Raw genomic sequence first — 57,671 nt, forward strand, 5'->3', positions numbered from 1 at the left:
AATCCAACCTGTTCCCCCTACTTTAGAAACAAGTAATGCATTAGATTTCAATGTTGAATTGGTGATGTTAGGCAATGATTCTTCGATTTTTCCCAAATCATTTTTTTCTAAAAAGAATTTTCTCTTCATGACTTTAAAGGTTTAAGTTTGACAATGGAGCCATAGTTAAGGATCAGCTCTTTCTCTTCTCGCCTGACTGCTTGCAAGCTTATTTAAAAAATCATTCCTCTTCACATTGGCCTTCTGAGTAGAGTACCTGACTAATAAATACTAATTAATTCTCTGTTTTTCTTCACTATTTGCTTCAATTTTTTTGTTTGATTTAAAAATTTTCCCAAAAGTATAAGACAAGGAAACTCTTACTCTTCTTACATCAGAGTAATCAAAATTATGTTGTTCTATTCCATTTACAGTTTGAGAAAATGTTCTCTTATTACCTTTGAATACATCTACTCCATTAACAGATAACTGCATTTTTTTATTCAAAAAGGACATTTTAACCCCTACGTCTAATTGATGATATCCTGATACCTCATAACTTCCCATTACAGAAGGAAAATTGTACCTATAAATAAGCTCTAGCCTAAACTTTTTTTCTTTATCTAAGTCTATTACATTCGTAGTATTTAGACTAGCAGACCAAGCTTCAACGTTCTTTACTTGAGGAATATTTGATTTAGTTTCTTTATAAAATAGACTTACATTACTACGATTATCCCAAACTTCTTTTAAGCGAAATCCATATCCTTGATATATACCTAAACTAGTTTGATTATAAAAATTTACAGGAGTCACTCTCTGAATATAAGACTCCGGATCTACTAAAACAACTTGATCAAACCCATTCTTTATAAAACTAGCATAAAGCATTGTATAAGAGCTTTTATACATATAAGACAATTCCATATTATTTGTATAATAAGGCTGAAGAAAAGGATTCCCCTCTGCATAATTAAATGATGTGCTATAGAATCTAAATGGATTTAACAAACTATAAGAAGGGCGATTAATCCTTTTATTATAACTTAATGATAGAGATTTATATGACTCTATTGAATAGTTTAAATGAAATGTCGGGAAAAGTTTGAAATAATTATTATTATTAATTTGATTTAATGTTGTTGAATTACCTTCTGTTTGTGTATTTTCTCCTCTTAAACCAATTTTTACTGTTAATTCTTTTGTTAATTGCTTTGTTCCCGAAATATATAATGCTTGAGTATTTTCTCTATAAAGAAATTCATTACTTTTTAAAGGATCATAAATGGAATTTCCTGTAGATGTATCAAAAAAAGAAACATCACTATTATTGTCAATAAATGTAAGTTTAGTTCCAAAATTTAAATCCATCCATTGAATAGGATATTCAACATCTACTCTAGATGTTATGATGTCTATATCTAAATCACCTTGATTGAATGCAGAAAAATAACTATCTGGTTTAGCCTCTCCTGTATTAAAAAAAGATTCGCTTTTAAAAGCATTTTCTGTTCCTGATTTAAACTTCAGATAATCTATATCCAAATTTATTTTTCTTCCTAAAGAATCTATATCAATTATAGCATAGGTATTAACTGCACTTGTAAATCTATCCATATTTATTCGGGAAAGATTAACTATTGTTGAATCTAAAACATTTTGGTTATTATATATTGATGATCTATTTTCTGTTTTTACTAATGGTAAATTATTTGATAATGAATATTCCCCTCCTATTTTAAGTTTATCATTTATTCTATATTGAAGTGTTGCTCTTCCTGATAAATTATTAAAATGGCTTCTTTTAAAATTTTCTTCACTCCAAAAATATTCCGGATAATTCAGTGTATATCTCTGATAAGGTTTGTAACTACCATTAGAATAATTAAGTCCTGATGTGATTGTAAGTCTATTCTTTTGATAATTGAGATTAATTCCTCCAGAACCTATTGATTCACTCGCTTGGGAAAGAGAAGAATTAACACTACCACTTAAACTATCATTTTTTACTGTTTTTGTTATAATATTTATCAAACCACTATTTCCTTGTGCATCATATTTTGACGGAGGATTAGTGATGACCTCTATATTTTTTATTGTTTCTGTTCTTAAATTTTTAAGATAATTGATCAAATCATCTCCTGTCAGGTTAATCATTCTTCCGTTAATCATTACCCCCATATTATTTCTTCCTATCATACTAATCTGTCCATTCTGGACAATAATTCCAGGAGTGACATTTAGAGCATCTAATACATCTCCGCCTTGAGCTATAGTTGAATTTTCAACATGAAAAATGAGTCTGTCTACTTTACGCTCAATTAACTTTTCTTTTTCAGTTACAACAACTTCTTTTAACCCTATAGCTTCTTCTATTTTTAATACTCCAAGATTTTGGTCTGAACTTATATCAATATCTTTTAGCAATACTTCTTTTCCAAACTCTTCTGAAATTAAATTGTATTTCCCTTTTGGTACTTTTAAAAGAAATATCCCTTTCTCATTTGTTAATCCAGATACTGTAAATACTAGATCCGAACTAATCAAAATTATAGATGTGAATTCTAAAGGTTTATCTTCATTTCCTAAAACCATACCTGAGATATTATATTCTTGAGCACTCATTACAGAGGTAATAGCAAATAACCCGTATATAAAAAATATTTTTTTATAAAAAACTGCCATGTAATAAACTTTAAAATATTGTTCAGAACATTTAATAATTATTTTAATTGTCTCCAATGTTCACCTTCCTTTACAGGGGGATCTGGTTCTATAACTGTATCTTTGTCCTTCAAATAATCTTTTGCCTGTATATTTTCTTCATTCAAAGAATCATTTTTAATTTTTTCTAACATAACATTATCTTCAAATGTTAGATCGTCTTCTTTCTGACACGAAATTAATAGCACTACTGAGAAAATAAATGGGATAAACTTTTTCATAATTCATTTTATTTTTGATGATTGTTAGTTTATCCCGGTACCGGGTTTACACTTAAGCTTAATCCGAAATTAGCCATTAAGGCCTGCTACTCCAAAAATAGTATGTTCCGATTTTTAAATTAAGACGTCTTAATTTACAAATCAAGACACATCTATATAACTGAAAAACAACAAAATAAATTCAAAATAATCGTTTTTTGAATTACAATATTTTATTTATAGTATTTTAGCTATTTTTGTATAAAAACCATATATTTCCTATGAGCATATTAAGTAAAAATATCCTTTTATTATTTTTATTACTATCAGGCTTTTTATTATATCCACAGAAAAGTTATAATGAATTAAGAAGCTTATATGACTCCTTAGAAGAAAATAATGAAAAAGCCTTACCTTTTGTGAACAGTTATTTGGAAAAAGCCAAAGAAGAAAAGAATTATACAAATATTGTACAAGGATATAAAGATGCAGTGTTTTATTCTAAAGATCCTGAAACTAAACTAAAGTATGCCGATAGTTGTATCAATTACTCTTTAAAGTCAAATAATCACGAATTAATAAGTCGTGCTTATCTAGGAAAAGGAATCATTTATTATTTTTTTTATAGAAAGTACCAACCTGCCTTGAACGAGTATTTAAAGGCTTATCAATTTTCTAAAGATATACATGATGAATATCTCAAATATAGAATCATTTACCATCTAGGTGTTGTAAAAAGTTATTTAGGATATTATAAGGATGCCATAGAATTATTTGACGATTGTATTCATTATTTTGAACCATTAACAAAAACTAATCATCATCCTAATATCATTTTTAACCATCAAAAAGGTTATTTTAATAGCATTCATCAAGAAATTATTTGCTATCGTAACTTAAAGAACTTTATAAAAAGTGACTCGTTAATCTCTGTAGGATTATCTAATGTCCCTAAATCTAAAGAATTTGCTCTTGAAAAAAGTTACTTCTTAGAATGTATGGCTATCTCACAATATAGAAAGGCTAATTATGAAGGTGCTATTGAAAATCTTTCAAAAGCATTACCTGAATTTCAAAAAATAGATGATTTTACTTGGGCATCTGCTACATATTTTTATTTAGGAAAATCTTATCAAAAATTAAAAAAAGAAGATATTGCAATCTCTTATTTTATTAAAGTAGATTCTGTTTTTCAAAAACAGAAATTCATACTTCCGGAACTCCGAGAAAATTACGAGATTCTCATCAATCATTATAATTTAGCACATAATCCTGAGTACGAATTATATTATACCAAACAATTGTTAATGGCTGACAGAATATTGGGACGTGATTTTCATTACCTATCTTCACGGATTCATAAGGAATATGACACAAAATCATTATTGGAAAAACAAAAACTTTTAGAAGGTAAAAATTCTATTAGTTTGATACTATTAAGTGTTGCTATTTTAATGATCGTATTTTTATTTTTAGTTATTCTTTACAGAAAAAAAAAGGAAAAAGAAATTCAAAAAAAGTATGAAGCTTTAGAAGTACGTATACTAGACCAAAAACAACTACCCCCTATTCCTTCTGTACATAAAGAAAATAAAACCGAGATACCATCTGCTGTAATTGAAAATATACTACAAAAACTGGAAAAATTTGAACAAAGAAAAGAATTCCGAAAAAAAGGACTTACTGCATCTGAACTTGCTCGGAAATTTGAAACTAATACAACTTATCTTTCTTATGTAATCAATGAGTATAAAAAAAAGAATTTTAACGGTTATTTAAATTTTCTTAGGATTAATTATATTACGCAACAATTATATCATAATAAAAAATATCTCGAATATACAGTAGAAGGCTTATCTGAAAACTGCGGGATTTCATCAAGGCAAAATTTTTCCGACCTTTTCTATGAAATTAATGGTATTCGTCCCGGAGATTTTATTAAAAAGAGACGTAAAGAGTTAAAAGAAAATATCGAAATAGATAATGTATAAATATTTATATATCGATGTATTAAAATCCGTAACTATTGAATTAAATCTTTAACCTATAGACTCTTAGCTTTTGGGGCAACTTTTTATGTTTAGAATGAATCAATAATACAATCGGAAATCCAGACTTTTACACAAGGCATATTTTTGTTGGTATAGTTCTTCTACCAAGTCTCTCACATCATCGTATTCCTGATACAAGGCAAAAAACAAATTATCCAGCACCGTACTCAACAAAGGAACGGCATTGCCATACCCGGAAATGGCTTTGGCTCCGGTTACATCTAAGAAATATTGGAAGGATTCTTCTTCCAGGTTCAATTGCATGGTGTTGGCAAAATGCACAATCTTTCCGGTGAGCTTTCCTTCGAAGAATTCGGCTATTTCTTCCAGTGTATAATAGTAATTGTCCAACGTAATTTGGTTGCCTCTTCCTTCAAATACTAAATACAAAATGGAATAATCTTTAAAATGACGATCTTCGTATAACAGGGTACTTAAACTTTCTTCTAATCCTTCTAAGCTATCACAGGTTTTATAAACATTGGTCACGCCGTAATGCGAAGCCAGGTTTTCTAACGATGGTAAAATTAAACTCTTACTAGGCGCCGAAATATCGGCAACGCCTTCTAAGCAGTAGAGGTAGTGGTTGTCGTTCATAAAAAACTTCTCAGGAAATTAATTGACTGTTCAAACATACATAAAAAGATTGGTTTTATATTGTTTATACTAACTGCTTAATAAATTTTCTTTTTATAGTTTAATCCACTTTACCTTTTTCAAATCCAAAACAATCTTTCAGCTCTTTCAAAAGATTTTCTTCTTTATTAAATTCTATCAATGTAACGAACTTTCGCTTAGTAAATTCGTCCATAATTGCTAAGGGAATTTCTATAGAATGAATAACTACCATACTAATCCTATCTTTATTTTGATTCTCATCAATACTCTTTAAATTACCTAATAAAAAACCATTCAAACGGGTAAAATGGTGAATTTGGTATAACCTGTCATTAAATTCAATCATTTTGAGGTTCATGATGGGGGGATTATCAATACTCGATTTTACTACAAATTTATTTTCTCGAATAAAATCATCCGTTACATCGATCTGTTTAATCATTTTCACTCCTAACCAAATATTGTCATAATGAAGTTTAATGATTTCTTTATAATACTGTAAAATCAATATTAATATTGCACCTAATATTATCAAAATAATTATAACTTTTGTTATGAGAATAGGTCTATTAATGTTAGTAAACATGAAATAGACAATAGCAAATAATAAGAAGGTTTTATATATTTCAGACAATAAAGAATGTTTTATGTTTTGTATTTCTGTCAGAAGGATTTCTTTATCATAACCCGAAAGAAAATTATAGAAATAATCAAAGTTTTTCCCAGGTAAAACTTTTTTTGACTCTTTATCAAATCTGACTACTGAAAAAAAACTAAGTATGTCAGGTATCTCTTTCTTATCTATTAAATTTACAGATTTTTTTTCTACACGCCAGATTATTATTGTATCCATACCTAATAATAAGGATTCCAGAAGAAAATCGCTCGCTTTTTTCACAAATACAAAAAGGAACAAAACAATTATAAATCTTCCTGTGATAAGAAATTGATAAACATCTTCCCAAAAAGTTGCACTTTGAAAAAGGATTAACTCATATTTTCCAAACCAGTTCTCATACAATTTTGATGTTATAATTATGGCTAAAAGAGAATTTACAAAAAACAAAAAATATCTTTTTGTCTTCTCTGGTTCGTTGATTAGTTCTTTTATAGTTTCTATCAAAATACTATTTTTTATATTTATATAATCTTAAGTCTTTCTTTTTTAAAAATTCTTTTTCCAACCCACAACCTCCAAACCTAACAAAATCCTACAAATCCTACAATACCTAATTTTAGGTATTTTTAATATGCTTTTTAGCAAAAATTAAAAAATATCGGTATCTTCTTTTACGTTTTTCCATAATTCTCAATAAAAAAGGCTGCCTTTCGGCAACCTTCCAATTCTTATAATGAAAAATTATCTTTCTTTTTCACAAAAAGCATTTTTAACCATTCGCATTACAACCAATCGATGAAAAGGTTGGATCACCTTCATATACCATCTTCCTTTTGCATTGTTAAAATGAACCAAAGTGGTGACTTTAATATTATACTTTTCGGTGTGATCGTTTGTTACAACAGCTCTGAAATTCAGATGCGAATCGTCGGCACCTAGTATAACTTCGTCTGCTGTAATGGAAAATATCTTAAAAAACTTGACATAACCTCCTACTTCAAATCGGGTATGATACCCTAAAGGCAATTTTGATTTCAAACCGATCAGTTGTACCAACTTTCCTCTGATCTTAAAAAGAGCTTCTACCCATCGGGAAGAAGAATTAAAAATGAGTTGAGTAATTTCTTCTATTGAATGAAAATGATTCGTGGTAGAAAAAGTATCATAAAAATCAATGGTTGCCAAAAGTTCCTGCATGACCGGCGTTGGTTTTACTTTTTCTTCTTTTACTTTTTTCATTGTTCTTTCTGGTTTTTAAGTAAAAAACGTAAATCTTTTAGTAAAAATAAAGGTATCAAATCTTTTAATTACTTTGCAGAAATAAATTCATACAGTTTTTACTTTTAACTCTTCCTTTATACTCTTCAGTAAAAACAAAAAGGCTTGACTTCTTACGGAAGCCAAACCCTTTTATACTAATGAAAATCAAAAATATTATAACGCTGCTTTCAATACTACAGCTAATGGCGTTGTTGGTCTGCCAATTAATTTTGACAATTCTTTGCTATCATCAAACAAATCTCCTTTTTCAGTGCCAACGTGTGTTCCGGCTAAGAATTGCGCCAAACCTTCCGGTAAGCCTACACTTACTAATACTTTAGCATATTCCTCAACCGGTAAATTTTGGTATTTTACTTCTTTTCCGGCTACTTCTGATAGTGTTTTAGCAAAATCAGCTAAAGTATAGGTTTCATCACCTGCTAATTCGTATGTTTTCCCTTCGTGACCTTCTGTAACCAAAACAGCTACATCAGCATCGGCAAAATCAGCTCTTGAAGCCGAAGAAATTTTTCCTTCACCTGCACTTCCATACAATGTTCCGTAAGCAACAACATCACTCAAACCACCTACATAGTTTTCAGTATACCAACCGTGACGCAAAATCACATAAGGCACTCCTGAAGCTACTAATAATTTTTCGGTTTCCAAATGTTCTCCCGCTAATACTAATGATGAAGTGTCGGTGTGTAATAAACTAGTATACGCTATTAATTGTACACCTGCTTTTTTAGCGGCTTCAATAACATTAGCATGTTGCTCTACTCTTTTTCCGATTTCACTTCCTGAGATCAATAATAATTTATCAATTCCTTTTAAAGATTCTGCTAAAGTCTCCGGCTGATTGTAGTCAAAAACTCTGGCTTCTACTCCTAGATCAGCAGCTTTTTTAGGATCTCTAACTAATGCCACGATAGTTGCACCTGTGTTTTTCTCTTTTAATTTTTGAACTACCAATTGTCCTAACTGACCTGTAGCTCCTGTGATTCCAATTGTCATAACTTATTTTTTAAAATGATTAATTGCTAACTAAAAGTTTTTTACTTACTTTTGGTAATCAAAGGTACTTATAAAAAACACCTCAAACAAGAAGTTACCTTAAAATCAAATACTTACCTAAAGGTTAGTAATGCTAATTTTCAAATAGTTATGGAAGAAAAAAATAAAAATAAATTTTCAAATGTAGAAGATTGTCCCATTCGAAACATCATTGATCGTATTGGTGACAAATGGTCGGTACTCGTTTTATTGGTTTTAGAAGAAGAAGGGACTTTGCGCTTTAACGAAATTCATAAAACCATAGCATCGATCTCTCAAAAGATGTTGGCAGTTACGTTGAAAACACTAGAAGCCGACGGTTTAGTCAAACGCACCGTTTATCCTCAAATTCCACCGAAAGTAGAATATGAACTTACTGAAAGAGGAAATTCATTGTTACCTCATTTGCACGGTTTAGTCACTTGGGCCAAAAGAAACATGGATGACATTCAAACTTCTCGCCGCGAATTTGTAGCTACAGCCTAAAAAATGTAACTTTTTAGTAATTTTTTCTACTCATTAGTACATCAAAAAACGAATTGTTATGCGCTATGTTGTTGCTTTTTTCTTTCCTTGGTTGAGTTTATTACTCCAAGGTAAAATTTTATCCGGAATTATTTGTTTGCTTTTACAAATCACAATTATCGGATGGATTCCCGCATTTATTTGGGCAGTTACTTCACTCAATAGAATGTATGCCGATAGAAGAACGAATAAAATTATTAAAGAAATGAAGTCGAAACACGTCTAATTGTATGGCGAGATATTCTGTTGTTATCCAACCCAGCGATTCGTGCACCGCACAAGTTCAGCAAATGAAAGAAGCATTAGCGGCTGAAATCGGTTGGTACAACAGTAAAAATTCATTGGCACACCTTACCGTAAATGAGTTTGAACAAGACGAAAAGGAACTCCATAAAATCAAACAAACGCTCACTGAAATTTCTCGGTTTTTAAAAACTGAAGTCGTCACTTTCGACCATTTTGATACATTTCCAAATGGCGCTTTCTTTTTGGCTCCCAATGAAATTTCAAAACACTACTTAAAAACCATTATGACTGCCATTCACCAAGAATTTCCATATCCTGTCAACATCAAAAGCAACGAACCTCATCTTTCCATTGGGCGACGAATTTCTCCGGAAAATATGATAAAAACGAAAGAATTATTCCAAGAACAATCTACTATCAGTTTCCTTTGTAACAAAATAGCGTTGCGTGTTTTTAATGAAGAACGTAAACAGTTTGATATTTTGAAAACCTTTCCTTTTTTGGACGAAAAAAAATCCCGATTGATTCAGGGCAGCTTATTTTAATCAGTGATTAAAAATATGTAGTTTTGCAACTTCTTAAACGAATTTAAAATGAGTACAACCCAACCCGAAATGGAATTTCAACCTAATAATACCAACTTGTTAACCCATATTAAAGCTTTTCGCGAAAACCAAAATCAAGACACTTTTATGGCGGTTTTGAACGAATTACAAGGAAATAATGCGTTTTTATTGATTCCGACTACCGAACCTATTGTTGGAAAAGACAGAAACGAAGAAGGTTGGTCTACTATCGAAAAGGGAACTCAAATGTCGTTTACTTCTGTTTTTGAAGTGGAAGGACAAAAAGTATTGGGTGCTTTTACTTCTCAGGAAAAGCTAATGCAATGGGCAAATGACACTAAGCCTTTCGCTTCCCTTCCTGCAAAAGATATATTGGAAATTGCCATGCAAAATAACATTGAACGCATCGTGATTGACAGCAATCAAGATACCATGTTTGTTTTAGGCAGAACTATCGCTAAATAAGTTATCCTTTTAGTAAATTAATGCTAACTGTTGCATAGTCGGCTTCCGGAAATTTTTTGAAATACAAAGAATCGGGTTGCAAACCGGCTTCGGCTGCAATTTTGTGTAAAACATCAATTTCAACAATAAATTGATCCGAGAAACCATGCGTAGCATCATACGCCGTTGCGGCTGTTTTTCCGCTGTTTTGTGCGGTTAATTGTGGTGCAACGGTATGCAATTCTATGATTAAAAGTCCGAACTTTTTCACATAAGGCGACCATTTTTTAAAGTGTTCAAACAGGTTTTCTTCCACTAAATTGTTGGAAATTCTTGCACCACGATGCGCAAAAGCTCCGGTTGAAGTAGAAACCCGACTTGGATTGCTGTTTTTCGGGTTTTCCCAAATGCGATTATGGTCTAAAAAAGTACGAACGTTCAGTAAATCGACTAAATCAATGGTGTAATTTTCTTTTAAATCTTTGGCTAACAAATCGGGTTGACCAATATCGCCCCAAACCACTTTTGCCCAAATATCAGCTTTAATTAAATTGGCGCGAGTTACTTTCAAAGCCGCCTGATTGTAATCGGCACCCACTAAAAACAACGGGTAATCGTCTAGCAGTTTGCCGCGTAAGGTTTGGCGTTCAATCACTTCAAAAATATGTTCTAAAAAGGCACCGTTTCCACATCCCATATCCAAAATACCTTTGGGCTGTTCTTGTATCGGTTTATTGAACAATTCAATAATAATATCATCAATTACTTTGAAATACGTAGAATGCGCTCCTCCACTACCCCAAACATTCATTTCTCTATTCACGTGCTTTTCTTCTTCATGAACCGCTATTTCCCGTAAAACCGATGCGTTGCCAAACAACATTTGATTCAGATTTTTAAACATAGGCAAATACGAAACCGTCACTCCGTAAGCAGTTGCTCTTTTGGCAAAAAACAAACCGGTTTCTGTAAATTGATAATTTCCGTTTTTTTGGGTAAACCAATCCAACGAAACAAAGAAATCCAATATCACTTTGAAGGCTTCCGGTTCTTTATGAAATTCCGCTGCACTAAAAGACGTTTCCATAAAATATTTGTGAAACATTCCCGTCATTCCTAAACTCACCGCAATGGGCGCCACCAAATAACCTTCTAAATGTTTGACAATTTGTTTTTGAATCTCCGTTTGCGCCAAAGCTTTCTTTTGATGATAATCGCCAAACAAATTTTGCAATCGGAATAAATGCTCACTGGTAATTTTCACCGAAGTAAAAAAATCGGTTTCTTCTAACATCTTAACCGTGTTTTTGTACCAATGAAAATGAGCAAACGCTTCTTTAGAATTGGCGTTCAAACGGATCGTAATCACTTCTTTTGCCGTATCTAAATGGTAATCCAAAAAACCTTGCGAAGCCAAAACCCGTAAAGCCACATTCAGATAACCTTCGTTAGTGTTGAACTTTTGGGTAAGTTCTTGTAAATCGACAGTAGTTTGATCGAGCAGTTCTTGTAAAACACCACTTTGCAATAAATAATACGCTGTTGGTGCTGTTACCAAACCATCTAAATGCAAAAAAATATGTTGGCGCAAGTCAGTTTTATGGACAATCATAGCGTGCTTTTTCTCAAAGTTAGTAATTTTTTTAATCCCTTTTCAGATTTTTTATCTAATAAAAAAGCTGCCTGTTTCCACAGGCAGCTTTTTGTATTATATTGTTCAAAAAATTACAAACTACTGCTGTTTAGTAACTGTAAATCTTCTGTATCTAATTGTAATTCGGGCGCATCAAACAACGTTTGTAGTTGATTTTGACTCGTTGCGCTAACAATAGGCGCGGTAATCGATGGTTGAGCCAATAGCCAAGCTAAAGCTACGGTTGCCGGTTGACTGCCGTGTTTCGCTGAAATGGCATCCAATGCACTTAAAACGGCTAAACCTTTGTCGTCCATATATTTTCGGACACCTTCGCCTCTGACACTTTTACTGAAATCGGTTTCTGTTCTGTATTTTCCGGTTAAGAATCCTGCAGCTAATGCCCAATACGGAAAAACACTCAAATTGAATTCTTTGACCAAAGGTTCGTATTCGGTTTCAAATTTTTGGCGTTCTACTAAATTATAATGCGGTTGTAAGGCTACGTATTTCGGGAAACCATTTTTTTCGGCTACGTCAAATGATTCGCGCAAACGTTCCAGGGAAACATTTGATGCTGCTATGTAACGAACTTTTCCGGCTTTTACAATCTCAGCATAAGCTTCCATCGTTTCTGCAACCGGCGTGGTATCGTCATCAAAATGCGTATAATACAAATCAATATGATCGGTTTGTAAACGCTGTAACGATTCGTCTACCGATTTTAAGATATGTTTTTTACTAATATCGAATCCGTGTTCTTTGGTTTGCGAACCTACTTTGGTTGCAATGACCATTTCATTTCGGTTTCCACGTTGTTTCATCCAATTTCCGATGATGGTTTCTGATTGCCCTCCTTTTCCGTTTACCCACCACGAATAGGTATCGGCAGTATCGATAAAATTGAAACCTTTGTTGTGAAAGGCATCTAAAATATCAAAAGATTGTTTTTCGTCGAGTGTCCAACCGAATACATTTCCACCGAAATTAATGGGTGCGATTGCTAAATCGGTATTTTTAATTATTACTTTTTTCATGTGATCTATAAAACTTTGATTATTTTATTTTTAAGGATTTTAAGCGTAGCGAATTAGTAATTACCGAAACGGAACTAAAACTCATGGCTACAGCGGCCAACATGGGCGACAATAAAATGCCGAATACCGGAAACAACACGCCCGCCGCTACCGGAACGCCTAATAAATTGTAGAAAAAGGCAAAAAACAGATTTTGTTTGATGTTTTTCATCACGGCATTACTCAATTGGTGTGCTTTTACAATATTTTTCAAATCCCCGTTAACCAAAGTCACATCTGCACTGTTGATAGCTACATCGGTTCCGGTTCCCATGGCAATCCCTATTTGGGCTTGTGCCAATGCCGGCGAATCGTTAATACCATCGCCTGCCATCGCTACAATTTTTCCTTCTTTTTGATAGTCTTGAATCACCTGAAGTTTATCTTGCGGTAAACATTCGGCTTTGTATTCGTCTAAACCTAATTCGTTAGCAACTGCTTTTGCCGTAATCGGATTGTCACCAGTTAGCATCACTACTTTTATGTTTTGGTTTTTGAAATACTGTAAGGCTTCTTTACTCGTTGATTTTATTGCATCGGCAATGACTACAAATCCCCATAGTGTTCCGGTAACAGCCAAAAAAGAAACTGTTTTACCTTGTGCTTGTTGTTCTTTTACTTTTTGCAAAACCTCATCGGTAACTGAAATTTTAAATTCTTGAAGCAAGCCTATATTTCCGATTAAAACTTCTTGATTATTCCAAATGGCTTTTACTCCTTTTCCGGTAACCGATTCAAATTGGTGTACCGAATCTAATGCTATATTTTTTTGTTTAGCGAAAGTTACTGTAGCATTCGCCAAAGGATGTTCGCTATTTTGGTTTACCGAAGCTAAGGCTTTTGTGAATTTCGTTTCATTAATTCCGTTTATCACTTCAATGCTTTCTACAGAAGGTTTTCCTTCCGTTAGTGTTCCTGTTTTGTCAACCAAAACCACATCAACTTTATGTAAAGTTTCTAAGGCTTCAGCATTTTTGATCAAAACTCCCAATTGGGCTCCTTTTCCAATTCCCACTACAACCGACATTGGCGTAGCCAAGCCTAAAGCACAAGGACAAGCGATAATTAACACTGCAATAGCATTTACAAAAGCATACACCATAGCCGGTTTTGGTCCTAAAATTGCCCAAACAATAAACGTAAGGATGGAAACGCCAACAATAATGGGCACGAAATATTTAGAAATAGTATCGGCTAATTTTTGAATAGGCGCTTTAGAACGCCCGGCTTGGTTGACCAATTCAATAATTTGGGACAACAACGTTTCCGAACCTACTTTTTCGGCTTTCATCAAAAACGATTGGTTGGTATTGAGTGTTCCCCCGATTAATTTGTCGCCTTCTTTTTTATCAACCGGTAAAGGTTCTCCGGAAATCATCGATTCGTCAATAGTCGCAGTGCCTTCGGTTAACATCCCATCCACCGGAATTTTTTCGCCCGGCTTAACTCTCAAGATATTTCCCACTACAATTTTATCGATAGCGACTCTTTTCTCTGTTCCGTTTTCCCAAAGCGTTGCTTCGGATGGTGCTAATTTCAACAATTCTTTTAAAGCCGTATGGGTTTGCGTATGCGCTCTGGCTTCTAACAATTGTCCGAGCAGAACTAAAGTCAGGATAACAGCCGTAGCTTCAAAATACAAATGTACACTGCCATCGTGTGCTTTTAATTCGTCCGGAAAAATGGTCGGAAAGAACAAACCGATGAGACTGAATACAAAGGCGGCTCCGGCCCCGATTCCTATTAAAGTGAACATATTCAAATTCCATGTGATAATGGATTTCCAAGCTCGGGTAAAGAACATCCAGCAAGTGTAAAACACAACGGGCAACGTAAGCAGAAATTGAACATAGTTCCAATACGTTACATCCATGATATCATACAACGGATTGTGCGGCAACATACCACTCATGGAAATAATAAAAATCGGAATGGTGAAACAGAGCGACAATATAAATTTACGCCTTAAGGAATTGTACACCGTATTCTCCTCTTCGTCTTTAGGCTGTTGTAACACTAAATCCATTCCACAAATGCTACAACTTCCCGGTTCGTCGGAAACAATCTCGGGATGCATCGGACAAGCATACAAAGCCTTCGGTTTAGCAGCAGGTTGTTCGACTAAATCCATTCCGCAAACCGGACAACTTCCGGGTTTGTCGTATACTTTATCGCCTTCGCAAAACATGGGACAATAATACACTCCGTTACCTTTTTCTTTGGGTTGTTGCGGTTGGTGGTGATGGTGTGGCATAGCATGCTCGTGGTATTCTGAAATGGAATAATGCAATCCGTCACGTAAAAAAGCGTCTTGTAATTGCTTAATCGTGACATGAGAGGACATTTCGATTTCAGTTTTACCCGTGGCAAGATCGATAGTGATATTTTGTATTTCCGGAAAAGACTGCAAGGTTTTTTCCACGCTTGCTTGACATCCTTTGCAGGACATTCCGGTAACTTGATATAAATGTTTCATGGTTAGCTTTTTAGAATTATCGTGTAATAACGAAATGATTTTGGGTTAAAAATCATTCTTCCAAAGTTACCAAAAATGAAACGGCCTGACAAAAAATTAGCGTTCTATTAAGATAAAAAAAAACGCTCCTTTATTTTTAAGAAGCGTTTTTTTATGCTTATATTTACACTAAAACTGCATTTAATTTTATTTCAAAACTAAAAGCTTTGCTTACCGGACAATTTTCTTTTGCTCCTTTTGCAATTCTTTGGAAATCTTCTTCTGTAATTCCGGGAACTTTTGCTTGTAATGTCAGTTCTGATAACGTAATTACTCCATTATCTATCGTTACTACAGATTGTGTTTCTAATGATTCTACTGTATAACCTGCTTCTGTTAAATCCAAATCCAATTTCATGGTAAAACAGCCAGCGTGTGCTGCTGCTAAAAGTTCTTCAGGGTTTGTTCCTACTCCATCTGCAAAGCGACTATTAAAAGAATACTGTGTCTTGTTTAGCGTTGTACTTTGTGTGGTTAAATGACCTGCTCCTGATTTGATGTCGCCGTTCCATACGGCAGTTGCTCTTCTTTTCATTTTTATTGGTTTTTAATTAATAAAGGTTTATTGTAAACATTGTAAATTCAGTTCTATAAGCAGTTTCAGTTCTTCTGGACTATTTGCTGTTTTTCTCGTTACATTAAGTCCACCCCAAAGATTTAACAGATGTAATCCTAATGTATTTAATGCTAAATCTGTTTTTAAGTTTCCTTTTTTCTGTTCTGCTTCAAGTGCTTTTATGAAAATATTCTTTAGAATTGTAAGTTGCTTTATGGCATATCTTTTCAACTCTTCATCTTCTATCTGAATTAATGCATTCACAAAAAAACAGCCATATTTACCTAAATTGGATTGTACATCTGCCATTTCATAAAAGAGGAATCGGATTTCTTGCATCGGAAATTCGGATTGCTCTATTTTATCTTTAAAGTATTTGATATGATAATCCATCACTCGATCTAAAGATTTAAGAAACAATTCTTGTTTTCCTCCTTTATAAGCCAAATAGAAACTTCCTTTTCCAATTCCCATTGCTTTTAGCAAATCGTCAGCAGAAGTATTCTCGTATCCTTTCTCCCAAAAAACCTCAACCGCTTTATCTAAAGCTTCTTCTTCATTATATATTTTAGGTCTTCCTGCCATAATTATGATGTTGATTTTCAATACAAATATATAAATTGTACTAATTGGTACAAAATTATTTTAAAAAAATATTCGAAAAAACATGATATGCTATTTTCGAATATTTGTTGAATGTATAGTTTTATTTAGTTTACTATTATTTTTGTAAGCACCTCTTTTTCATTATTTTGAACTTTTACAAAATACATTCCTTTAGGTAAATCTATATTTAAACGTATTTGTTGTTCCAATTTTTGTTCTAACACTTTTTGTCCGGTTAAAGAATAAATACTCACTACAGCATTATCATTTACTCCTGAAACTATTAAATAATCAGTTGCCGGATTAGGAAAAACTTTGATGCTTTCTGTGGCTACAAAACTTTCATTTGCTAAAGCATTATTCCAAACCTCACCATAATGTGAACCAAAAACATAATCAACCAAAGCAGGCATATCAATAAATGGATTACGATTCATTTGCCAATTATAAATCACATTGTTTTGATTCATTTCAAAATCATCTCTTGGATCTTGAGTATTCCAAGTCAATAAGGTTGCTAAATCCCCTATTTCTCCGGAAGGAGTAGATCCATCGTTTAAATATTCACTTGGATCCCCATTAACCACATTTAAGTAATTAAAACGAACTGCCATGTAGAACAAAGCTCTTGCCACATCGCCTCTCCATGAACCTTGTGTTCCCGTTGGTCCCGAATATACTGTACTCGTTGCAACATTCCCATAATTCTTATTGTTACGGGACGAATTTTCTTGTCCGTTTACAGCTCTAATATGGTGTGCATCAGAAACACCATCTGTAGTATTATCAGGCCCTGTAGTATTCCAAACATTTATTCCGTCGGCAGTGTCCTCTAATGCTACTTCAAAACCTCCTCTTGATTGACAAAAAATGTGTTCTCTATTCCATTTTCCTATGATACTACTTGTATTTTGCTGATCTAGTTTAGACATTCCATATTCTCTATAAATAGCCCAAATTTGATTGTTATTTTCCGGATTGCGATCGGCTTCTTTTAAAATATCCCAAATATCAGCGTAGCTTTGTAGGTGAACCACAGCAGGATCAGCAATAATATCTTGTATTGCTTGTTTTAATGCTGTTCCCGAAAGTCCGTTTAAAGAATCATAATATCCTGCAGGAATTTGCGGTGTACAAAGACCATCCGTAGGATTTAAAGGAGTTCCCCAAGGATCTGTCGTAAAATTAATGTCATAAACTCTAATAATAAAATTATCATTGTTTGCTAAATACCCTGATGGTAATGGTTGAAATTTGAATAAAGCTTCTTCATCTCCTTCATCAGAGCCGTCATCATATAATATAATAGTTGTAGAAGCTGTAGTTTGCCCTACAGGAATTGAAACTGTTAACGCTCCGGTAAAGTCATTTACAGAGAAATTCCCATTGCTCAATGTAAAATTCATAATCAAGGGTTCATTTTCTACTGATTGACTTGTAGTAAAAACAATGTCAAAGCTATCTCCTTCTGTATAAGAAGTTTGAGAAGTTGAAACTGTTATATAATTAAATACTATTCCACTTCCATCATTGTTCATTCCCGGAGTTGGTGTTGCCACTACATAACTCCCGTTCAAGAGTTGAATAGATTGAGAAGTAGCACTTCCATTCTGATTTTCATTTATGCAAACTGTTAAACCCCAGATTGACATTAAAGCAGTAGGCTGAGTGGCTGAACTATTAGAATAAGCTAACGCATTAACCAAATTTGTAGCAGTAGCTGTGGTTCCTGTTGGAAAATCAGTAGCGTCACCTAAATATAAAGCCACACCGTCAGGACCATTTTGAATCGTACTATTTGGAATTACAATTGCAGGAGACGGTGAAACAGCTGCATTCCCTATCAAAAAGTTTCCATTAGGATCTGTAACGTATCCATCCAAATCAATTGCATAATAACTTCCGATTCCGGCATAAGGACTTGATCCGGCATTAAAAAAGACCAAAACATATCCGTCTAAAGCGAAATTGGGAGTATCAGAGTGTAATTCGATAAATTCTAAAACGTCTGTACTTGGAGTGTCAGCATCCAATTCACTGATAACTACTTGCGAAAAAATAGCTGTACTGGATAACAAGGTTAATGTGTAAAGTAATCTTTTAATCATGTTTAATAAGGGTATATTAGTATCAAAGATACCTTTTTTCAAACGAACTTCTTTTTATAAAAAGTTAATTTTTAGATTTGAACAATTTTAAGGAAACATTAAGTGTCCTAAAAAAGTATTTCTGTAAGTTTAAACATTGCTTTACGCAACTTTTTATTATTATTGTATCTTATTATAAAGCCGACTGTGAAAAAGAAACTTTCATTATTATTCTTTCTTTGGTTCTTTTGGGGATTTACACAACATCAAATGAACATGGATGTTAAAATCAATACCGAAGAAAAGTTAGTATATATTCAACAAGAGATCATTTATTTTAATCAAGCGAATGACACTTTACATTCTATCATTCTAAACGATTGGAACAATGCTTTTTCTTCTAAGACTTCGGCTTTAGCTAAACGTTTTTCTGATGAATTTAATCGTAGCTTTCATTTGGCTCCTGATAGCGACCGCGGTTATACCGACATCAAAGCAATTGCTGATGAACGTTTTAACGAAGTGAAATGGATTCGCCCTGAAAAACATGTCGATATTGTTGAAATCCTACTTAATAAGCCTTTAGCTCCATTTGAAAAGCAAACTCTGAGACTAACGTACATTGTTAAAATCCCAAACGAACGTTTTACGCAATTTGGTTTTGATACTAACGGTAAAATGTATTTAAAGAACTGGTACTTGGCTCCTGCCCTTTTTATCAATAAAAAATTCATTGTAAATAGTAATGAGAATCTTGATGATATTTCGAACGCTATTGCTGATTATCAGATTCATTTAACGATTCCTAAAAACTATAAAATTGCTTCTGATTTAACTATTGATAATTCTAAGAATAATGTCGGGGAATATGTTCTTTCCGGAAAAAACTATCAAGATATAGCCTTATTAGTTTCTCCTAATCAACCTACAAATATTTATAAAAACGAAATTGTAGAAGTTGATTGCGGCATAGAGAATTCAAGATTAGACGACTACCAAAAAGCTATTGTGATCGATAAAATCACTCGATTTGTTGAAGAAAAGCTAGGGCATTCTGCTGTAGATAAAATTTTAGTTTCAAACGAAGATTACAAACGTCAGCCTTTTTATGGATTAAATCAGTTGCCTGCTTTTTTAAGCCCATATCCTGATGAATTGATGTTTGAATTGATGTTTTTGAAAACGTATTTAAACAATTACCTAAAAGCAAACATCAAATCCAATCCCCGAAAATACAACTGGATCTATGACGGAATTCAGATTTATACTATGATGGAATACATTGATACTTTTCATCCGGATATGAAAATGACGGGAAACTTATCTAAAATAAAGCTTTTAAAATCCTATAACTTCATCAATCTTCCTTTTAATGAGCAATACAATTATTTGTACATGTTAACCGCTCGTAAAAATTTAGATCAGCCTGTGGGTTCTTCCAAGGAAAAGCTTATTAAGTTTAACGAACAAATATCAAACAAATACCGTTCAGGACTTAATTTCAAATATTTAGACAGTTATCTGCAAAATGATGTCGTTTCTAATAGTATCCAAGAATTTCTGGATATCAATAAACAAACAGAAACTACGGCTTATGATTTTGAATACATTTTAAAGAAAAACAGCCCGAAAAATATCGATTGGTTTTTTGATACATTAGTGAATTCCAGAGATTTGATCGATTACACTTTCGGTTCGGTAAAAAAATCAAAAGAAAGAGATTCTATCAAAGTTACTATCAAAAACAGAACAAGAACCAATGTTCCGATTTCATTTTACGAATTAAAAAATGATACTGTTGTGTATCAAAAATGGTTTGAAAATATAAAAACCGATACAACTATTGTAATTCCCAATCACGATGCTGATAAACTGACATTAAATTACAATAACGAAATTCCGGAATACAATCTTCGTAACAACTGGAAATCAATGAAAGGATTCTTTTTCAATAATCGTCCTTTTAAATTTACCTTTTTCCGAGATTTAGAAGATCCCTATTACAATCAAATTTTATACGTTCCTGAATTTGAATACAATTTATATGACGGAATGGCCTTAGGATTAAATATCAGTAACAAATCCATTCTAAATAAGCCTTTTACATTTAGTGTTGCCCCTTTTTATTCTCCTAACACACAATCCGTTGTTGGTAAATTTTCAGCAGTTTATGACAATAACATTCGAGAAGAAGGTAAATTATACAAAGTCCGTTACCTTTTAAGAGGGAGCCAATTCCATTATGCGCCAAACGCTCGTTATACCAATTTTAGTCCGAGTGTTCAATTTTTTCTTCGAGATAAAAATTTCAGAACTAATAAAAATGAATACATTTTACTAAAACAACTTTACATCAATCGTGAAAGTTCACCGGTAATCACAGATATCAATACCGATAATTATAGTGTTTTTAATGCAAAATATGGGAATTATCAAGCAGAAGGTACTAAATTATACAGTTTAATGACCGATCTTCAAGTGGCCAATTCTTTCGGAAAGCTTTCAGCTGTTTTACATTATCGTAAACTTTTTGAAGACAATCGTCAAATTACATTACGCTTTTTTGCCGGAACATTTCTATACAGAAGTACAAAATCAGATTATTTCAGTTTTGGTTTAGACCGTCCAACAGATTATATGTTTGAAGAAAATTTATTAGGAAGAAGTGAAACTACAGGTTTGTATAGCCAACAATTTGTGTATGCTGAAGGAGGTTTTAAATCAATGTTTGAAACACGCTATGCCAACCAATGGATGGTAACAACTAACACTGCCTTTAACATTTGGAACTGGATTCAGGTGTATGGAGATGTAGGAGCTTTTAAAAACGAGTATCACCAACCCAAATTTGTCTACGATTCCGGAATTCACCTCAACATAGTTCCTGATTATTTCGAATTGTTTTTTCCGGTGTATTCTTCTAATGGATTTGAGTTGAATGACCCTAACTACAATCAAAAAATTCGTTTTGTGGTTACTTTAGCTCCTAAAACACTAATTTCATTATTTACCCGAAAATGGTTTTAATAGTTTAAGAGTTTTACAATTGCTATAAATTCAATAAAAAAACATTTTTCTTTATTTTTTTTATTCTTTTTTTAATCAAAAGCGGTTAAATTTATAAAATACAAAAAATCCCATACTTACCCTATTGCTTTTTACAGGCTATTTTTCTACATTTGTAACAATCCAATAGAACTTAAGTATGAACAAAGCAATCGAAAAAGAAGTCCTGTCGTTTGAAGATTTCAAACAAGAAGTAATTAACGATTATAAAATTGCTATTATTAGTAGAGAATGTAGCCTTTTAGGTCGAAGAGAAGTTCTTACCGGTAAAGCAAAATTCGGAATCTTTGGAGATGGTAAAGAAGTTCCTCAGCTAGCAATGGCTAAAGCTTTTAAAAATGGAGATTTCCGTTCGGGTTACTACCGCGATCAAACGTTTATGATGGCTTTGGGTTTACTAACCGTTCCCGAATTTTTCGCGGGATTGTATGGTCATACCGATATTAATTCAGAGCCTATGAGTGCCGGACGTCAAATGGGCGGACACTTCACAACTCACAGTTTAGACGAGAAAGGAAATTGGAAAAATTTAACTGCTCAAAAGAACTCAAGTGCTGATATTTCACCAACTGCGGGACAAATGCCTCGTTTGTTAGGATTGGCGCAAGCTTCAAAAATTTACCGAAACGTAAAAGGTTTGGAAAATCACACACAATTTTCAAATCAGGGAAATGAAGTTGCTTGGGGAACTATTGGAAATGCTTCAACTTCCGAAGGTTTATTCTTTGAAACCATTAATGCTGCCGGAGTTTTACAAGTTCCAATGATCATGAGTGTTTGGGATGATGGATACGGAATTTCAGTACCGGCTAAATACCAAACCACAAAAGAAAATATCTCTGAAATTTTAAAAGGTTTCCAAAGAGACGAAAATACTAACGGTTACGAAATATTCACTGTGAAAGGTTGGGACTACCCTAACCTAATTGAAGTCTATCAAAATGCCGGAGTTTTAGCCAGAACGGAACATGTTCCGGTTTTGGTTCACGTACAAGAATTAACACAGCCTCAAGGACACTCTACTTCTGGTAGTCACGAACGTTACAAAAGCAAAGAACGTTTAGAATGGGAAAGCGAATACGATTGTATTGTGCAAATGAGAAAGTGGATGATTGAAAACAACATCGCTACCGAAGAAGATATTGTTGCTATTGACGAAGCGGCTAAAAAAGAGGTTTTACAGGGTAAAAAAGAAGCTTGGAATAACTTCTTGAATCCAATTAAAGAAATCCAAAAGGATTTAATTGATCTTTTAAACACATTGGCTGAAAAAAGTGCTAACGGTGTTTTCCTTAAAAAGTTTGCAACTGATTTAGCTACTATAAAAGAACCCATTCATAAAGATATTATTACAACTGCTCGTAAAGCTTTACGATTTTTGGTTAACGAGGAAGGTCAATCTTCTTTAGCACAATGGATCAAAGACTTTATGGCAAAAATACAGCCTAAGTTTAGCTCTCATTTGTATTCTCAATCAGCTAATAGTGTTTTCAACATTCATTCGGTTGAACCAGCGTATGATGAAAATAGTGAAATGGTTGATGCCCGTTTAGTCATTCGAAACAATTTTGATGCTTTGTTTGCTAAATATCCTGATGTTTTGATTTTTGGTGAAGATTCCGGAAACATCGGTGATGTGAACCAAGGTTTAGAAGGAATGCAGGAGAAATACGGTGATTTACGTGTTTCAGATACCGGAATTCGCGAAGCTACCATCTTAGGTCAAGGAATTGGTATGGCTATGCGAGGCTTACGTCCTATTGCTGAAATTCAGTATTTGGACTACTTGTTATATGCTATTCAAATCATGAGTGATGATTTGGCCACTTTACAATATCGAACTCATGGTCGTCAAAAAGCACCACTGATTGTGAGAACTCGTGGTCATCGTTTAGAAGGAATTTGGCATGCCGGTTCACCTATGGGAATGATTATTAATGCCATTAGAGGAATACATGTTTTGGTGCCGAGAAATATGACTAAAGCAGCAGGATTCTACAATACACTATTAGCCAGTGACGAACCAGCATTAGTTGTAGAATGTTTAAATGGCTATCGTTTAAAAGAAAAATTACCGACTAATTTAGGCGAATTCAATACTCCTATTGGTGTTGTTGAAACCCTTAAAGAAGGTACCGATATTACTGTGGTTTCTTATGGTTCAACTTTACGAATCATTGAACAAGCGGCTAAAGAATTATTTGAAGTAGGAATTAATGTTGAAATCATAGATGTTCAATCGCTTTTACCATTTGATATCAATCATGATATTGTAAAAAGTGTAGCTAAAACAAATCGTTTGTTAGTAATTGACGAAGACGTACCAGGTGGTGCAAGTGCTTATATTTTACAACAAATTATTGAACAACAACACGCTTATCAATATTTAGACAGTGAGCCACAAACCTTGACTTCTAAAGAGCATCGCCCAGCTTATGGAACAGATGGTGATTATTTTTCTAAACCGAGTGTTGAAGACGTTTATGAAAAAATCTATAATATCATGAACGAAGTCAATCCTTCAAAGTATCCTAGTTTGTACTAAAGAATTGTAAATAAAATATTAAAGTTATCTTAAACCGTTCGTTTTATTTACACTCCACATATATTATTCGTAAATTTAGGTATTAAAAATTTTTAATACCTAAATTTATTATTATGAGTACCTTCCAAAATAAAACGGTAATAATTACTGGAGCAGCAATGGGTCTCGGACTAGCTACTGCCAAAAAATTAGCCAGTTTACAAGCCCATATTACTTTAGTAGATTACAATGAAAATGCTTTAAAAGAAGCAGAACAAGAAATTTTAAAAGATTATCCGCAAACCAAAATACTTTCCGTTATAGCTGATGTTTCCAATGAAGAACAAGTTAAAAATTATGTTCAAAAAACAATAGATACTTTTGGAAGAATTGATGGTTTTTACAATAACGCAGGAATTGAAGGAAGACAAGCTCCTTTAACGGAATATGATTTGGAAATTTTCCAAAAAGTAATTGACATCAACCTTCTTGGCGTTTATTACGGTATGCGTTATATCATTCCTATCATGCAAAAACAAAACTATGGTAGAATTGTTAATGTAGCCTCTGTTGGTGGAATTAGAGGTGTAATGAATCAAACGGCTTATGTAGCCACTAAACATGCTGTAGCCGGAATGACTAAAAATGCTGCATTAGAATATGGAAAATACAATATTATGACTAATGCCATTGCTCCCGGTGCTATTTTAACGCCAATGGTCGCCGAAGCATTCAAACAAGTTAACCCGGAAGATCCAAAAGCAGCAGAAACTGAATATGCTAAAGCAAATCCGACAAAACGTTTAGGCGATCCAAAAGATGTGGCTAATGTTGTGGCTTTCTTATTGAGTGAAGAGTGTGCTTATGTAAGCGGACAAATCATTGCTATTGATGGTGGAGAATCCAATGTTTATGGAAATGTATAATACTTAAATATCCTTTTTTAACCCTTTTTTAGATATATTTTTATTGGCTATCTGAAATCGGAACAACATACTTAAACTATTTTTATTCATTACTACAATGTAGTTTTCTATTACTCCGTTTGTTTCCTTTTTAGATAGCCTTTTTAATCTTTTTTACGCAAAACTCCAATTCTAGTCTTTCTGATTTGCCTTTCTGTTTTCGATTTCAATTTTTCATGATATAGAAAATATCCTGCAACAGCTCCAATTAGACTTCCTATTAAAATATCAAAAAAACGAGTGGTAATTAAATGATTGGGATCACTTAAAGCGTTCCCTCCAGCTTCCGCTAAAAACACGGTTAAAGGCGTAATAAAAATCACAGCTAATCCATAATGACGTACTACAAGCATTTCAATTATAAACTGTAAAATCATAATAGCAATACAAATTCCCAAAGCATTCAATTGGAACGAAACCAAAATCCAAGCTAGACCTAAGCCAATAAAAGTCCCTAGAATACGCTGAAAACTTCTACTCCAAACATGTTGCAGCGAAACCCCTTGTAAAACCGCTAAACAAGAAATTGGTAACCAATAAGGATTAGTTAGCGCTAATAGTTTACCAACTAATAAAGAGATTCCGACAAAAACACCTATGATTAAAGATTCAAATATGACAGCAGTACTGTTCTTTTTTAAAACAATCAATTCATTTTTAGCAAATTGACTATCGCTTTTAGTGATGTAAATACTGTAAAATAGCGCTAGTAAACAAGCTAGCATAGCTCCCATTCCTACTAAACCTACTTTTAGAGGAATCTCTTCAGGATGAAAAGGCATACAACTCGCAATAGAAGCGATCATAATAAAGAAAAAACTCCCCGGAGGTTTCATATCAAAATATCGGACAACCCAATGAACCCCGACCGAAAATAAGGCCAAAACTAAAGCCGAAATATAAGCGTTAAAACTAAATATAACTCCGATAGTAAAAGAAATCATAAATCCGAATGAACAACTCAATAATGTAATCATTCGTCGTGCTACAGAAGTGGTTGGTAAATACAAAATAACTAAACCTGCCATACACGACAACAAGCCATAGTCTAGTCTATCCGTAAAATAGCCTACCAGAAGCGGAAAACCTACACAAAGTGAAGCTAATACCGGAATATGCCATAAACGTTCTGTTTTTTTTAAGGTCAATAAACCTTTAGCTTCCGTTTTTATGATTTCTACGAAATTACTCATCCCTAAGCTATTTCCTTTAGCGCTTTAATTAAACTGTCAATCTCTTCTTGAGTATTTTCATGGCTTAAAGAAATACGTAAACTCGGTTTTTGTATATCTTCCGAACTTAAAATTTCGGCTAAAACATGAGACGGACGAACACTTCCGCTTTGACAAGCACTTCCACGAGAAACTGCAATTCCTCTCATATCTAAAGCAAATAAGATCATTGGCGTTTTATCTGTTGAAAAAGGCAGCATTACATTCACCAAGTTATAAAAGGTTTCGTTGCTAAAGCTTCCGTCAAATTGTTCGCCATTAAAAATCACTTTCGGAAAAGCTTCCAACAATTGTTCTCGCAAATAGTTTTTTAAATTTTGAATATGATTTCGTTCTTCTTCTAATTTTTGGTACGAAATTTCCAAAGCTTTAGCCATTCCAGCAATTTGATGTACTGCTTCTGTTCCGGCACGCCAACCTTTTTCTTGTTCGCCTCCAAAAAGCAGAGGTTGTAACACCTGGTTTTTCTTCACATATAAAAGACCCACACCTTTGGGTCCGTGAAATTTGTGTGCGCTAGCCGTTATAAAATCCACCGGAAGTTCTTCCACATTCAATTCTGTTTTTCCAATAGATTGTACCGTATCTGAATGAAATAAAGCATTGTAATTTTGGCACAAGGTTCCCACTTTCTCTAAATCGAGAATAGTTCCAATTTCATTGTTCACGTGCATCAAACTCACTAAGGCTTTTCCTTGAACTTCTTCTGCTAAAATATTCTCTAATTCTCGATAATTTACGGCTCCGTTTTCTTCTAAAGGAACATATTCGACTGAAATTCCATATTCATTTTGCAAAGCCAAAACGGTATGCAAAACCGCATGATGTTCAATTTTACTGGTAATAATTCGTTTTACACCAAAATCTTTTACTGCCGAGCGCAACACCCAATTATTCGATTCCGTTCCGCAAGAAGTAAATAAAATTTCACTGGACTTAGCACCAATTAAAGATGCTATGCTTTTTCTAGATGTTTCTAAAATGACTTTCGCACTACGACCAAAACTATGCGTAGAAGAAGGATTTCCAAATTCCTGAGCCATTACTTCTGTCATGTGAGTAATTACTTCCGGACGAATTCGAGTTGTAGAAGCATTGTCAAGATATACCTTTTGCATAGAAAATTATTTTTGGGCAAAGATACGAAACGCGTAAAACATGTTGGAAACATTGCATAAAAAAGCCACTTTGAAAACAAAATGGCTTTTTACTAGATGTATTATTTTTTAGTGACCTCCGCTCACTTTTTTATCGAAACTGATTCCTTGTTTTGTTAAAATATCTTTTACTCTATAAGCGTAGAATGCTAAATAAGCAAAACATACAATTCCAACGATATAACTGAAATGAGGAGATGTTAAATCAGCTACAAAACCTTGAATCCAACTTACGATTCCTCCCCCCATAATCATCATGATTAAAAAATTACTTCCTTGAGTCGTATGTTTTCCTAGTCCACTAATAGCTAATGTAAAGATACATGGCCATAACGTAGAACAGAACAAACCAACACTTGTAAACGCATAAACACTTACCATTCCACTAGTTGCCATCCCGATTGCTAAAGCTGCAATTCCTAAACCTGAAAAGATTAGCAACATCGTAGCCGGATTTCCTTTACTGGCAAAATCTGCAACGATCAATACTAAAATAACAGCTGCATATACATAAAATGGCTGTAAATCTTTCCCCGCCAAATAACTTGCCAATAAGAACACTCCAAAAGCAATATAAGGCATGATAAATTTCATTATTTTTTGTGCTCCTTCTGACAATCCTAAAGCTTCAACTGCACCCGTCCAACGACCAATCATTAAACTTGCCCAATATAAAGACACATAAGGTGCCACTTCACTAATTGACATTCCCAAACCAGCCTCTAAATAAGCCGGCATATTACTAGCCGTAGAAACCTCAACTCCTACATATACAAAGATGGCTAACATTCCCATTAACAATTGCGGATATTTTAAAGCTGATGAACGAACATCTTTTACCGTTGAAACTTCCTCTTCTTGCTCTTCAATTTTATTAGGTAAACTTGAAAATTTTAATAAAATAGCCACTAATGCAAAAGCCATACCTAAAATCAAATACGGAACCTTTACAGTAGCAATATCAATTACGTGATCTGCAGCCGGTTCTGCTCCAAAAATAGCAAAGGTTACGATTAACGGTCCGATTGTTGTTCCGAAGTTATTAATACCTCCTGCTAGAGTTAGTCGCTGAGAACCCGTAGCAATAGGCCCTAACACAATTGCCAAAGGATTGGCCACCGTTTGTTGCAAAGAAAACCCTAACCCTACAGTAAACAATCCTGACAACATTAAAGCGAATGAACCTGTATTGGCAGCCGGATAAAACAATAAAGTTCCCAAAGCGGAAATCAATAAGCCTAAAGATAAACTGTTTTTATATCCTAACTTTTGAACAACATCTACTTTAATCAATCTTGAAATCAGCATATAAAGTAAAGCACCCACGGTATAAGCAACATAAAAAGCAACTGATACCAATTGACTTTGCCCTTGTGTTAAATCAAATGCTTTTTTAAAAACGGGAATTAGAATATCATTACTGGCTGCAACGAATCCCCAGAAGAAAAATACCGAAACTAAAGGAATAAATTGAGCCCAATTAGTCTGTTTATTTGATGTACTCATATAGTATAAAACGTATTTATTGATTTGTTATTTATTTTATTTTTTGTAGTCCAAATAAAACGTTGCCAAAACAGGTAAATGATCGGACGGATATTTGAAGTGATAAAAATCGTTAATTGTATTGAATTTTCGAACGTAAATTGAAGTTTTTTTATCAAAGAAAATGTAATCTATCTGTTTATCAGGTTCTTTAGAAAACTCAAAGGCATTCCAAGTATGAGTAGAATTTCCATACGGTTTTGTTTTTGAAGCCGAACTTGCCTCTTTTAAACTTTCTTTCAATATCATAATGACCTTATCATCAGGTTCGGCATTAAAATCGCCAGTCAAGATAAACGGAATATCTTTTTGGGCTTTTAAATCTTTTGCAAGGTCAACTAACATCTTAGCCGATTCTTCACGCGCTTTCATGCCCATGTGATCCAAATGTGTGTTGGCAATCCAAAATTTCTGTTTGCTCTTTTTATCCTGAAATAATCCGTAGGTTACAATTCGATGACAAGCAGCATCCCAACCTTTAGACATTTCGTTTGGGGTTTCAGACAACCAAAACGTTTTGTATTCTAAAACTTTAAACTTTTCGGCATTATAAAAAATACAGGAATACTCCGCGTGAATTCCTTCTTCTCTTGGTAAACCAATAAATTGGTATTGCGGAAGATTTTCTAATAAATAATCTAATTGTACTTTCTGAACTTCCTGCATTCCTAAGAAATCAGGTTCATAATAGCCAATTAATTCCGCTACTTTTTCTTTGCGAATATCCCAATTGTTCTCACCGTCATTAGCCGAAGCCAAACGCACGTTATAACTCATTACGTTCAAATCGTTTTGAGCCAAAACCATAGTGGAGATCCAAAAAAATATAAAAACAATCTTTTTCATTAGTCTACTTTTATAACCGGAGTTCTTTCGCTAATTCCGTTGGCATTAAACGCTTCAATTTGAAAATAATAGGTATCGGTTCTGTCCATTCCTGTAAAGAAATAATCATTTTTACCATACACCATGATACTTCCGTATAATTTATCAGGCGATTTTCCGAAATAAATCACATAACCGTCTGCCAAATTGTTTTGTTTCCAACGAATCCAAGAACTTCTTCTTTCGCCAAATTTAGCTTTCTCTGCGCGTAAAACCATGAAATTTTCCACTTTTTCCGGAGCATTTCCATTTCCTTTCCCAAAAACACGGAAACCGCTCAACGCAAATTTTCCGGTTGGCATTTTTAGGTTTTCCAATTTTAAATAACGCGCTTTCATTGGCTTTGCTAACTCAATATAATCATGCGGAACATCGGTTTTGTTTTTGCTTTTATCTACAGCCAATTCCCATTTTTTACCATCATTGGATGCCCAAATTTTGTACTGATGAAACACACCTTGACTTTTTCCTAAGAATTCCACATCTTGATCGGCATAATTAATTTGGATTGCATTAACCGTAGAAACTTCACCTAAATCGGTTTGAAACCACTCCCCTTTTTCACCTGTTTTGGCACTCCAATACGTTCTCATATCTTCATCAACCACATAATTAGGCGAATATCCTCCTAAAGTTGAAGACACTTGAACGGGTTTGTTGTAGTTTAATAACATCCATCCGGCAAATAATCCTTTGGTAAAATCTTTTCCTTTCGCATATTCCGGAATAAAAGTTGGATAATCGCCATAAGCCGTATTGCAATACATCACATCATCTTGATCGAAACCGGCCGGCCAAATACCAACTCTTCTTTCAAAATTGTTTTTTTGCCCCAAAATGATAGTGGAAACATGCCACCAATTCCCAAAATTATCTTGATACGTTGCACCATGACCCGCACCACGAGCAAAACCTCCGGGTTTATACGACAACGGATTGTGTTGTTGGTAGGCAAAACCTTCTAACGGATTTGAACTCACGTAAACACCATCCGCATAACCACTGAATTCTGTTGCGGGAGCTGCATATTGCAAGTAATATTTGTTCTTGTATTTGGTTACCCAAGCGCCTTCCATAAAAGGCTGTAAAAACGTATTATCGTTGTATTCGCCAAAACGTTCCCAACCATGATCTTCGGGCTTTAAAGTCAACATCGGTTTTACAAAACCATCTGATTGTAATGTTTTGGTGTTTAATTCGGTTCCCATTAACGGAAATTCGTTACTTGAACCCCAATATAAATACAATTTATCTTTTTCTTCGTCGTATAAAAATCCGGGATCCCACGCTCCTACTTTCAACGTATCGACAGCTATCTGCCAATCGTCTTTTGTTGGATTTGTACTTTTCCAAATCGGGAAATCTTTTTCATGTGTAGAACCATAAACATACATCGTATCTTTCATAGTAAAAATTCCCGGCGCATTTAAATCGTGCGTGTATTTGTCGTCTAAAAGAAACTTTCGGTACACAAATTTCCAATGTAACATGTCTTCACTCCACCAATATCCTTCTTGATTGGTTGAAAACAAAAAGTATTTATTTTGAAAATTCACAATCACAGGATCGGCAGTGGCACGATGTTTTCCCTGTGCTGAAAAACTCTTAAATGGTGTATATCCGTAATCTACATTTATTGGATTACAAAACGTTTTTTGTTGGGCTATACCTAGAAAAACAAAATGCAACGCTAGAATTAAAACAATTCTTTTCATCTGATGCGATTTTAAAAAAATACCCTTTAGCATTACTACCAAAGGGCATTTTGATTTAAACTAAAACAATTATTTCACTAACTCAAAATTTAATTTCATTTGGGTATCCGAATTGGTTCCTACAAAGACTTCAAATTCTCCTGCTTCTGCTACAAAATCTAAATTAGAATTGTAGAATTTTAAATCTTCCTCAGTAATTTCAAAAGTGATGGTTTTTGTTTCACCTTTCTTAATAGCTACTTTTTGGAAACCTTTCAATTCTTTAACAGGTCTTGTAACTGAACCTACTAAATCTCTGATGTACAATTGCACTACTTCTTTACCATCGTAATTTCCTGTATTTTTTACCTCAACAGAAACGGTAATTTTTCCACCTTTTGATAACGTATTTGACGATAGTTTAAAGTTAGAATAATCGAAAGAAGTATAACTTAAACCATATCCGAATGGGAATAATGGTGTATTTGGCACATCTAAATAATTAGAACGGAATTTCTCGAATTCACCTTTTTGTGTTTTTTCTAAACTTAAAGGTCTACCTGTATTTTTATGATTGTAGAAGATTGGCACTTGTCCAACATTTCTAGGGAATGTCATTGATAATTTTCCTGAAGGATTTACCGCTCCGTATAAAACATCAGTAATGGCAGAACCTGCTTCAGTTCCCGGAAACCAAACATCTAAAATAGCATCTGCTAATTCGTTTTCTTCTGTAATGGCTAAAGGACGACCATTGAATAAAACCAAAACAATCGGCTTGTTCGCTTTTTTCAATTCTTTCAATACATCTTTTTGTGCTTGCGGAATTTGAAGATTGGTTCTACTACTTGATTCTCCACTTAATTCAGCTCCTTCACCAATTGCAAATACAATAACATCTGATTTTTTAGCTGCTTCTAAAGCTTCAGCCCAAAGTACTTCTTTTGCTCTGCTATCACTTGGTAATGGTTTTCCGAAGAAACCTGCTTTTTCAACAAATGCCGGATCATAATCTAAATTACACCCCATTGCATAATTAACATTAGCTTTGCCTAATTTAGCTTCTAAAGCCGTTCTTAAAGTAATTGGTGTATCAAAATTTGTCGCTACACTCCAAGTTCCCGGCATGTGCTTTTTTGCAATTGCTAAAGGACCAACTAAAGCCACTTTTTGATTGGCTTGCAATGGTAAAACCGAATTAGAATTTTTCAATAATACGAAAGATTCTGCCGCAATATTTTGAGCAATTTGACGATTTTCTTTTGTAAAAATTTCTGTTTTAGCACGTTTAACATCGCAATATTTATATGGATCGTGGAAAAGACCCAAATCGTATTTTGCTTCTAAAATACGTCTTACCGCAGCATCCAACTGAGTCATTGGTACTTTACCTTCTTCAACAGATTTTTTAAGTGTCGTTAAGAAACCTTCGCCTACCATATCCATATCGATTCCGGCATTCATTGCCAAAGCAGAAACCGCTTGTAAATCACCCATTCCGTGAGCAATCATTTCATTGATTCCTGTATAATCAGTCACCACAAAACCGTTGAATTTCCATTGGTTACGCAATACATCAGTCATTAACCATTTGTTTCCTGTAGCAGGAATACCGTCAATTTCATTGAAAGAAGCCATCACCGAACCAACTCCGGCATCAACAGCCGCTTTATAAGGCGGAAAATATTCGTTATACATACGAATGTGACTCATATCAACCGTATTATAATCTCTACCGGCTTCTGGCGCACCATATAAAGCAAAGTGTTTTACACAAGCCATAATGGTATTGTTATCCATTAAACTATTACCTTGGTAACCGTGAACCATAGCTTTAGAAATTTGACTTCCTAAATAAGCATCTTCACCTGATCCCTCTGATGATCTCCCCCAACGAGGATCGCGAGAAATATCAACCATTGGAGAAAACGTCCAGTTAATCCCATCAGCACTTGCTTCTTTGGCTGCAATTTGAGCCGATGTTTTAATATTATTCATATCCCAACTACATGATAATCCTAAAGGGATTGGGAACGTAGTTTCGTAACCGTGAATCACATCCATTCCGAAAATCAACGGGATTTTTAAACGACTTTTTTCAACAGCAACTTTTTGTACATCTCTGATACGAGCAACCGATTTGATATTGAATAAACCTCCAACTAACCCTTTTTCGATTTTTCCTCCGATATCAGAATTGGTTGCTTGACCCGTAGTAAATTCGCCGGCACTTGGTAAATTTAACTGACCTATTTTTTCCTCAATAGTCATTTTAGCCAATAATTCACTAACTAAAACGTCTTTCGAAGGAATTGTTTTTTGTTTATTTTTCTTTTGAGCAAGAGCCGAGCTGGAAATTGCTACAGCCGCAAGCATCATACTTATGGTCTTTAACTTCATTTGGTTTGTTTTTGTTTATTGTAGGTTAATTCTTTTTTTGGGATAACATCCAGTTATAAATTTCCGGATTATCATACACTCTTGACCAACTGTCATGATTAGCATCATCAAAAATGGTTAGCTCAATATCTTTGGCACAATTTTTCAATTTTTTATAAATATCAATTGAATAACGTACGTCGACTACATCATCAACTAATCCGTGGAAAATACGGGTCGGGATTTCACCAATTTTACAGTTTTCAATCATTGGTACACGATCTACAAAACCTGCAATTGGCACCAAGGCAGCAAACCTATCGGGATGAGCAAAAGCTAAATTCCAAGCTCCCCAAGCTCCCATACTTAAACCAGTTAGGTAAATTCTCGATTCGTCTATATTTTTGTTTTCTTTGATTACTTTTTGAATCAATTGGTACAAAGATTCTGATTCCCAATAGACTTCTTTTGGACATTGAGGCGCCAAAACATAAGCATCCAATTCATGTGTTTTTAAATACTTAAAAGGGCCGTGAACTTTTACCAATTCAATATCATCTCCTTTTTCACCGGAACCGTGCAGAAAAATGATCAATGGTTTTTTATCTTTTCCTTTGGGTTTATGCAAAGCATATTGATACGAATAATTCGTCGTAATAGCAGTTTCAAATTTAGCTGTTACATCCTGAGCTAAAATAGTATTTAACCAAAATAAAGCGATAAAGGCAATAATTCTTTTCATTAAAATCCGTGTTGAGTTGATGTAAATCCTAAGTTTTGTAAACCTGCTTGTACTTCCGGTGCTTGCATGAATAAATTCCACAATAATCCGGTTCTATGGTTTTCAATCATTGGAGCAATTGTACCTTGGTCAATGGCTAAATATCTTTGGGTTACCCAACTGTACTTAGGTGAAAAAGCATCGTAAGGTCCGGCAACGCCAACATATTGATCTTTCTTTTCTTCGTATAAATATCTCAGAAAACGCATAGATTCTGTTGGTGTGTATGGAAAAGAAGACAAAGCGGCTGTTGGCGAAATTACACCTGTATCATTATTAGGCTGATGTGCTGTATATCCGGTTGTTCCATCAGAATTACGAGTGTAACTAGCGGTTAGCCCCCAACATTTATTGCTGTAACCTGTATAATTATTTGGATTCGTAACACAATGTTGATAGATAATTTCCGTATGATTTTTATTTAAATCCCAATAATTAGCATACTGATCTGAAAGTCCTCTTGGGTCCAATCCTAAATACGAATAATGTGCCCAAAACATTGGTCCTACAGTTCCGGTAGCTCCGTTGTGATTAAAAATAAGCGGAATTCCAAATTTAGAACCAGAAGTTACGATTGCACCATTTCTAGCCCAAGCTTGATGATAGGCTTCATTTGGAATACTATGTGTTGGCGAAGCTGCTCCCATAATATAAGCCGCTAAACACTCATTATATCCTTCTAATTTAAAGTTCATTTGCCATTCATAATTGGGCGACCAATGCCAGTATAATGCATTTTCCCCTTTGGTATACCAATCCCATTCTACACCTTTCCATAAATCATCTGCCTTTTGGGCTAAAGCTTGTTCTTCTGAGGTTCCGTTTTTAAAATATTCACGAATACAAATAAAACTTTCGCATAAAAAAGCCGTTTCGACTAAATCGCCACCATTATCCATAGTACCAAAAGGAATTACACCTCCGGTATTTCCATCCATCCAATGTGGCCAAGCCCCATGAAAACGGTCAGCATTTTCTAAGAAATTTAATGCTGTAGTTAATCTTGTAACAGCTTCTGTTCTTTGAACAAAACCTCTTTCAATACCAACTAAAATTGTCATAAGACCAAAACCTGAACCACCAGTTGTTACTATATTTTGATCAAAAGAAGGATTATCAACGATATAACGTTCTCTAGCTAACTTACAATTAGGATGGGCATAATCCCAGAAATATTTAAAAGATTCACGTTGTACTTGGGTCATTAACGCATCATCAGATATGGGAGTTGGTTCTGTAATTGCTCCTTCCTCATTATTCCCGTTATTGTCAGAACAACTTACAGAAGAAAAAAGTAAAAAAATAAAGATGTAGTTTAAAATTCTCATTTTGAAATTTGAAATTTTAGCCTGCCAATGATGACAGGCTAAAAAATTATAAATTAGTTATTATTGATATATAAATCTTGTACTTGACTTGGAGTTAAAGCAACAGCGTATAATCTAAATTGATCTAAGCCTCCTGACCATGATTTCATCCAGCCTTCTGAAGGATTTCCTGAACCTCCTATTCTAAAGCCATCTATTTTAGTTACATTAAATGTTACTGGTCCATGATTATCCCATGTTTTTGTTGATTTCGCATCTCCATCAACATACAATGTCATTCCTGAAGTACTTCCATCATAAACAAAAGCCATGTGATGCCATTCATTGTCGTAAATCATATTTAAACTAGAATCAGTAACCCATTCAAACCATTTATCTCCAGGTTGTTCATCTACAAAAAATTTAATTGTAGGAGCTGCCGCTGTCCCTTCAAACAAAGCAAACATACTAGCTTTAGCCCAGTTATCACTTGTCATACTGAATGTAAATTCTGTTACATCAGAATCATCATTCTTAGCCCAATATGCTACTGTAAAACTTCCTGCTCTTGAGGCAAAATCATTTGCATTTAAATATCTTAGAAAGACTTCAGCTCCGCCACTTTGGTATCCATACCCATTTATACCTTCTCCTTGAGATATGGAATTATCAGGTGTAAAACAAGGATAACCTGATAGTTCTTCAGCAAATTGATATCTTATTAGGTCTTCTTCTTTATCAAAAGGAACAAAAAAACGTAAATCTCCTTCCGGAATATTAGCTTCATCAAGCGGGTAATCTCCTAAAGCTGGTTCATCCATATTCTGACATCCAACTAACAAAAAAGCTGACACAAAAAAGATGCTGGCTTTTGATATAAAAATTGAATTTATTTTCATAATGAATATTTTTAAGTTGGAACAATCCTTATTATGATTATGCGGATTGTTCCAAGACAATTATTAATAATTAGGGTTTTGAATTAAAACTCCACCAGACTGATCGATAGCTGATTGCGGAATTGGGTAATATTGATGTTTCATTTGATAACCTAATGGTCCTAAAACAGTTATTGCATCTCCCCAACGAACTAAATCGTAAAATCTCTCGCCTTCCATGGCAAACTCCACTCTTCTTTCATGCTTAATAGCGTCTCTAACAACAACCTGATCTGTTGATGTTATATCTGGAAGGACTGTTGTACTTCCTCCTCTAGCTCTTAATCTTACTTGATTAATATATTCAATTGCTGAAGAAGATTGTCCTAATTCATTTAATGCTTCAGCATACATTAACAATACATCAGCATAACGCATAATTTTAATATTAGCCCAATGATTTTTATTTTCAGAATAATCAGTTCTTTCATCCGGATCTGTATAGGCTTTTTTATTCCAATATGGTTGTGCTAAAGGAGGAAAACCCGGTAAAATTAAACCGTAGCCATCGGTTTGACCTGAATAAAGAATCGTGGCATCTTTTCTAGGATCATCTACTTCAAAAGCATCTACTAAATTTTGTGTCGGTACATTAAAGCCCCAACCTAAATCCCAAGATCCTGTTCCACGAACGCCTTGAACTTCCCAATAATTGTTTGAATAGTTCACTCCTGCTAAACGTAAAAATTGAATTTCAAAAATTGACTCTGAAGAGTTATTACCATCTTGCAAAAACAATTCTACAAAATCATCATGTAACGCATATCCATAAGTCATTACATCATTTAATTGATCAATACAATTTTGCCATTCTTGTCTATATAAATATAATTTTGCTAATAATGTTTGTGCAAATCCTTTTGTTGCTCTACCAGGATAACTTGGCCAAGCCGTTGGTAAATGTTCTTTGGCAAATTCTAAATCACTAATAATTTGCGCATCAACCTCAGCGACTGTTGATTTTGGAGCTATACCATCAGAAGGAACTTCTACTTTATTTAAAATAATTGGAACTTCTCCAAAATCCCTTCTTAGGTCAAAGTAGCAAAATGCTCTTAGAGCCATTGCTTCCGCTTTAAAAGTAACCATTACATCGTCCGGTTCTTCTATTGCTTCAATATCATTAATAACATCATTACATTCGAAAATAACATTATAATGTCCTTTCCAGTTCGCTAACGTAATCCATGTTTCTGTTGCATTATACTGAAAAGCATCAAAAATATTACCTTGTAACGATGCGTCACCAGAAGTACTTCCTTTCATAGCATCATCAGAACGAATACTTTGAAAAAAGAGTCTTGGTATATTTGTTACCCCATCTGAGGTTCTCATTAATCCATACAAACCAAAAGTTCTCGCTTCAAATCCACCTCCTTCTAAATCGCCTTCAGCTGCATTTCCTAAAGGTTTTCTATCTAAAAATTCGTCATCACAAGAAACTATACCTAATCCTAATGTGAATAAGGTTGCTATTGTCAAAATTTTTATCTTATTAATATTTTTCATAATCATTTTTTTAAAAAGTAACATTTAAACCTAAAGTAGTGATAACAGGTATAGGATAAGATCCATTGTCTACACCGAACTGAGTTGGACTTCCACCAAATTCAGGAGTAAACCCTGAATTATTTCTCCAAGTAACCACATTTTGCGCGTTTAAGAATAATTTTAAACTTTTGATTTTCATTCTATTTAAAAAATCATTATCAAAATTGTACGCCAATTGAACATTTCTCAATCTTAAATAACTACCATCCTCAATCATATAGGTAGATGGCAAAGAATTATAACCTGAAGCATCATTTACTTGAGGTTCCCAATTTGAAGTTCCTGGTCCGTTCCAAGCTCCTAAACGATCAGTTCTATAATTGAATTGAGCATAAGTTGAACCATTACCCCAGTTTCTGTATACTTCATTTCCATACACTCCTTGAAAATCTAAACCTAAACTCCAATGGTCATAGTTTACATTAGCAGAAAAACCATAAGTAAAATCAGGAGTTGGATTCCCTATATATGTTCTATCATCAGGCGTAATTACTCCATCTCCATTAACATCTTTAAATTTTAAATCTCCCACTCCATAGGTTCCCACATTACTTGTAGGGGATAACAAAACATCTGCTTCAGTTTGATAAACACCTTCAACTACATAACCATAAAAAGAACTAATAGGTTGTCCTGCAATCGTTCTTGTTGGGCTAGTAAAATAATCAAATCCTTCATCGTATAAACTTATCACTTTATTATTCATAGTTGTTAAATTCCCTGATATTGAATAATTAAGTTTATCATTTATTTCATCTTTCCATGAAGCGACAAATTCAAAGCCATTATTGTTCACTTCTCCCACATTTCCATAAAACTCATCTGTAGATGTAGTAATATAAGCTAATAGACCTTTAGTAGTCTTGTCATAATAATTAACTTCTAAAGATAATTTATTGTTAAATGCTGCCACTTCTAAACCAATTTCTTTAGACAAAACTGTTTCCCATTTCAAATCTGGATTAATTCTATAGGCAAGAACATTCGCAGGAAATAAAGTTTCACCAAAAACGGCACTTTGTCCTGATATATATAATGGGTAAGTAGGGTAATGTAATGATGTAAATTGATTACCTTGTTCTCCCATTGACCCTTTTAATTTCAAATAATTTACGTAATCATTTTTAAAGAAATCTTCTTTAGAAATTTCCCAAGCTGCTCCAACAGCCCAAAAATTTTGTGCTTTTCTCAATTCAGAAGAATCGTCACGTCTTATTGATGCATTAAGCATATATTTTCCATCATAATTATAAAGCACACGTCCTAAATAAGACAAAGTTGCTCTATCCCATTGGTCAGAATTTGACAATCTAGTTGTTGGATCTCCATAAGGAAAAACATCTAAATACCACCATCTTGGATCATTCGGAATTTGGTTGGTATCATTTCCATTTTCATCATAAATTGGAAAATTAGAAACCGTACCGCTCATTGCAGTATAATATTCTTCATAACGCGTATGACCTGCTAATAACGTTACATTATGCTTTCCGAATGTATTCTCATAAGACAAAGTATAATCCTGTTGTAAATTTTGCTTATAGTTACTGTACTGATTTACTCTAGTTAGAAGATTAGAACCATAAACTGTTAAATCATCAGATTCAGCAGCATAAACATCAAAAACAGGGGTATATCCTCTACCCTTATTATAATCTAAATCAGCTAAATAAGCTCCTCTTAATGTAAAATGATCCAAGAATTTCAATTCTGCAAATACATTAGCCACAAAACGAGTATCTCTATTAAGTTGGGTTCCTTTTTTTCCTTCTACTTCAAGAAGTGGATTTCCTAACTGAGCGCCTCCCATATCAGTAGGCAATTGATTATAAACACCTTCTACATCATTAAAAGGAGCTACAATTGGCGTTGAATTTAATGCACTTGTAAAATTTCCGAGTCTAGGCAAACGAGCATCTAAAAAATTTAAATTAACACCTAACTTTAAATTTTTCTTGATTGTTAATTCATCATTTAAAGTTGCGGTAAACTTTTTATATAATTCATTTTTAACTAAACCTTCTTCGTTTGAATAACCAAAACCTGCATAGATTTTATTGTTTTCAGAAGAATTTGAAAAAGAAATATTATGATTATAGAATAATGCATTGTCATTAGCTATTGTATCTACCCAATCAGTATCTGCAGTATATAAATCATAGTATGAATAAGGAGATAGTCCTTGATTTTGTCTTTGCATATCGTACAAAGTCTTAAACTGAGAAGCATTAGCCATATCCGGTTTCCCTGTAATACTTTTAAAACCTACAGATGAATTATAGTTTATAACAGTTTCACCAGTTTTAGCTCTCTTAGTTGTTACTAAAATAACTCCGTTTGCACCTCTAGCACCAAAAACAGATAATGAAGAAGGGTCTTTCAATACTTCTAATGAAGCTATATCACTTGGGTTAACAAAGTCGATATTATCTGTAAAAATACCATCAACTACGTACAAAGGTTTTGTTTGATACAAACTAATAGTTCCTCTAATACGTACATCTGGTTCTGCTCCTGGTTGTCCGGAGTTTACTACTTGTAAACCTGCTACTTTACCTTGTAAAGAGTTTAAAACATTATTGTTAGGTTTATCTGCAACTTCTTCTCCTTTTACGCTTACTATTGAACCTGTAAGATCGCGTTTCTTTGCTTTACCGTAACCAATCATTACCACATCCTCAAGTTGTGTTAAACTCTCAGACATTACTAATTTCATGTTTGGTGTAGCTTTTGCTACTAAATCTTGCATCCCAATCATGGTAAATTTTAAATCTTGACCTTGTTTAGCCTCAATTGTAAAATTCCCATCAAAATCAGTCATGGAATACTTTTCTGTTTGCAGAACTTGTATGGTTACACCTGACAGTGGTGTTCCAAATTCATCTACTACATTTCCTTTAATTTCCTGAGCAAAAGAAATTATAGGAATAAAGAGCAATGAAATAATTACTAAAATTTGTCTCATTTTGTTAATTCGTGTTAAGGTTTTGAGTGATAAAAGTACAACTACAACGTTGTAATACCAACGAAATAACTCACTACAATACTACATCATTTATTATTTTTTAAATTATAAATTATTGATTTACAATTAATTAAAAATGTTAAAATATTCAAAAAGACACTACAAAAAATAAGCTTTAGATGTAGTAATGATGTATTGTAATTTTGTAATTTGATATGATATAAAATAGTAATGCTATAAAAAAAAGTACTTTATTTTATATTATTCATAAATAGGTTAAGATTGCTTGAAGAGTCTAAATCCATTTTTTTACGCAGTCTGTAACGATGAAGTTCCACTCCTCTATAACTTATATTCATTAGAGGCGCTATTTCTTTAGAAGATAAATTCATCTTTAAATAGATACAAAGTTTAATATCTTTTGATGTTAGGTTATCATACTTATTCGTTAAGGATTTTACGAAATCCTCATTACTTTTCAGTAAATTCTCCTCAAAAGATTTCCATTCGTTTTTATTTAAAGTATTAATTTTTATCGCTTTATTTATTTTCGCTTTCAAAGACGCCACTGTTTTTTCTGTTTCTAAAACCTGCTGGATACTTTCTATAAGTTCTCCCAACTTAACTATAGAAAGTGATTTACTTGCTAATTCATTCGCTTTTGCCTGAACTTGACTTTCCAGAATATGTTTTTCATATTCCTGAAGTTTTAATTTGTTTTCTGCTTCTATTTCCAGACGTAAGATTTCGTTTTTATGTTTTAAATCTTCTTCTTTTAGCTTTAGCTTTTGTATATATTTATATTTTGTCCATTTGTAATACAAAAACAAGAACAATCCAAGAATCAGCACATAAACGAACTTCATCCAGATGGAAAAATACCAAGGATTTGCTACTTGAAATGAAAATTGAGCTGCTTTTATGTATTTTTCTCCGTCATTATAATAAACAGCTATAGTATGCGAATCGCTAGCTAAACTTCGCAATTCAATAATTCCTTTTTCTAATGGCTGTAATTTTTCATCATCAATTTTATAAAAGAGTGTTGCTTTCTTGCTTCCGTAAAATTCCGAAATAATATAAGCTTTTAATTGTTCTTTGTAAGGAACTGTTTCTCCTTCTTTAAGAAAAACATTGGCCACTGTTGACAATTCTATCTTAACGTTTTGTTTTGCAAACTGGCTTTTCAGAGAATTAATTTGAAGAAAACCATCATCTGTATTGATCAAATATTTCTCTCCTATTTTATAAGCAATAGTTTCATTATTGATTAATTTACCCAAATAGTATTCTTGTGGAATGGGCACCCAAATAAAATCGTTTACTATATGATTGATAATAAATAACTTTCCTTCTTTATTCACAATGAAATTAGCATCATCTAATGGTATAATTTCTTGAATATCTTTAAAGTTCGTATTAAACAGTGAATTTTCGACTAATTTATCATTAATAGGATCTAAAGCATACCAAGTATTGTTTATGAAATACAACTCAGAATTTTTATAGTGAAACAATTTTACACTAAAATCATTTTGTATCCCATTCAAATGAGTTAAATTTTTTATTTTGGATAAATTATCATTTTGATCTAATTCTGCCTTAAACAGCCCTCTATATCCATCGGCGAAGACAAATGTTTTTGGGCCAACTTGTATAAAATCTTTAACAGGTTTTAATTTATCATCTATTTTTTTATGAACTGAAAAATCATTAGAATCGGGAAAAAGATACAAACCTGTATAGTTTGCCTGAATATAGCGATTTGCAAATTTGTCTTTTTTTAATTTCCATCCGCCGGTTAGCTCATTTAATTTATGATATCCCGATGACTTTGAATATTCAAAAGTTCCTTCATTATGTCCAATAATATATTTATCATTTATTTCCTCAATATCCCAAACCTGCCCCTGACTATTTGGAATTAAGTTAATACTATTATTTTCACTTAAAAAAACACCGTGATTCGTCCCTAATAAATATCCATCACCAATTGGAGCTATACTATAAACTGTTCCTAACTGCCCTGAGCTATCCGAAAAAATTTGATATGGAGAATTTAAGATAATATGAGAAATACCATTATCCAATCCTAACCAAACATCTTGTTCTTTATCAACAGACATACTCAGCACCGAGTTGTTTCGGAGTGAATTTGAACGATTGATGTTGAAATAATCTCCTGTTTTTATGTCTACAATATAAATTCCGTTAAAAGCAGTTCCTATTAAAACTTTTCCTTGAAATACTTTTGCTGTGATGATAATTTGTGTTTTCAGCTTTTCATTGATAGGATGTTTCCAAACTGATAATTCTTCTTCAATGTTCTGAACAAAAACTCCGTTTTTTTGTGTGAAAAAGAAATTTTGATTTTCATACGCGTCAATTCCGTAAATGATATTGTCATCTATAGCTTCTAAACCGGAAACCTTATCAAACTCTCCCGCTAAGAATTCATAAACGCCTTTTCGTACTGTTGCTGCAAAAATCCGATCTCTAACTACAAAGCAATAAGAAATTTGATATGGAAAACGTTTTTTATCAATTTTCTTTCCATCATAAATATATAATTCATTAAATGTTTGAAAGTAAATTTTATGATCGACTTCAAAAATCTTCCAGATTTCTTCACTTGTCGAATTCTTATTAAATAAATCATTGGGTTCAGACAAAGAAGTATATTGCATTACACCATTTATTCTTTCCCAAAAACCGAATTCATTATAAGAACCTGTAAAAACTTTATTTTTATGCGCTAAAACAGCTCTGATTATTGTTTTGTTAGGCAAAGCATACTTTTCCCATTTAACACCGTCATAACGGACAAAAAAGCTGTTATTTGCAAAATAAAGAGCATTATCCTCTCCTTGTGAAACACTCCAAACCTGATTATCTCCGCTATAATCCTGTTTTGAAAAATTTTCAACAAAAGGTAAGGTTACTTGTGCGAAAAGAAAGTACTGAAAAAAGAAAACGATAATGACAAAACGAAAATTCACTGACAACAATTTTATTCAAATTTAAAAAACTAATTTCACACTCAGGAAATATTGAATATTAAACTTATTTTTGTTTCCATAAAAATTTGTAACGATGAAAAACATATTAGGCGTTTTACTATTAGCTTTTTTTCTTCACTCATGTGATGATGGAGACATGACTTTGCAATCTTTTAATTTCGATAGCCAGTCTGTACTAAAATGCAGCGACACTAATTTACTTTACAAAATTAATGATTCAGAAGCTTTGCTTTTAAGCTTACCTGAAGGTACTTTACCAACAGAAGAAACTCCCGATGACGAACCTCTTGAATTGAGTGTAAATTCATCTCATAAAATTATCTATCGAAAATATTCTGATAATGTAACTTCTTCTTCCTTTTGCGGAGAAATTCCTCCGGCTACTCCTGTAGTTACAAATGAGTGGAATGCTAACGGAGGCTTTATCATCATTATCACTGATTATCTTTATGACAGTTCAAATGAAATAATAGGCTTGACTCATAATATTACTTTTCAAAATGTGAGTCTTGAAGGAGGAGGAGAAACCTTTAATTTTGAAACTTATATTTTCGGAAATTACGAAGAAGAGTTTTAATTTTTTTTTATTAGACCAACAAAAAAGGAAGCCTTTCGGCTTCCTTTTTTGTTTATTTCGAATTCTGTTTTATATAAACCTCAGTAGCTCCCAAACCATACTTCCGATAGTTTGCATCCTGAAAAACCACATTGTCATATCGAGCTAAAAAATGCTCAATTTCCGACTTTAAAACACCTTCACCAACACCGTGAATGAAGACCAATTTCGGAATACGATTCCTAATTGCAAACTCCAATTTATGTCGCAACGTATCCATCTGAATATTCAAAATATCAAAATTACTTAAACCTTTACTTGAAGTCACTAACTTCTCAATGTGCAGATCGACTTCTACTACATACTCCTCTTTTTTCGACTTCTTTTCTTTAGTAAAATTTCGCTTTTCAGGCTCCTTTTTATCTTCCAATACTTCATATAAACTTTTACTTGAAAATATATTATTCAAATAACTAGTATTGTTTAACTTAACCAATTCGTTGACAAAAAATGTCATCACAAAATCATCATCTGTTTTGAGCGTAATTTCTTGCTTTTCAATCTTCAAAACCACCCCTTCAATTGCCTCGTCTAAAACTGCAACTCTGTCCCCTACTTCAATGTTATTCTTGTTCATTTTCTTCTTCGTTTTTACTTGGTATTTTTTTCATTAACTGATACACACCTATCATAAAAATTGCCATACACCCTATCATCAAAAACTTGTTTGGATTTACTTTTGACTGTTCCCAAATCGCTAAAAATCCAGCTCCAAAAAACAAAATCGGATATAGTATTTTCTTCATACAAAAACTTATTTTTTTCAAATATAATAACAATAAAAGAAAGATTTTTTATATTTACTTTTAAATACTAAAAACGGATTTAAATACATCAAAATGGAAGAATACATGATTCCTTGCATGAGTAAAAAACTCTTCGGAATTGAGTGCATGGGATGTGGAACACAACGTGCACTTCTATTACTTTTTCAAGGTGACTTTGTAGCTGCTTTTAAAATGTACCCTCCTATTTATACTCTCATTTTTTTGTTTGTTTTTATCTTTTTACACCTCGTAGACAAGAGCCGAAACTACACCAAAATAGTTATTAGTTTAGCTATTTTAAACTTGATTGTTATGGTTATTTCTTATGTCTTTAAAATGTTTAACTAATCTAAAAACTCAATATTTTTTATGGAAAATCAAAAATTACCTAATGCAACCGGCGTTTTAATTTTAGGAATTGTCTCACTTTTCGGATGCTGTTGTTATGGCATTTTAGGAATAATTTTAGGTATCATTGCACTTATTTTAGCTGCTAAAGATACCCGACTTTATAACGAAAATCCTGAACTATATTCCAATTATAACAACCTTAAAGTGGGTAAAATTTTAGCCATAATAGGTCTTATAATTAGCATTATTTGGTTATTAATTATCGTTTGGATTGTCGTTAATTTCGGTTTTGAAGTACTTAAAGATGATCAATTATTACAATATAAATTGAATGAATATTTTGGACTTCAATAAAAATCAGTTGAAAAAAATCATATAAAAAGAGAGCAGATTGCTCTCTTTTTTTGTTCTTCTTTTTCCTTTAAAAAAATTTTGGCACGCAAATTGGTTATACCTAATCAAACAAAATAATTGAATGTTTAACCTTAATTTGATGTGTTATGAAAAAAATTACTTTAGTACTCGCAACCATGTTCTTATTAGGAACAGGAATTACAAAAGCATCAGCTAACGAGGTTATTGATGCTGTTGAACGCAATAGCTTTCCTCCTATCGATTACCGATATGCAGAGCCAATTGCTTTCATGGAAAGAGGTGTTGAATTTTTAGTTTTTCCAAACGGAGATTTCGATTTCAATACAGCGCCTTCTAACTATGCACAACCGAGAAATACAACTTACGGAGCTCCAAGAAGCTCTTCTGTTAGATATTATAATACCAATGGAAATCGTGGCGTACTAGTACAGCATGACAACATGGGACGTGTAAGACGTGTAGGTAACGTTTTTATCAACTATGATGCGCAAGGAAGAGTAAAACGTGTGGGATCTGTATATATGAGCTACAACAGTTTTGCTCTGAAACAAATCGGGAATTTACGCATTATTTACGATCGCAGAGGACGCATCATTAACATCGTTGGCTTTGTAAATACGTATAACCAAGGATATGCCTATGCACCGGCTAGCAGCCACTATCCTACTACGGTTTACACTTACGAAAATGACGATTATGGTTACAGTAATGATGATTTTTACTACTACAGAAAAGACGGTTCAAAAGCTAAAATGAGCACTACCGATGTAGCAGAAATCAAAAAAGAAACAGAAGAAATTAAAACAAAAAGATAATAAATAGGTTTTTGGTTGGTTAGTTTTTAAATCCTGCGGAGCACTAGCAAAGCAGGATTTTTTTATGGGCATTCCCTCCTTCGGGGTCGGGCTTTCGGTACTCGCTGCCTATCGGCGAGCTTAAACAAAACCTCAATCCCTAATGCAAAATCAAGCTAAAAAAGACGCTAGTTCCTTCGTTAAAGCCTTTCTGCTATACTGTTGTAACCCTACAGGATACACTTTTAAATCTCCTTTTTGATACTGTTCAAACAACTGCAAAATATAAGATTTCACCGCTTCTTTTTCGGTATACGTAAAAAACTTTCCGGTATTCGTTGTTTTTAAAATTTGAGCAAAATCAGCATTTTGGGGTCCTAAAGCCATAATTGGTCGGTCTGAAACCATATATTCAAACAACTTTCCCGGAATAATACATTTCGTATCTTTAGAATCAATTTCTATCAACAACAGCACTTGCGAACAACGTTGTTCTTGCAATGCTTCTTCGTGCGAAATATAACCTAAAAGATTGCAATACACTCCCAAATTCAATTTTTGTAGCGTTTCAATAACTTCCGCACTGACTGCTCCAATCAATTTCAACTGAAATTTGGCTTTAAAATCCGCATTTTCCAAAATTAATTCGCTTAATGCTTCCCATAAAACAACCGGATTTCTTTCGGATAGTAAAGACCCTATATGTGCCAAAGTAAACTGCTCGTCCATTGGCTTTGCCTTTACATTTTCCACATCATACCCATTGGTAATCACCGAAATCGGTTGGTTGGTTAACTGTTCAAACTCTTTTTTAGTCGTGGACGAAGTCACAATTACTTGATCACAACTATTCAATACTTTCTTTTCCAGAGTTTTATGTTTTTTGGCAGCCCAACTACTTAATTTCAACTCTTTATGATATCCAATAGTCGTCCACGGATCTCTAAAATCGGTTATCCAACGAATATTTAGCTCTTTTTTAAGTGCCAAACCAATTAAGTGCAAACTATGCGGCGGACCAGTAGTAATTACCGTATCGATTTGGTTTTCTGTTATATACTTTTTCAAAAACTGAACCGATGGTTTCACCCACAAAACCCTGGCATCGGGTATAAAAAGATTTCCACGAACCCAAAGCATGGCTTTTTCAGCAAAAGATTGCTTTTTTTTATGCGTTATAATCCCGGAACTGATTTTTTTAGTCTTCCTTTTTGAAAAAACTGCCGCCAAACCATAAGGCTCCACAATCGGTTGTTTTATTATAACTGCTTGTGGAGCAACTTCATTGACTAATTTTTCATCTACTAAAGGATACGTTGGATTCTCCGGAACATAGACATGCGGTTCAATACCAAAATCGGGTAAATATTTCACAAACTTCAACCAACGTTGCACGCCAGGCCCACCTGCCGGCGGCCAGTAATACGATACAATGAGTACTTTTTTAGTCGGTTGAACAGTATTCAAAATAATTACGCTTGTGTTTTTTTCTTTTTGGTTTCCATATAAATTCCACCAACAACAACCAAAATCATTGCAATAGAACTGAATAAAGCAATATTACTTCCGGTTTTAACCACTTGCGGTTCAAAAGTAAACTCAACTGTGTGTTTTCCGGCAGGAATTGACAACCCTCTCAACACATAATCTACATTATAAATAGGTGCTTGTTGACCGTCAATAGTCGCTTTCCATCCGTTTTTATAATACATTTCAGAAAAAACAGCAAAACCATTTTTGCTATTATTGGAAGTGTATTTCAAATAATTAGGTTCGTATTCCTCTAACTGAATTGTTGCTAACGAATCTTTTCCAATGGCATTAAAATTGTTTTTTTCGTTAGAAGAAGAATTGTAAACCGCTATTTTTTTGGTATCCAATTTATCCAAAGCTTGCATTTCCTCATCTGCTGAATTAACCATTTGTACTTTTTCAACAAACCACGCATTTCCATTGGCTGATGGGTTTTTAACCAAAATATCTCTACCTCGACCAGGAAAAATCAAATACTTAACATTCAATAAGTTTAATATCGAATTGTTTTTGTTTAAAGTTGATGTTTCTAAATCTACTGAATTAACTAATTCTTCAAACTTATTTTCTACTTCATAATTAAATAATTCATCCATTCTTCTTGGTCTTACAGCACTATATCCGCCTACGGAATGGTGAAAAAAAGATGTTCTACCTTGTAGTCTTCCTTGAATTTCGTAAACTCTAAAAACAGATTTATCTTTTAAAATTTCTTTATCAACTTCGGTCTCTTGAAATGGAGCTTTCATTTTATAAGCTTCTACAAACTTATCTTTAGCAACATATTTTTTGTCAATTGTAAACAAATCACCAACCATCAATACTCCAATTACAACAACTGCAATCGTAGAAGACAATTTTTCTTTAGTATAAAGCCATAAAGCAGCAGCAGTAGCTATAATTAAAAACAATCCTCTGAGCAAATCGGAAGTAAACATACTTTTACGATCTTCTTTTAAGGCATTAACAAAATTAATTCCGAAAGAATTATCGCCACTTTGTTCAAAAACCTGCATTAATTTTCCATCTATTGCTCCCGAAAAACTAAACATTCCCCTGAAAACCAATAGAAAAACTAGTAAACCACCACCTACAGCAAGTGCTTTTTTCAATCCGTTTAATTGAACTTCTTTAGGTGATTTAAAATAGGAATACATTCCCATAACCGCTAGAACAGGGAAACATAATTCTAAAACAACTTGAATTGAAGAAACCGCTCTAAACTTATCGTATAATGGAATATAATTAACAAAAAATCGAGTTAAAAAATCTAAATTTTTACCCCAAGATAAAAACAATGCTACAATTGCTCCTGCAAGAAATACATATTTAATTCTTCTTTCATCTATAAATAAAGCTAAAACAGCAAAAAAGAAAACTACAATACCTATATAAGCAGGTGCTTCTACTATGGGTTGATCTCCCCAATACGTTCTTCCATATTCTTGGGCAGTTTGTAAAGCCTCATAATGACTTGCTCCATATCCCAGTAAAAACTTATACACTTCAGAGTTTTCATCCAAAGTTTCGGCATGTCCTCCTCCATAAAGTCTTGGTGCAATTAAATTTAAACTTTCGCCAATTCCATAACTATATTCTGTAATATAATCGTATTTCATTGATGTTTTAGTTTCGTCTTTCGAACCATCAGGATTAAATGTCAACTCGCTTTTTCCTCGTATACTATAATCTGTGTACTCTGAAGTCGCCATCAAATTGGTCGCATTGGCTCCAATAGCTAAGATTCCGGCAATTGCAAAAACACCTAATATTTTTGCTAAATCTTTAAAAGCCTTTTCTTTCACTAACTGAATTCCATAAAAAATTCCAACAACTACTAATAAAATCAATAAATAATAGGTCATTTGGAAATGGTTTGCCTGAATTTCTAAGGCAGCAGCTAACATGGTAAGAATTCCTCCTAGCCAATATTTCTTTTGGAACACCAATAAAACTCCGGCTAAAACCATGGGCATATAGGCAATCGCGTGCGCTTTAGCATTATGTCCTACTCCTAAAATAATGATTAAATAGGTTGAAAATCCGAAAGCCAAAGCTCCAAAAAAAGCTTTTAACGGATCTACTTTCAACACCATTAACAAAATATAAAACCCTATGAAGTAAAGAAACAGATAATCGGCCGGGCGTGGTAAAAAACGGAGAGCACTATCTAGTTTTTTTACATAGTTATGCGGATAATTGGCTCCTAACTGGTACGTTGGCATTCCACCAAAAGCACTATTGGTCCAATACGGTTCTTGCTCTTTTTCTTTTCTAAAATCGTTTTGTTCCTTTGCCATTCCGGTGTATTGTGCAATATCGGACTGATAAATTACTTTGTCTTGCAAAACCGGATAAAAATATATCAAGGCTACCATTATAAAGCCTAAAACAGCTAAAGCATGAGGCAAATACGATTTTATATTTTTCATCTATTTATTTTAGTTTTGATTTTTCTGTTTATACTATTTATATTATAAAAGTGGTGCTAAGGTAAATAAAAAAAGGATATTGTAGCTTTCAACATCCTTTTTCGGGTAACTTGTGTGAATTAATAATTACTCAATTTCTTCGTAATCAATATACTCGCCTACTTTTTTCTTTTCTTTAGGCATTTCTTTTTGAGTTGTATCTTGATTGTTATAATTTTGATATGCTTGCTGTTGTTGTTTCATTTGCTCCTGCATTCTCTCTTGAACTTTATCAACAGCTTTTTGCATTACTATTGGTGCAAAGATTCGAGCTAGAAATCGGAACAGATAATAAAACATTATAATGTAAAACAGCGTTCTGATAAATCCGGTAAACGATGCCAATTCCATTTTTATTATTTTTTAAAATTCAAATATACTACATAAGTGTTTATTTTGCCTGAATTGTTTCTTAAAATTATGATAAAAATGCTATTTTTGGAAATAAAAAATTTCTTTATGAAACGAATTTCAGCACTTTTAAGTTTCTTTCTGTTGGGTTGCGGAATGGCTTCTGCTCAGTTTACAGATGAAATCAATTCGAATCGACCGGGGCGTTCCATGATGGCTTATTCTATTGGGAAAAAAGTTATTCAAGCCGAAGCGGGACTAATGTATAAAGCCGAAAATCATGATAAACTACAATATGATGCCAATGGTTTTATAGGCGAATTGCAACTACGCTATGGGGTTTGGAAAGAAGAACTAGAGATTGTTGGCGATATTCAGTATCAAACCGACAAATACACTTCTCCTTTTTTAGACGAAAACAGAAGCGGTTTTAGACAGTTGACTTTGGGAGCTAAATATTTGATTTACGATCCGTTCAAAAACTATGTTGAAAAGGAAAATATTTATAGCTGGAAAGCCAACCATAGAATCAAATGGAGACAATTTATTCCGGCAGTAGCAGTATATGCCGGAGCTAATTTCGCAGTAGGAGATACACCATTTAACTATGCCCCTTCCTATATTAAAGAGCCAAGTATAAGCCCTAAGATTACAGCTATTGCGCAAAATCATTTTGGTCGCCATTGGGTTTTGGTTACTAACATTACTTATGATAAATTTACATCTGATTTTAAAAGTTTGAATTATATTTTGACATTGACACGTGGTTTCAATGATAAATGGTCCGGATTTATTGAAAACCAAGGCTATAGCGGTGATTATTATTCAGACGGAATTTTTAGAATCGGTGCTGCTTATTTATTCCACAAAGACATGCAATTGGATGCTTCTATTGGTAAAAACATCAAAAGTACGCCTTCTTTATTTTATGGCGGAATTGGTTTTTCTTGGCGATTTGCTGAAAAACACGAAGATGTAAAACTTGAGGAAGATAACGGCAGTAAAATGGATAAAAAAATGAAGAAAAAAGCCGACAAAGAAAAGAAAAAACGTAAAGATGCTGTTCAGATCGAAGACTAATTATGATTACAATTAAAGAAGTAAAGACCAAAAAAGAACTTAAAGATTTCATTCTATTTTCTTTTGAATTATTTAAGGACAATCCGTATTGGGTTCCTCCATTGATCTCAGAAGAAATGGAAACTTTTGATAAAGAGAAAAATCCAAATTTAGAAAATTGTGATTTAAAGCTTTTTTTGGCTTATAAAGACAACAAAATAGTAGGTAAAATTGCTGCTATTGTCAATTGGGATGAAGTAAATACGTTACACAAAAAGAAAACTCGTTTCGGCTGGTTTGACGTTATTGATGATGTTGAAGTAACCCAAGCGTTATTAGACAAAGTTACCGAATTTGGAAAAGAGCGCGGCATGGATCATTTAGAAGGTCCGTTAGGATTCTCCAATTTGGACAAAGTAGGTGTTCTTTCGGAAGGCTTCAACGAAGTTAGCACTATGATTTCATGGTATAGTTTACCTTATTATATAGAACATTTCGAAAAATTAGGTTTAGTTATCGAAAAGGAATACCAAGAAAGTATTTTTTCAATGCTTGATGTTGATCCGGCTGGATTCATGAGGGCTAGTAAAATGATAAAAGAGCGTTATAAATTAAGAAATTTGAATTTCACCAAGTCTGAGGATATTATGCCTTATGTTGATGAAATGTTTGCTGTTTTTAATACAACTTACGAAAAATTACAATCTTACGTTACTATTACGCCGCAACAAATTGAATATGTAAAACGAAAACATATTGGGTTTATCAATCCGGAATATATTAAATTCATTATGGATGAAAATAACAATATGGTGGCTTTTACGATTGTAATGCCCGGATTTGCCGAAGCGCTCCAAAAAGCGAAAGGAAAACTATTTCCGTTCGGTTGGTGGCATTTACTGCAAGCAAAAAAACATTCGAAAGAAGCTGTTTTTTACTTAATTGGTATTTTACCGGAATATCAGAAAAAAGGCGTAACTGCTATTATTTTTGAAGAGTATTACAAGACTTTTAAAGCTAAAAATATCAACACGTGCATTAGAACTCCGGAACTGGAAGAGAATCATGCAATGCACAATCTTTGGAAGAATTTCAATCCAAGGATACACAAAAGAAGACGAACTTATAAAAAAGATATTTAAATAAAAAAGGCTATTTCATAACGAAATAGCCTTTTTTAAACACCTTAACACTAAAATTATTTTTTCACTACTAGACGGAATCCTTCTCCGTGAATGTTCAATATTTCAACATTTTCATCACGTTTTAGGTACTTTCTTAATTTAGCGATATAAACATCCATACTACGAGATGTAAAGTAATTATCATCTCTCCATATCTTTGTTAATGCTAATTCTCTTGGCATCAAATCATTTTCATGAAGCGCCAACATTTTTAATAATTCACATTCTTTTGGCGACAACTTAATTGGTTCCTCATTTTGATAAGATAAGAAACGTAATTTAGAATTTAAGTGGAATTCGCCAATCTGAAATTCGAACTTTGTATTATCCGGCTTTGTTTCAGAAGCTTTTCTTTGCATAATGGCTTTGATTTTCATCAATAGTACTTCTGAATCAAATGGTTTATTCAAATAATCGTCTGCTCCTACTTTGTATCCTTTTAAAACATCTTCTTTTAATGTTTTAGCTGTTAAAAATATGATAGGAATTTCTTGATTTTTTTCTCTGATCTCTCTAGCTAATGTATACCCGTCTTTATAAGGCATCATAACATCTAGTATACACAAATCGAAGTTATCTTTTTTAAATTTCTCAAAGCCTTCCATTCCATTTTTAGCCAGTGTAACCTCAAAATCATTAATCAGTAAGTAGTCTTTCAGTACTGCACCGAAGTTAGGATCATCTTCAACTAATAAAATTTTTCTAGCTTCCATATATTTTATATCTTAATTTATTAATGGCATTTTAATTATAAATGTACTTCCTTTTCCTTTTTCGCTTTCTACATAAATTTGTCCGTTATGGTCTTCTACAATTTGTTTTACATAAGCCAAACCTAGACCATGACCTTTTACATTATGCAGATCACCTGTATGCTCACGGTAAAACTTTTCAAAAACTCTTTTTTGAGCTGCTTTACTCATACCTGAACCTTGATCCTGAATTTTAATTAAGATGTAATCTTTTACGTTTTCTGTATAAACATCTATTATTGGTTTTTCAGGAGAATATTTTATGGCATTATCCAAAACATTAACCAAAACATTGGTAAAATGAGATTCGTTTAATAAAATAGTTGTTCTGTCTGCGTCAAAATGAGTGGTAATACCGCCTTCTCTGTCTTCTATAATCAAACCAACGTGTTCTATGGCGTTTTCTAATACTTCCATTACATCTGTAGGTTCTTTTTCTATGTCTAGTTCATTTCGTTCTAACTTCGAAATGCGCAACACATTTTCTACTTGGGCATGCATTCTTTTGTTCTCATCCTTAATCATTTGAAGATAACGCTGTACTTTTTCTTTGTCGTCAATGATTTTGGGATTTTTAATCGCATCTAAAGCTAAATTAATTGTGGCAATAGGTGTTTTAAATTCATGCGTCATGTTATTGATAAAATCGGTTTTGATTTCTGAGATCTGTTTCTGTTTTATCAATTGATTCAGCGCACTTGTATAGGTTAGAACAATAACCAAAGTAAATAACAATGATAGAAGTGTTAAACCTAATATTTTTGAGAAAACAAATTTACTTTTTTGTGGAAATGATACTAATAGCTGATAGTTTACTTTACCGTCTCCGTCTTTAAAAATCGGGATACCATACGTTTTATTTTTATCGTATTTGAAATTTTCCGAACGAACTTTAGTTGCCAAACCATTACTGTAAACTCCAAATTCAAAAGGTGTTTTAATACCATAATTATCTAATTCTGTTTTTAGAAGGTGTTGTAATTCTTCGGCATTAAGTCTGGATTGAATAGGTCTTGCTGAAACAATATCTTTCATTGCCAATTCAAAATTAGCTTTATCTAAACTTGATAATGAACCTGATTTACGAATAGTAATATCAGGAGTTCTGTTCATTTGTCGGTTATTATCATCTAAAACATTTCCGTTATAAATTTCTGTTTTTCGGTTAGAAACTATGTTCTTAACCCATAACGAATCTGCATTTTTATCAAAGAACGACCCATTAATTCCATAATTTTCAGCAACTAATGTACTGGTATAGATAATGGTTTCATTGGTTTTGGTATCTTTTTCGTAAAAAAGAATCTCTTTTAAGACATTAGTTTCAGGCTCTTTCCCGATACTGTCTTTAATTTTATTATATTCTGTGATGAATGTTTTTAACTCTCTTGAGTTCACATTTTCAGCAACATGACTGATTACTTGTTGAACTTGGTATTTGAACTGCTCATCATTTATGCTCAACGAAGTGTTTATCCAATATACCTGAACCGTAATGATTCCTATTAATGACAAACTCATTAATAGTGCTAGTAACCTAAACCTTGTCTTATTCATCAATACAAATTTAACTTTTTAACATTTCTTGTTAAAATACATTAACCAAAGATTAACAAAAAGATGCTTTTTTACGATTTTTTAATTTTTACGAAAATATTGTCAATTTTGTTAAATGTATCCTGTAAGTCAATATTATTAATTACAAAATCGCTCTTTGCAGCTTTTTCGTCATCAGACATTTGATTGTTAATTCTATCCAGAACTTGTTGTCTGGTCAAACCGTCTCTTTTAACGGTTCGCTCTACACGCACGTCAATTGGTGCTGTAACCAATATTATATAATCACAATCTTTATCTCCTCCTGTTTCAAATAAAATAGCGGCTTCTTTGACTACAAAAGGCTGGTCTTTATTTGTTTTAAGCCAGTCTAGAAAATGCTGTTTTACCTTAGGATGAATGATCTGGTTGAGTTGTTTCAATTTTTCAGGATTATTAAATACAATATTCCCCAATTCTTTTCTATCGAGAAATTCTGAAGCATCTAAAATCGTATTCCCAAAAATTTCTTTAATCTCTTGTATGGTTTCAGGTAATTCTGTTATTCTCTTGGCTTCTAAATCTGAAACATAAACAGGCACTCCTTTCCGGGCAATATATTGAGCAACTGTCGTTTTACCACTTCCAATTCCGCCTGTTAAGCCTATTATTTTGGTCATATTTATTATTTAATCTTAAAAAAACAACTCCGGATGTGATTCTTCAGGTGATTTTTTCAGAATGTTTATATTCCAAAAGGCTTTTGCAAAACCTATTCCATATCCATAAAATTGTATTATTGCTGCCACAATACTATAAGACGCTATTTTAATACTTTTAGTTACAAATAAAGCCGAAAAAAATAATAGCATAAAATAAAACACATAGATCAATAGTCCGGAATATATTTTTACTCCCAATAAAAATATTGAAATTAAAAAACCTAAAATGAATAACGTCGGAAACCAAAAAGTTGCTTTTTTATATTCAGGATACCAATGATTTAATATCGGTCTGGCTTTACCAAATTTATTAACCTGAATAAAAAATTTATTCCAGTCGATTCGTCTTTTATGGTACACATAGGCTTCAGTAATTAATTTGGTTTCATA

Annotated in this window: 48 protein-coding genes (2 of these 48 cut by a window edge); 14 read left to right on the forward strand and 34 right to left on the reverse strand. The window is 33.3% G+C overall.

The genetic code is table 11. The features are described from left to right. The 3 genes from ACUSJC_RS09410 to ACUSJC_RS09420 all read right to left on the reverse strand — a co-directional run. A protein-coding gene (locus ACUSJC_RS09410) for a hypothetical protein (protein ID WP_449269320.1) crosses the window boundary here: on the reverse strand, positions 1–129 show its 5' portion. It extends 72 nt beyond the left edge of the window; only the first 129 of its 201 coding nucleotides appear in the window; it begins with the start codon at positions 127–129; the stop codon falls past the left edge of the window. Between the two features lie 141 nt (positions 130–270). Next, entirely contained in the window at positions 271–2,664 is a 2,394-nt protein-coding gene (locus ACUSJC_RS09415) for a TonB-dependent receptor domain-containing protein (RefSeq protein ID WP_449269321.1), read from the reverse strand. 38 nt (positions 2,665–2,702) lie between these two features. After that, positions 2,703–2,924, reverse strand: a complete 222-nt coding sequence (locus ACUSJC_RS09420) for a hypothetical protein (protein ID WP_449269322.1) — start codon at positions 2,922–2,924, stop codon at positions 2,703–2,705. A 260-nt stretch (positions 2,925–3,184) separates the two neighbouring features. On the opposite strand from ACUSJC_RS09420, the gene ACUSJC_RS09425 reads away from it, so the two are divergent. Further along, positions 3,185–4,894 (forward strand): helix-turn-helix domain-containing protein, encoded by a 1,710-nt coding sequence (locus ACUSJC_RS09425; protein WP_449269323.1) that lies wholly within the window; start codon positions 3,185–3,187, stop codon positions 4,892–4,894. 99 nt (positions 4,895–4,993) lie between these two features. Here the strand turns inward: ACUSJC_RS09425 and ACUSJC_RS09430 are convergent, their stop codons facing one another. The 4 genes from ACUSJC_RS09430 to ACUSJC_RS09445 form a co-directional block, all read right to left on the reverse strand. Next, entirely contained in the window at positions 4,994–5,551 is a 558-nt protein-coding gene (locus ACUSJC_RS09430) for a DUF6642 family protein (RefSeq protein WP_449269324.1), read from the reverse strand. Positions 5,552–5,651: 100 nt separating this feature from the next. Beyond that, entirely contained in the window at positions 5,652–6,695 is a 1,044-nt protein-coding gene (locus tag ACUSJC_RS09435) for a hypothetical protein (RefSeq protein WP_449269325.1), read from the reverse strand. A 237-nt stretch (positions 6,696–6,932) separates the two neighbouring features. Next, positions 6,933–7,430 (reverse strand): DUF2867 domain-containing protein, encoded by a 498-nt coding sequence (locus ACUSJC_RS09440; RefSeq protein ID WP_449269326.1) that lies wholly within the window; start codon positions 7,428–7,430, stop codon positions 6,933–6,935. Between the two features lie 195 nt (positions 7,431–7,625). Continuing rightward, on the reverse strand, positions 7,626–8,468 hold the full coding sequence (locus ACUSJC_RS09445) for an SDR family oxidoreductase (RefSeq protein WP_449269327.1): 843 nt from the start codon (positions 8,466–8,468) through the stop codon (positions 7,626–7,628). A gap of 150 nt (positions 8,469–8,618) precedes the next feature. On the opposite strand from ACUSJC_RS09445, the gene ACUSJC_RS09450 reads away from it, so the two are divergent. From ACUSJC_RS09450 to ACUSJC_RS09465, 4 genes are read left to right on the forward strand one after another with little or no spacing between them, the layout of a single operon-like run. Beyond that, positions 8,619–8,993, forward strand: a complete 375-nt coding sequence (locus ACUSJC_RS09450) for a winged helix-turn-helix transcriptional regulator (RefSeq protein ID WP_449269328.1) — start codon at positions 8,619–8,621, stop codon at positions 8,991–8,993. 58 nt (positions 8,994–9,051) lie between these two features. Beyond that, the gene (locus tag ACUSJC_RS09455) at positions 9,052–9,258 is read left to right on the forward strand and encodes a YqaE/Pmp3 family membrane protein (protein ID WP_449269329.1); all 207 of its coding nucleotides are present in this window, start codon (positions 9,052–9,054) and stop codon (positions 9,256–9,258) included. Positions 9,259–9,262: 4 nt separating this feature from the next. Further along, positions 9,263–9,823, forward strand: a complete 561-nt coding sequence (locus tag ACUSJC_RS09460) for a 2'-5' RNA ligase family protein (protein WP_449269330.1) — start codon at positions 9,263–9,265, stop codon at positions 9,821–9,823. A 48-nt stretch (positions 9,824–9,871) separates the two neighbouring features. Next, positions 9,872–10,309 (forward strand): SseB family protein, encoded by a 438-nt coding sequence (locus tag ACUSJC_RS09465; protein WP_449269331.1) that lies wholly within the window; start codon positions 9,872–9,874, stop codon positions 10,307–10,309. 1 nt (position 10,310) lies between these two features. Here the strand turns inward: ACUSJC_RS09465 and ACUSJC_RS09470 are convergent, their stop codons facing one another. The 6 genes from ACUSJC_RS09470 to ACUSJC_RS09495 form a co-directional block, all read right to left on the reverse strand. Next, on the reverse strand, positions 10,311–11,900 hold the full coding sequence (locus tag ACUSJC_RS09470; protein WP_449269332.1) for a class I SAM-dependent methyltransferase: 1,590 nt from the start codon (positions 11,898–11,900) through the stop codon (positions 10,311–10,313). A gap of 113 nt (positions 11,901–12,013) precedes the next feature. After that, on the reverse strand, positions 12,014–12,958 hold the full coding sequence (locus ACUSJC_RS09475) for an aldo/keto reductase (protein WP_449269333.1): 945 nt from the start codon (positions 12,956–12,958) through the stop codon (positions 12,014–12,016). 19 nt (positions 12,959–12,977) lie between these two features. Then, positions 12,978–15,473, reverse strand: a complete 2,496-nt coding sequence (locus ACUSJC_RS09480) for a heavy metal translocating P-type ATPase (RefSeq protein ID WP_449269334.1) — start codon at positions 15,471–15,473, stop codon at positions 12,978–12,980. A 163-nt stretch (positions 15,474–15,636) separates the two neighbouring features. Then, positions 15,637–16,047 carry an OsmC family protein gene (locus ACUSJC_RS09485; protein WP_449269335.1) on the reverse strand — a complete coding sequence of 137 codons (411 nt, stop codon included), beginning with the start codon at positions 16,045–16,047 and terminating at the stop codon, positions 15,637–15,639. A gap of 27 nt (positions 16,048–16,074) precedes the next feature. Continuing rightward, positions 16,075–16,653, reverse strand: coding sequence for a TetR/AcrR family transcriptional regulator (locus tag ACUSJC_RS09490; protein WP_449269336.1), 579 nt, complete (start codon positions 16,651–16,653; stop codon positions 16,075–16,077). Positions 16,654–16,778: 125 nt separating this feature from the next. Then, positions 16,779–18,782 (reverse strand): endonuclease, encoded by a 2,004-nt coding sequence (locus ACUSJC_RS09495; protein WP_449269337.1) that lies wholly within the window; start codon positions 18,780–18,782, stop codon positions 16,779–16,781. Between the two features lie 186 nt (positions 18,783–18,968). On the opposite strand from ACUSJC_RS09495, the gene ACUSJC_RS09500 reads away from it, so the two are divergent. The 3 genes from ACUSJC_RS09500 to ACUSJC_RS09510 all read left to right on the forward strand — a co-directional run bounded on the left by ACUSJC_RS09500 (position 18,969) and on the right by ACUSJC_RS09510 (position 25,277). Beyond that, positions 18,969–21,788, forward strand: a complete 2,820-nt coding sequence (locus tag ACUSJC_RS09500; RefSeq protein WP_449269338.1) for an aminopeptidase — start codon at positions 18,969–18,971, stop codon at positions 21,786–21,788. Positions 21,789–21,966: 178 nt separating this feature from the next. Next, positions 21,967–24,372, forward strand: coding sequence for an alpha-ketoacid dehydrogenase subunit alpha/beta (locus ACUSJC_RS09505; RefSeq protein WP_449269339.1), 2,406 nt, complete (start codon positions 21,967–21,969; stop codon positions 24,370–24,372). 113 nt (positions 24,373–24,485) lie between these two features. Further along, positions 24,486–25,277, forward strand: coding sequence for a glucose 1-dehydrogenase (locus ACUSJC_RS09510; protein ID WP_449269340.1), 792 nt, complete (start codon positions 24,486–24,488; stop codon positions 25,275–25,277). A 143-nt stretch (positions 25,278–25,420) separates the two neighbouring features. On the opposite strand, the gene ACUSJC_RS09515 is transcribed toward ACUSJC_RS09510, so the two are convergent. From ACUSJC_RS09515 to ACUSJC_RS09570, 12 genes are all read right to left on the reverse strand, one after another. After that, positions 25,421–26,509 (reverse strand): FUSC family protein, encoded by a 1,089-nt coding sequence (locus ACUSJC_RS09515; RefSeq protein ID WP_449269341.1) that lies wholly within the window; start codon positions 26,507–26,509, stop codon positions 25,421–25,423. Between the two features lie 2 nt (positions 26,510–26,511). Further along, entirely contained in the window at positions 26,512–27,666 is a 1,155-nt protein-coding gene (locus ACUSJC_RS09520; protein ID WP_449269342.1) for a cysteine desulfurase family protein, read from the reverse strand. 108 nt (positions 27,667–27,774) lie between these two features. Next, a complete protein-coding gene (locus ACUSJC_RS09525; protein ID WP_449269343.1) occupies positions 27,775–29,211 on the reverse strand; it encodes an MFS transporter in 1,437 nt (478 codons plus the stop codon). Positions 29,212–29,247: 36 nt separating this feature from the next. After that, positions 29,248–30,096: an endonuclease/exonuclease/phosphatase family protein gene (locus ACUSJC_RS09530; RefSeq protein WP_449269344.1), complete on the reverse strand. Its 849-nt coding sequence runs from the start codon at positions 30,094–30,096 to the stop codon at positions 29,248–29,250. Continuing rightward, positions 30,096–31,850, reverse strand: a complete 1,755-nt coding sequence (locus ACUSJC_RS09535; RefSeq protein ID WP_449269345.1) for a discoidin domain-containing protein — start codon at positions 31,848–31,850, stop codon at positions 30,096–30,098. The genes ACUSJC_RS09530 and ACUSJC_RS09535 overlap by 1 nt, the downstream gene beginning before the upstream one ends. A 69-nt stretch (positions 31,851–31,919) precedes the next feature. After that, positions 31,920–34,229, reverse strand: a complete 2,310-nt coding sequence (gene bglX, locus ACUSJC_RS09540; RefSeq protein WP_449269346.1) for a beta-glucosidase BglX — start codon at positions 34,227–34,229, stop codon at positions 31,920–31,922. A 25-nt stretch (positions 34,230–34,254) separates the two neighbouring features. Further along, complete coding sequence (locus ACUSJC_RS09545) at positions 34,255–34,950, reverse strand: carboxylesterase family protein (RefSeq protein ID WP_449269347.1); 696 nt, start codon at positions 34,948–34,950, stop codon at positions 34,255–34,257. After that, on the reverse strand, positions 34,950–36,317 hold the full coding sequence (locus ACUSJC_RS09550) for a glucoamylase family protein (protein WP_449269348.1): 1,368 nt from the start codon (positions 36,315–36,317) through the stop codon (positions 34,950–34,952). The genes ACUSJC_RS09545 and ACUSJC_RS09550 overlap by 1 nt, the downstream gene beginning before the upstream one ends. Before the next feature lie 53 nt (positions 36,318–36,370). Further along, a complete protein-coding gene (locus ACUSJC_RS09555) occupies positions 36,371–37,195 on the reverse strand; it encodes a LamG domain-containing protein (protein WP_449269349.1) in 825 nt (274 codons plus the stop codon). A 63-nt stretch (positions 37,196–37,258) separates the two neighbouring features. Beyond that, a complete protein-coding gene (locus tag ACUSJC_RS09560) occupies positions 37,259–38,743 on the reverse strand; it encodes a RagB/SusD family nutrient uptake outer membrane protein (protein ID WP_449269350.1) in 1,485 nt (494 codons plus the stop codon). A 10-nt stretch (positions 38,744–38,753) separates the two neighbouring features. Further along, the gene (locus ACUSJC_RS09565; RefSeq protein WP_449269351.1) at positions 38,754–41,750 is read right to left on the reverse strand and encodes a SusC/RagA family TonB-linked outer membrane protein; all 2,997 of its coding nucleotides are present in this window, start codon (positions 41,748–41,750) and stop codon (positions 38,754–38,756) included. Positions 41,751–42,001: 251 nt separating this feature from the next. After that, a complete protein-coding gene (locus tag ACUSJC_RS09570) occupies positions 42,002–44,749 on the reverse strand; it encodes a histidine kinase (RefSeq protein WP_449269352.1) in 2,748 nt (915 codons plus the stop codon). A 94-nt stretch (positions 44,750–44,843) separates the two neighbouring features. On the opposite strand from ACUSJC_RS09570, the gene ACUSJC_RS09575 reads away from it, so the two are divergent. After that, complete coding sequence (locus ACUSJC_RS09575) at positions 44,844–45,347, forward strand: hypothetical protein (RefSeq protein WP_449269353.1); 504 nt, start codon at positions 44,844–44,846, stop codon at positions 45,345–45,347. A 52-nt stretch (positions 45,348–45,399) separates the two neighbouring features. Here ACUSJC_RS09575 and ACUSJC_RS09580 read toward each other — a convergent pair whose 3' ends face one another. After that, positions 45,400–45,963, reverse strand: coding sequence for a Smr/MutS family protein (locus ACUSJC_RS09580; RefSeq protein ID WP_449269354.1), 564 nt, complete (start codon positions 45,961–45,963; stop codon positions 45,400–45,402). Beyond that, entirely contained in the window at positions 45,950–46,132 is a 183-nt protein-coding gene (locus ACUSJC_RS09585; protein WP_449269355.1) for a hypothetical protein, read from the reverse strand. Before ACUSJC_RS09585 ends, ACUSJC_RS09580 begins: the two co-directional genes overlap by 14 nt. 117 nt (positions 46,133–46,249) lie before the next feature. Between ACUSJC_RS09585 and ACUSJC_RS09590 the strand changes: the two genes are divergently transcribed. From ACUSJC_RS09590 to ACUSJC_RS09600, 3 genes are all read left to right on the forward strand, one after another. Further along, positions 46,250–46,501 (forward strand): DUF2752 domain-containing protein, encoded by a 252-nt coding sequence (locus tag ACUSJC_RS09590; protein WP_449269369.1) that lies wholly within the window; start codon positions 46,250–46,252, stop codon positions 46,499–46,501. A gap of 21 nt (positions 46,502–46,522) precedes the next feature. After that, positions 46,523–46,858: a CCC motif membrane protein gene (locus ACUSJC_RS09595; protein WP_449269356.1), complete on the forward strand. Its 336-nt coding sequence runs from the start codon at positions 46,523–46,525 to the stop codon at positions 46,856–46,858. Positions 46,859–47,004: 146 nt separating this feature from the next. Next, positions 47,005–47,694 carry a hypothetical protein gene (locus ACUSJC_RS09600; protein WP_449269357.1) on the forward strand — a complete coding sequence of 230 codons (690 nt, stop codon included), beginning with the start codon at positions 47,005–47,007 and terminating at the stop codon, positions 47,692–47,694. Positions 47,695–47,844: 150 nt separating this feature from the next. On the opposite strand, the gene ACUSJC_RS09605 is transcribed toward ACUSJC_RS09600, so the two are convergent. The 3 genes from ACUSJC_RS09605 to ACUSJC_RS09615 form a co-directional block, all read right to left on the reverse strand. Continuing rightward, positions 47,845–49,140 carry a glycosyltransferase family 4 protein gene (locus ACUSJC_RS09605; RefSeq protein WP_449269358.1) on the reverse strand — a complete coding sequence of 432 codons (1,296 nt, stop codon included), beginning with the start codon at positions 49,138–49,140 and terminating at the stop codon, positions 47,845–47,847. A 5-nt stretch (positions 49,141–49,145) separates the two neighbouring features. After that, positions 49,146–51,638 (reverse strand): YfhO family protein, encoded by a 2,493-nt coding sequence (locus tag ACUSJC_RS09610; protein ID WP_449269359.1) that lies wholly within the window; start codon positions 51,636–51,638, stop codon positions 49,146–49,148. Between the two features lie 126 nt (positions 51,639–51,764). Further along, complete coding sequence (locus ACUSJC_RS09615) at positions 51,765–52,028, reverse strand: DUF4834 family protein (protein WP_449269360.1); 264 nt, start codon at positions 52,026–52,028, stop codon at positions 51,765–51,767. Positions 52,029–52,136: 108 nt separating this feature from the next. Here ACUSJC_RS09615 and ACUSJC_RS09620 point away from each other — a divergent pair, with 108 nt between their 5' ends. After that, complete coding sequence (locus ACUSJC_RS09620; RefSeq protein WP_449269361.1) at positions 52,137–53,108, forward strand: transporter; 972 nt, start codon at positions 52,137–52,139, stop codon at positions 53,106–53,108. A gap of 2 nt (positions 53,109–53,110) precedes the next feature. Continuing rightward, positions 53,111–54,229, forward strand: coding sequence for a GTP cyclohydrolase (locus tag ACUSJC_RS09625; protein ID WP_449269362.1), 1,119 nt, complete (start codon positions 53,111–53,113; stop codon positions 54,227–54,229). Positions 54,230–54,285: 56 nt separating this feature from the next. On the opposite strand, the gene ACUSJC_RS09630 is transcribed toward ACUSJC_RS09625, so the two are convergent. The 4 genes from ACUSJC_RS09630 to ACUSJC_RS09645 form a co-directional block, all read right to left on the reverse strand. Next, positions 54,286–54,984, reverse strand: a complete 699-nt coding sequence (locus ACUSJC_RS09630) for a response regulator transcription factor (RefSeq protein WP_449269363.1) — start codon at positions 54,982–54,984, stop codon at positions 54,286–54,288. 12 nt (positions 54,985–54,996) lie between these two features. Next, a complete protein-coding gene (locus tag ACUSJC_RS09635) occupies positions 54,997–56,580 on the reverse strand; it encodes a sensor histidine kinase (protein ID WP_449269364.1) in 1,584 nt (527 codons plus the stop codon). A 71-nt stretch (positions 56,581–56,651) separates the two neighbouring features. Then, on the reverse strand, positions 56,652–57,239 hold the full coding sequence (gene coaE, locus ACUSJC_RS09640) for a dephospho-CoA kinase (RefSeq protein WP_449269365.1): 588 nt from the start codon (positions 57,237–57,239) through the stop codon (positions 56,652–56,654). 15 nt (positions 57,240–57,254) lie between these two features. Then, positions 57,255–57,671 carry the 3' end of a glycosyltransferase gene (locus tag ACUSJC_RS09645; protein WP_449269366.1) on the reverse strand. 576 nt of this gene lie beyond the right edge of the window, so only the last 417 of its 993 coding nucleotides appear in the window; its start codon lies beyond the right edge, outside the window; the stop codon is at positions 57,255–57,257.

This window comes from Flavobacterium sp. U410 (assembly GCF_053570605.1).

Coding starts and splice junctions, on each gene's coding strand:
- ACUSJC_RS09560 (WP_449269350.1), bottom strand. CDS start 38,743: ATGAAAAATATTAATAAGATAAAAATTTTGACAATAGCAACCTTATTC.
- ACUSJC_RS09425 (WP_449269323.1), top strand. CDS start 3,185: ATGAGCATATTAAGTAAAAATATCCTTTTATTATTTTTATTACTATCA.
- ACUSJC_RS09480 (WP_449269334.1), bottom strand. CDS start 15,473: ATGAAACATTTATATCAAGTTACCGGAATGTCCTGCAAAGGATGTCAA.
- ACUSJC_RS09440 (WP_449269326.1), bottom strand. CDS start 7,430: ATGAAAAAAGTAAAAGAAGAAAAAGTAAAACCAACGCCGGTCATGCAG.
- ACUSJC_RS09505 (WP_449269339.1), top strand. CDS start 21,967: ATGAACAAAGCAATCGAAAAAGAAGTCCTGTCGTTTGAAGATTTCAAA.
- ACUSJC_RS09630 (WP_449269363.1), bottom strand. CDS start 54,984: ATGGAAGCTAGAAAAATTTTATTAGTTGAAGATGATCCTAACTTCGGT.
- ACUSJC_RS09550 (WP_449269348.1), bottom strand. CDS start 36,317: ATGAGAATTTTAAACTACATCTTTATTTTTTTACTTTTTTCTTCTGTA.
- ACUSJC_RS09495 (WP_449269337.1), bottom strand. CDS start 18,782: ATGATTAAAAGATTACTTTACACATTAACCTTGTTATCCAGTACAGCT.
- ACUSJC_RS09530 (WP_449269344.1), bottom strand. CDS start 30,096: ATGAAAAAGATTGTTTTTATATTTTTTTGGATCTCCACTATGGTTTTG.
- coaE (WP_449269365.1), bottom strand. CDS start 57,239: ATGACCAAAATAATAGGCTTAACAGGCGGAATTGGAAGTGGTAAAACG.
- ACUSJC_RS09575 (WP_449269353.1), top strand. CDS start 44,844: ATGAAAAACATATTAGGCGTTTTACTATTAGCTTTTTTTCTTCACTCA.
- ACUSJC_RS09555 (WP_449269349.1), bottom strand. CDS start 37,195: ATGAAAATAAATTCAATTTTTATATCAAAAGCCAGCATCTTTTTTGTG.
- ACUSJC_RS09520 (WP_449269342.1), bottom strand. CDS start 27,666: ATGCAAAAGGTATATCTTGACAATGCTTCTACAACTCGAATTCGTCCG.
- ACUSJC_RS09615 (WP_449269360.1), bottom strand. CDS start 52,028: ATGGAATTGGCATCGTTTACCGGATTTATCAGAACGCTGTTTTACATT.
- ACUSJC_RS09535 (WP_449269345.1), bottom strand. CDS start 31,850: ATGAAAAGAATTGTTTTAATTCTAGCGTTGCATTTTGTTTTTCTAGGT.
- ACUSJC_RS09620 (WP_449269361.1), top strand. CDS start 52,137: ATGAAACGAATTTCAGCACTTTTAAGTTTCTTTCTGTTGGGTTGCGGA.
- ACUSJC_RS09420 (WP_449269322.1), bottom strand. CDS start 2,924: ATGAAAAAGTTTATCCCATTTATTTTCTCAGTAGTGCTATTAATTTCG.
- ACUSJC_RS09590 (WP_449269369.1), top strand. CDS start 46,250: ATGAGTAAAAAACTCTTCGGAATTGAGTGCATGGGATGTGGAACACAA.
- ACUSJC_RS09490 (WP_449269336.1), bottom strand. CDS start 16,653: ATGGCAGGAAGACCTAAAATATATAATGAAGAAGAAGCTTTAGATAAA.
- ACUSJC_RS09580 (WP_449269354.1), bottom strand. CDS start 45,963: ATGAACAAGAATAACATTGAAGTAGGGGACAGAGTTGCAGTTTTAGAC.
- ACUSJC_RS09635 (WP_449269364.1), bottom strand. CDS start 56,580: ATGAATAAGACAAGGTTTAGGTTACTAGCACTATTAATGAGTTTGTCA.
- ACUSJC_RS09625 (WP_449269362.1), top strand. CDS start 53,111: ATGATTACAATTAAAGAAGTAAAGACCAAAAAAGAACTTAAAGATTTC.
- ACUSJC_RS09610 (WP_449269359.1), bottom strand. CDS start 51,638: ATGAAAAATATAAAATCGTATTTGCCTCATGCTTTAGCTGTTTTAGGC.
- ACUSJC_RS09585 (WP_449269355.1), bottom strand. CDS start 46,132: ATGAAGAAAATACTATATCCGATTTTGTTTTTTGGAGCTGGATTTTTA.
- ACUSJC_RS09595 (WP_449269356.1), top strand. CDS start 46,523: ATGGAAAATCAAAAATTACCTAATGCAACCGGCGTTTTAATTTTAGGA.
- ACUSJC_RS09470 (WP_449269332.1), bottom strand. CDS start 11,900: ATGATTGTCCATAAAACTGACTTGCGCCAACATATTTTTTTGCATTTA.
- ACUSJC_RS09415 (WP_449269321.1), bottom strand. CDS start 2,664: ATGGCAGTTTTTTATAAAAAAATATTTTTTATATACGGGTTATTTGCT.
- ACUSJC_RS09565 (WP_449269351.1), bottom strand. CDS start 41,750: ATGAGACAAATTTTAGTAATTATTTCATTGCTCTTTATTCCTATAATT.
- ACUSJC_RS09465 (WP_449269331.1), top strand. CDS start 9,872: ATGAGTACAACCCAACCCGAAATGGAATTTCAACCTAATAATACCAAC.
- ACUSJC_RS09545 (WP_449269347.1), bottom strand. CDS start 34,950: ATGAAAAGAATTATTGCCTTTATCGCTTTATTTTGGTTAAATACTATT.
- ACUSJC_RS09515 (WP_449269341.1), bottom strand. CDS start 26,509: ATGAGTAATTTCGTAGAAATCATAAAAACGGAAGCTAAAGGTTTATTG.
- ACUSJC_RS09525 (WP_449269343.1), bottom strand. CDS start 29,211: ATGAGTACATCAAATAAACAGACTAATTGGGCTCAATTTATTCCTTTA.
- ACUSJC_RS09460 (WP_449269330.1), top strand. CDS start 9,263: ATGGCGAGATATTCTGTTGTTATCCAACCCAGCGATTCGTGCACCGCA.
- bglX (WP_449269346.1), bottom strand. CDS start 34,229: ATGAAGTTAAAGACCATAAGTATGATGCTTGCGGCTGTAGCAATTTCC.
- ACUSJC_RS09485 (WP_449269335.1), bottom strand. CDS start 16,047: ATGAAAAGAAGAGCAACTGCCGTATGGAACGGCGACATCAAATCAGGA.
- ACUSJC_RS09430 (WP_449269324.1), bottom strand. CDS start 5,551: ATGAACGACAACCACTACCTCTACTGCTTAGAAGGCGTTGCCGATATT.
- ACUSJC_RS09450 (WP_449269328.1), top strand. CDS start 8,619: ATGGAAGAAAAAAATAAAAATAAATTTTCAAATGTAGAAGATTGTCCC.
- ACUSJC_RS09445 (WP_449269327.1), bottom strand. CDS start 8,468: ATGACAATTGGAATCACAGGAGCTACAGGTCAGTTAGGACAATTGGTA.
- ACUSJC_RS09510 (WP_449269340.1), top strand. CDS start 24,486: ATGAGTACCTTCCAAAATAAAACGGTAATAATTACTGGAGCAGCAATG.
- ACUSJC_RS09600 (WP_449269357.1), top strand. CDS start 47,005: ATGAAAAAAATTACTTTAGTACTCGCAACCATGTTCTTATTAGGAACA.
- ACUSJC_RS09475 (WP_449269333.1), bottom strand. CDS start 12,958: ATGAAAAAAGTAATAATTAAAAATACCGATTTAGCAATCGCACCCATT.
- ACUSJC_RS09455 (WP_449269329.1), top strand. CDS start 9,052: ATGCGCTATGTTGTTGCTTTTTTCTTTCCTTGGTTGAGTTTATTACTC.